The sequence below is a fragment of the Enterococcus sp. AZ062 genome, from assembly GCF_051715065.1.
Classification (GTDB): Bacteria; Bacillota; Bacilli; order Lactobacillales; family Enterococcaceae; genus Enterococcus_B; species Enterococcus_B mundtii.
The window spans coordinates 748,187-797,500 of the sequence record NZ_JBIOTB010000001.1; the positions used below are offsets into that span (position 1 = coordinate 748,187).

The 49,314-nt window shown below is 38.3% G+C and carries 42 protein-coding genes, 2 rRNA genes and 1 other RNA gene (2 of these 45 only partly in view); 35 read left to right on the forward strand and 10 right to left on the reverse strand.

All coding sequences use genetic code 11. The features are described from left to right. The 3 genes from IGJ00_RS03515 to IGJ00_RS03525 all read right to left on the reverse strand — a co-directional run. On the reverse strand, nt 1–1,488 hold the 5' portion of the coding sequence (locus tag IGJ00_RS03515; protein WP_074800674.1) for an ABC transporter ATP-binding protein. Its footprint begins 228 nt before the window's first position; 1,488 of the gene's 1,716 nt are visible here — the first part of the coding sequence; it begins with the start codon at nt 1,486–1,488; its stop codon lies beyond the left edge, outside the window. Between the two features lie 399 nt (nt 1,489–1,887). Continuing rightward, a complete protein-coding gene (locus IGJ00_RS03520; protein WP_010736127.1) occupies nt 1,888–2,529 on the reverse strand; it encodes a lytic polysaccharide monooxygenase auxiliary activity family 9 protein in 642 nt (213 codons plus the stop codon). A gap of 374 nt (nt 2,530–2,903) precedes the next feature. Then, nucleotides 2,904–3,845, reverse strand: coding sequence for a helix-turn-helix domain-containing protein (locus IGJ00_RS03525; RefSeq protein ID WP_074800677.1), 942 nt, complete (start codon nt 3,843–3,845; stop codon nt 2,904–2,906). A gap of 211 nt (nt 3,846–4,056) precedes the next feature. Here IGJ00_RS03525 and IGJ00_RS03530 point away from each other — a divergent pair, with 211 nt between their 5' ends. The 12 genes from IGJ00_RS03530 (at nt 4,057) to IGJ00_RS03585 (ending at nt 20,018) form a co-directional block, all read left to right on the forward strand. After that, nucleotides 4,057–5,793 (forward strand): fibronectin type III domain-containing protein, encoded by a 1,737-nt coding sequence (locus tag IGJ00_RS03530; protein ID WP_071866627.1) that lies wholly within the window; start codon nt 4,057–4,059, stop codon nt 5,791–5,793. Nucleotides 5,794–6,362: 569 nt separating this feature from the next. Next, a complete protein-coding gene (locus tag IGJ00_RS03535) occupies nt 6,363–8,402 on the forward strand; it encodes a pectate lyase-like adhesive domain-containing protein (protein ID WP_438844126.1) in 2,040 nt (679 codons plus the stop codon). 262 nt (nt 8,403–8,664) lie between these two features. Further along, nucleotides 8,665–9,294 (forward strand): WxL domain-containing protein, encoded by a 630-nt coding sequence (locus tag IGJ00_RS03540; protein WP_438844127.1) that lies wholly within the window; start codon nt 8,665–8,667, stop codon nt 9,292–9,294. Between the two features lie 30 nt (nt 9,295–9,324). Continuing rightward, nucleotides 9,325–10,374, forward strand: a complete 1,050-nt coding sequence (locus IGJ00_RS03545) for a DUF916 and DUF3324 domain-containing protein (protein ID WP_438844128.1) — start codon at nt 9,325–9,327, stop codon at nt 10,372–10,374. A 163-nt stretch (nt 10,375–10,537) separates the two neighbouring features. After that, nucleotides 10,538–12,016, forward strand: a complete 1,479-nt coding sequence (locus tag IGJ00_RS03550) for a helix-turn-helix domain-containing protein (RefSeq protein WP_438844129.1) — start codon at nt 10,538–10,540, stop codon at nt 12,014–12,016. Nucleotides 12,017–12,558: 542 nt separating this feature from the next. Further along, the gene (locus IGJ00_RS03555) at nt 12,559–13,572 is read left to right on the forward strand and encodes an NAD(P)H-dependent glycerol-3-phosphate dehydrogenase (RefSeq protein ID WP_438844130.1); all 1,014 of its coding nucleotides are present in this window, start codon (nt 12,559–12,561) and stop codon (nt 13,570–13,572) included. 30 nt (nt 13,573–13,602) lie between these two features. Further along, entirely contained in the window at nt 13,603–14,484 is an 882-nt protein-coding gene (gene galU / locus IGJ00_RS03560) for a UTP--glucose-1-phosphate uridylyltransferase GalU (RefSeq protein WP_074800691.1), read from the forward strand. Between the two features lie 63 nt (nt 14,485–14,547). Then, a complete protein-coding gene (locus tag IGJ00_RS03565) occupies nt 14,548–14,922 on the forward strand; it encodes a hypothetical protein (protein ID WP_071866620.1) in 375 nt (124 codons plus the stop codon). Nucleotides 14,923–15,431: 509 nt separating this feature from the next. Then, a complete protein-coding gene (locus tag IGJ00_RS03570; RefSeq protein ID WP_086334390.1) occupies nt 15,432–16,037 on the forward strand; it encodes an SIS domain-containing protein in 606 nt (201 codons plus the stop codon). 522 nt (nt 16,038–16,559) lie between these two features. Further along, nucleotides 16,560–18,299, forward strand: coding sequence for a putative basic amino acid antiporter YfcC (yfcC, locus tag IGJ00_RS03575; protein WP_071866618.1), 1,740 nt, complete (start codon nt 16,560–16,562; stop codon nt 18,297–18,299). 213 nt (nt 18,300–18,512) lie between these two features. After that, the gene (gene iadA / locus IGJ00_RS03580; RefSeq protein WP_071866617.1) at nt 18,513–19,706 is read left to right on the forward strand and encodes a beta-aspartyl-peptidase; all 1,194 of its coding nucleotides are present in this window, start codon (nt 18,513–18,515) and stop codon (nt 19,704–19,706) included. 90 nt (nt 19,707–19,796) lie between these two features. Further along, nucleotides 19,797–20,018 carry a CsbD family protein gene (locus IGJ00_RS03585; protein WP_065096154.1) on the forward strand — a complete coding sequence of 74 codons (222 nt, stop codon included), beginning with the start codon at nt 19,797–19,799 and terminating at the stop codon, nt 20,016–20,018. A 61-nt stretch (nt 20,019–20,079) separates the two neighbouring features. Here the strand turns inward: IGJ00_RS03585 and IGJ00_RS03590 are convergent, their stop codons facing one another. Beyond that, nucleotides 20,080–20,745, reverse strand: coding sequence for an ABC transporter ATP-binding protein (locus IGJ00_RS03590; RefSeq protein ID WP_071866616.1), 666 nt, complete (start codon nt 20,743–20,745; stop codon nt 20,080–20,082). Between the two features lie 12 nt (nt 20,746–20,757). Beyond that, the gene (locus IGJ00_RS03595) at nt 20,758–22,272 is read right to left on the reverse strand and encodes an ABC transporter permease (protein ID WP_438844131.1); all 1,515 of its coding nucleotides are present in this window, start codon (nt 22,270–22,272) and stop codon (nt 20,758–20,760) included. Between the two features lie 471 nt (nt 22,273–22,743). On the opposite strand from IGJ00_RS03595, the gene IGJ00_RS03600 reads away from it, so the two are divergent. From IGJ00_RS03600 to IGJ00_RS03630, 7 genes are all read left to right on the forward strand, one after another. Next, nucleotides 22,744–24,423 carry a ribonuclease J gene (locus IGJ00_RS03600; RefSeq protein WP_074800707.1) on the forward strand — a complete coding sequence of 560 codons (1,680 nt, stop codon included), beginning with the start codon at nt 22,744–22,746 and terminating at the stop codon, nt 24,421–24,423. Between the two features lie 112 nt (nt 24,424–24,535). Beyond that, the gene (locus IGJ00_RS03605; RefSeq protein ID WP_142433215.1) at nt 24,536–24,886 is read left to right on the forward strand and encodes a PTS sugar transporter subunit IIB; all 351 of its coding nucleotides are present in this window, start codon (nt 24,536–24,538) and stop codon (nt 24,884–24,886) included. Nucleotides 24,887–25,321: 435 nt separating this feature from the next. Further along, nucleotides 25,322–26,002 (forward strand): metal-dependent hydrolase, encoded by a 681-nt coding sequence (locus IGJ00_RS03610; RefSeq protein ID WP_071866613.1) that lies wholly within the window; start codon nt 25,322–25,324, stop codon nt 26,000–26,002. A 9-nt stretch (nt 26,003–26,011) separates the two neighbouring features. Beyond that, nucleotides 26,012–27,343: a DRTGG domain-containing protein gene (locus tag IGJ00_RS03615; RefSeq protein ID WP_071866612.1), complete on the forward strand. Its 1,332-nt coding sequence runs from the start codon at nt 26,012–26,014 to the stop codon at nt 27,341–27,343. A 15-nt stretch (nt 27,344–27,358) separates the two neighbouring features. Continuing rightward, nucleotides 27,359–28,309: a DHH family phosphoesterase gene (locus IGJ00_RS03620; RefSeq protein ID WP_071866611.1), complete on the forward strand. Its 951-nt coding sequence runs from the start codon at nt 27,359–27,361 to the stop codon at nt 28,307–28,309. A 300-nt stretch (nt 28,310–28,609) separates the two neighbouring features. After that, on the forward strand, nt 28,610–28,942 hold the full coding sequence (locus IGJ00_RS03625; RefSeq protein WP_034688843.1) for a zinc ribbon domain-containing protein YjdM: 333 nt from the start codon (nt 28,610–28,612) through the stop codon (nt 28,940–28,942). A gap of 77 nt (nt 28,943–29,019) precedes the next feature. After that, nucleotides 29,020–29,724: a zinc metallopeptidase gene (locus IGJ00_RS03630; RefSeq protein WP_142433213.1), complete on the forward strand. Its 705-nt coding sequence runs from the start codon at nt 29,020–29,022 to the stop codon at nt 29,722–29,724. A 128-nt stretch (nt 29,725–29,852) separates the two neighbouring features. On the opposite strand, the gene IGJ00_RS03635 is transcribed toward IGJ00_RS03630, so the two are convergent. Beyond that, a complete protein-coding gene (locus IGJ00_RS03635; protein WP_108173667.1) occupies nt 29,853–31,328 on the reverse strand; it encodes a helix-turn-helix domain-containing protein in 1,476 nt (491 codons plus the stop codon). Between the two features lie 468 nt (nt 31,329–31,796). On the opposite strand from IGJ00_RS03635, the gene IGJ00_RS03640 reads away from it, so the two are divergent. The 4 genes from IGJ00_RS03640 to IGJ00_RS03655 all read left to right on the forward strand — a co-directional run bounded on the left by IGJ00_RS03640 (nt 31,797) and on the right by IGJ00_RS03655 (nt 34,836). After that, entirely contained in the window at nt 31,797–32,342 is a 546-nt protein-coding gene (locus IGJ00_RS03640) for a hypothetical protein (RefSeq protein ID WP_019723190.1), read from the forward strand. 238 nt (nt 32,343–32,580) lie between these two features. Further along, a complete protein-coding gene (gene tnpA, locus IGJ00_RS03645; RefSeq protein ID WP_019724606.1) occupies nt 32,581–32,985 on the forward strand; it encodes an IS200/IS605 family transposase in 405 nt (134 codons plus the stop codon). A gap of 16 nt (nt 32,986–33,001) precedes the next feature. Then, on the forward strand, nt 33,002–34,150 hold the full coding sequence (gene tnpB, locus IGJ00_RS03650; protein WP_077152109.1) for an IS200/IS605 family element RNA-guided endonuclease TnpB: 1,149 nt from the start codon (nt 33,002–33,004) through the stop codon (nt 34,148–34,150). A gap of 350 nt (nt 34,151–34,500) precedes the next feature. Beyond that, on the forward strand, nt 34,501–34,836 hold the full coding sequence (locus IGJ00_RS03655; RefSeq protein ID WP_019723191.1) for a hypothetical protein: 336 nt from the start codon (nt 34,501–34,503) through the stop codon (nt 34,834–34,836). Between the two features lie 71 nt (nt 34,837–34,907). On the opposite strand, the gene IGJ00_RS03660 is transcribed toward IGJ00_RS03655, so the two are convergent. Next, a complete protein-coding gene (locus IGJ00_RS03660) occupies nt 34,908–35,759 on the reverse strand; it encodes a helix-turn-helix domain-containing protein (RefSeq protein WP_019723192.1) in 852 nt (283 codons plus the stop codon). A 131-nt stretch (nt 35,760–35,890) separates the two neighbouring features. On the opposite strand from IGJ00_RS03660, the gene tadA reads away from it, so the two are divergent. The 6 genes from tadA to IGJ00_RS03690 all read left to right on the forward strand — a co-directional run bounded on the left by tadA (nt 35,891) and on the right by IGJ00_RS03690 (nt 40,190). Then, nucleotides 35,891–36,385, forward strand: coding sequence for a tRNA adenosine(34) deaminase TadA (tadA, locus tag IGJ00_RS03665; RefSeq protein WP_010736104.1), 495 nt, complete (start codon nt 35,891–35,893; stop codon nt 36,383–36,385). A 40-nt stretch (nt 36,386–36,425) separates the two neighbouring features. After that, nucleotides 36,426–36,510, forward strand: an RNA gene (gene ffs, locus IGJ00_RS03670) — signal recognition particle sRNA small type. Between the two features lie 157 nt (nt 36,511–36,667). Next, on the forward strand, nt 36,668–38,074 hold the full coding sequence (locus tag IGJ00_RS03675; RefSeq protein WP_181055228.1) for a bifunctional metallophosphatase/5'-nucleotidase: 1,407 nt from the start codon (nt 36,668–36,670) through the stop codon (nt 38,072–38,074). A gap of 11 nt (nt 38,075–38,085) precedes the next feature. Continuing rightward, on the forward strand, nt 38,086–38,769 hold the full coding sequence (locus IGJ00_RS03680) for a YutD family protein (protein ID WP_019723195.1): 684 nt from the start codon (nt 38,086–38,088) through the stop codon (nt 38,767–38,769). Between the two features lie 4 nt (nt 38,770–38,773). After that, nucleotides 38,774–39,538, forward strand: a complete 765-nt coding sequence (locus IGJ00_RS03685; RefSeq protein WP_019723196.1) for a TIGR01457 family HAD-type hydrolase — start codon at nt 38,774–38,776, stop codon at nt 39,536–39,538. 4 nt (nt 39,539–39,542) lie between these two features. Further along, a complete protein-coding gene (locus IGJ00_RS03690) occupies nt 39,543–40,190 on the forward strand; it encodes a TIGR01906 family membrane protein (RefSeq protein WP_019723197.1) in 648 nt (215 codons plus the stop codon). Nucleotides 40,191–40,296: 106 nt separating this feature from the next. Here the strand turns inward: IGJ00_RS03690 and IGJ00_RS03695 are convergent, their stop codons facing one another. Continuing rightward, nucleotides 40,297–40,806 carry a phosphatidylglycerophosphatase A family protein gene (locus IGJ00_RS03695; RefSeq protein WP_010736099.1) on the reverse strand — a complete coding sequence of 170 codons (510 nt, stop codon included), beginning with the start codon at nt 40,804–40,806 and terminating at the stop codon, nt 40,297–40,299. A gap of 92 nt (nt 40,807–40,898) precedes the next feature. After that, on the reverse strand, nt 40,899–41,897 hold the full coding sequence (locus tag IGJ00_RS03700) for an NAD(P)/FAD-dependent oxidoreductase (RefSeq protein WP_019724007.1): 999 nt from the start codon (nt 41,895–41,897) through the stop codon (nt 40,899–40,901). Between the two features lie 189 nt (nt 41,898–42,086). Between IGJ00_RS03700 and IGJ00_RS03705 the strand changes: the two genes are divergently transcribed. Continuing rightward, entirely contained in the window at nt 42,087–43,199 is a 1,113-nt protein-coding gene (locus tag IGJ00_RS03705) for an SLC13 family permease (RefSeq protein ID WP_104776484.1), read from the forward strand. Nucleotides 43,200–43,249: 50 nt separating this feature from the next. Further along, on the forward strand, nt 43,250–43,834 hold the full coding sequence (locus IGJ00_RS03710) for a peptidylprolyl isomerase (RefSeq protein WP_010736096.1): 585 nt from the start codon (nt 43,250–43,252) through the stop codon (nt 43,832–43,834). A gap of 145 nt (nt 43,835–43,979) precedes the next feature. Here the strand turns inward: IGJ00_RS03710 and IGJ00_RS03715 are convergent, their stop codons facing one another. Then, nucleotides 43,980–45,146, reverse strand: coding sequence for a MalY/PatB family protein (locus tag IGJ00_RS03715; protein WP_104776483.1), 1,167 nt, complete (start codon nt 45,144–45,146; stop codon nt 43,980–43,982). A gap of 90 nt (nt 45,147–45,236) precedes the next feature. Between IGJ00_RS03715 and IGJ00_RS03720 the strand changes: the two genes are divergently transcribed. From IGJ00_RS03720 to IGJ00_RS03735, 4 genes are all read left to right on the forward strand, one after another. Further along, a complete protein-coding gene (locus IGJ00_RS03720) occupies nt 45,237–45,617 on the forward strand; it encodes a CvfD/Ygs/GSP13 family RNA-binding post-transcriptional regulator (protein WP_019724010.1) in 381 nt (126 codons plus the stop codon). A 71-nt stretch (nt 45,618–45,688) separates the two neighbouring features. Beyond that, nucleotides 45,689–46,051 (forward strand): hypothetical protein, encoded by a 363-nt coding sequence (locus IGJ00_RS03725; RefSeq protein WP_019724011.1) that lies wholly within the window; start codon nt 45,689–45,691, stop codon nt 46,049–46,051. A gap of 862 nt (nt 46,052–46,913) precedes the next feature. Next, nucleotides 46,914–48,474: ribosomal RNA gene (locus IGJ00_RS03730) — 16S ribosomal RNA — on the forward strand. Between the two features lie 230 nt (nt 48,475–48,704). Then, a 23S ribosomal RNA gene (locus tag IGJ00_RS03735) occupies nt 48,705–49,314 on the forward strand; it runs 2,305 nt beyond the window's last position. The 16S and 23S rRNA genes sit together here, the layout of an rRNA operon.

Genomic DNA, 49,314 nt, shown 5'->3' on the forward strand with positions numbered 1-49,314 from the left:
GTCATCTAAGATCAATAAGGCAGGTTTGGCGATCAATGCACGAGCAATCGTCAATCGTTGTTTTTGACCTCCGGAAAAGTTTTTCCCGTTCTCCATGACTCTTGTATCTAATCCTTTGGGTAATTGGCGAACAAAATCTTCCGCTTGGGCAATTGCCAAAGCTTCCCAACACTCTGCGTCTGTCGCGTCAGGTTTTCCCCACTGAAGATTTTCCCGAATGGTACCGGTGAATAAGACAGCCGTTTGTGGTACTTGCGAAATCTGACTTCGTAATGTATCTAACGGCCAGTCACGAACGTCTTGTTCATCAAATAACACAGAGCCTTCACTAACATCATAAAAACGTGGGATCAATTGTGTCAATGTCGTCTTCCCACTTCCGGTCGGACCAATGATCCCTAAGACAGTTTGGCGTTTCAAAGTGAAATTGATTCCTTGTAATGACAGACCAGATTCTGGCGTATAACGAAAATCTACGTCTTTAAATTGTAGAATTGTTTCAGAATCCATGACTGGTTCACTAGGAGTCTCAGCATCTGTAATGGTATTTTCGGTATCTAAGACTTCTTTGACCCGCTGAGCAGAAGCTTCTGCACGAGTAAAGATCACGACAAGATTGGAAACAACGATCAAGGCTAATAACATTTGGTTCATGTAATTGATCAATGCTAAAACTTGTCCTTGTTGTAAGGAACCGATATTTACCTTGACCCCGCCGACAGTCAATAGACAAATGATCCCGACATTCATGATCAATGTCGTTGCCGGAGAGAGCAAAGCGGAGATATTGGAAACTCGTAAATAATTTTTTGCTAAGACATCCGTGTTTTCATCAAACGTTTCGATTTCTTTATTAGTACGTGAAAATGCTCGGATCACACGAACCCCGCTTAAATTTTGGCTAACAGTCTCATTTAGACCATCCAACTTTTCTTGGACTTTTTGATAGAGGGGGATCGTCTTACGGATGATAAAGTATAAAATGATTGAAAAAATTGGTAATAAAGCTAAGAAGAATAGCCCGACTTGCCAGTCGATCACAAAAGCCATCACTACTGATCCAATACTTAAAAAAGGTGCTCGGATCAATAAACGGATAACCATTGCGAGTGCAAGTTGTAGCTGATTGATATCATTGGTCATGCGCGTGATCAATGTATCCGTCCCAAAATGATTTAATTCACTATGGGAGAAAGAGTTGATTTTTTTGATGAGTTGGTTTCTAAGTTCTGTTCCAAACCCTTGAGAGGCAATGGATGAATAATATTGACAAATAATGGCACAGATCAATCCAATCACCGACATGACGATCATCCAGATACCCATGTTGATGATCACTTCACGATTGTTCATTTTTAGCCCATTATCGATCAGCGAAGCCATCAGTAAAGGTAAAATCAATTCAAAGACTGCTTCTAAAAATTTAAATACAGGACCTAGGATGATTTGTTTTCGATAGTCTTTCGCATAGCGCAATAACTGAATCATAAAATTTCCTCCTAAAAACAAGTTACCCAATATTGTTCGCACGTCTATCGGCAAAAAACCGATTTATGATAAATAGATATCCTTAAAGCAACAAAAATATCTTGCAGCGAGAAATCTAACGATGATATAACTAGGTACTCTCATATTGTAGCTTATGAAATTTAGAATGAAAAGAGAACAAGCCTTTTCATAATCCGCACATTTTAGTAAAACTTAAGAAAATACACAATAGTGCGTAGTACATTGCCGCTCTTGCACCTCCTAAAATCGCATAAATCGTAAAAAAATAACTACAAAAAAAGCACCATCCACAAAAAATTGATGAACAACTCTCGTGGATGGTGCTTTTTTTTCGAGGCTAAACATTTCTGCCTCGCGACTTGCGGTCATTAATATTTTTTATTTTTGTAAGTCAGCTAAAACTGTTTCGCCTTTGACATCGACATCGATGACATTATAGAACCCATTTTTAGTATCAGCGACATCCCAAACAGCTAAGATCACATGATAGCCCAAACGGTCATTGGGAATGTTGATCGAATGTGTTGGATTAGTAGAAGCTAGTTGTCCATCATTGCCTACTTCACCAATGAATTCCAAGTCGTCTCTTGTCAACGCATCATTTTGATCCCAACCGGCTTTTGTCATGTAGTAATGCCATTTCGTTGTTGCATGATTGGCAGTGAATGTCCAAGTAAAATCATTTGCACCAGCTGTCAGTTGTTGTTTTGTCCACAATGAGGCTGTTTGTTGATCTAATAGGAAATCACCTACCGCACCATTTGCAGAAGCGATTTGTCCATCTTCAGGTCCAGCAGCTGGAAAGCCTTTTGGTGCTTCAAGGGATTGTGGCTCATTGATAACAGCTCCGTATTTTTTGAATGCAGCATTCCAGTTTGTATTTTTGTCAAGGCTCCCTTGGTATCCACGACTTGCTGGTTCAGAAACGTAACCATGAGCAGCAACATCGACAGAAGTAAGAGTGCTTGCCCCAATACCAGCTAAAATGAATCCTAAACCAATTAATGTACTTTTTTTCATGATGATTCCTCCAATAATTTTTCTTTATGTAACTTACAATCGGTATCATAACTGACATATTATTAAGGTGAAAATTATGTATGTTATTGCAACAAAAAAAATTCGTTCAGCACGAAAATGTTTTTTTTTAGGAATAGTTCTATTTAGTCGTGTTTTTGATTATAGGGAAATGGTCGCTGGTAAAAACAACTGCAACTGAAGAAATCGCTTATGCACGGGAATAGAACAAGAAACGAAAGAATTTATTGGAAGTGGTGGAGTAAATGTAGAGAACGAATCAGATAAATGAAGGAGGCAACATTACTCTTCGTTACAGGGAGATAGTTAAAAACCATGCATCTTCTCATTTGGGGATGAGGAGATACACGGTTTTTTTAGGCAGTATTCGCTTGGCGTTGTGAAGAGAGGCGATCGCACGTACTTTTAACAACAACTTTTGTGTGGTGCTCATTGTGCGTTAAATCACATATCTCTGCGCACAATTTTTCTTTTAGATTGATCATATAGTCTTTACTCGTAGAAAGATCTAACCATTCAAAAAATGCAATACCCGTTTCCACTTCTTTTAAAGCTGTTTTTTGTCCATCAGCTAATTTATCTAGAGCAGTAAATACTTTGTAATGTGCAAGGTCGAGTGTTTGCTTATGTGTCGTAGCGATTTTTTTTAATTGAGCTAGAAATAATTTGCGTAATGTGATTGATTCACGGTTAAAAGAAAGACGGACACCGTTCAAAATAAAATTAGAAAGAAGCTCAGAATAATAGGTATTATCTATGTAAGCTTTCATCTTTGTGACACTGTTTTGGAACGAATAGGCAATATATTCATCATCAAAAATAAACAAACAATTTGAAAAAATAGTCAATTCAAAATGGCCCCAAGTATCAATCTTTTCAAGATACTTCTTAATGACACTGATTTCTTCTTTCATTGATGCGGTAAAAGATGTGCTATACAGATAATTTGAAATCAATTTTCTTTGGGCATAGATCAAACGATAATAAATGTTTCCTGTTTTTTCAAATTCATTAAGCAATTCTTGCTCTTGAGCAGATGTAATGGTTTTTGAAGTAATCAAATAATTCGTTAATTTTTGTTTATTTGACAATGAATTACTATTCAATAAAAATTGATATTCTTCAAGTGTGATATTCATCCGATCAAGATAATTTACTAATAGTTCAAAACCAATTTTTGTTCCGCGTGATTCGAAAGCTGCTAATGTTCCTCTTTGGGAGATACCTACAGTTAATTGTTCTTGCGTCAATCCACGATCTTTTCTTAATTTTCGAATTAGAGCAGCATGTTCTGTCATGTTCATTTCCTCCAGAAGCTGTTTTTTGTACATGGCTATAATAGCATAATGTAGTTATGTGGATGTTATGTTTTCATATATGCGCCATTTTGCTAAAAAAGTGCGATTTTTTTTGTTTGAAAATTATTTTGTTGCAATACCAGACAAAAAAAATTTTGAAGAATAAGATATGTTTTAATCTGGTCTGTAATACAAATTTAGGAGGGAAAAAATGAATAAAAAAAGTTTATTATTCTCAGTTGGTCTTTTAGGTTGTTTGATTGGAGGCGGAACAGATGTGTTTGCAGCAGACGCAGCAGATACGATGCCAGATATCTCAAATCGCCAAGTTTCAGTAGGTTATTATCATAATTGGGTGCCTGAACAAGGTGCTGGTTACCAAGGGGGCCGTCCGGCAGATACTGATTTGGCAAAAGTAAATCCTTTTTATAATGTGATTGCTGTGTCATTCATGAAAGGGGAAGGTATCCCAACATTCAAACCTTACAATATGTCTGATACTGAATTTAGACAAAAAGTAGCAACTTTGAATGCTGAAGATCGTGTGGTACTCATTTCACTTGGGGGTGCAGACTCACATATTGAATTACATAAAGGAGAAGAACAAGCCTTTGCAGATGAAATCATCCGTTTGGTTGAAGTTTATGGATTTGATGGCTTAGATATTGATTTAGAACAAACCGCAGTAGATGCAGGCGACAATAAAACAGTGATCCCAGATGCGTTGAAAATCGTCCGTGCACATTTTGAGAAAGAGCAAAAACATTTTATTATCTCCATGGCGCCAGAGTTTCCGTACTTAAGAACACAAGGTAAATATGTGCCATACATTACTGCTTTAGAACAAGAATATGATTTTATTGCACCACAGTTATACAACCAAGCAGGTGACGGTATCAGTGTTGGAACTGAATGGATCGCTCAAAACAATGACAGCAAAAAATTTGAATTCTTATATGGGATTTCAAAAGCTTTCAATGAAGGAAGCGGTGGTTTTATCCAAATTCCAGCGAATCGTTTAGCTTTAGGTATTCCAGCAAACATTGATGCAGCAGCAAATGGTTTCGTAAAAGAGCCATCGAAAGTCTATGACGTATTTGAACAAATGGAAAAAGATCAAACACCATTGAAAGGTTTGATGACTTGGAGCATCAACTGGGATGAAGGAAGAAACTCTGCTGGAGTAGAGTACAATGAATCATTTGCGAAGTCTTATCAGGATTTATTCCAAGAAAAAACACCTGATACAGAAAAACCATCACAACCAACCAATCTAGCAGGAACAGCAACACATTCAACTGTCGCACTATCTTGGACAAATTCAACAGATGATCGTGGTGTAGCAGGTTATTACATTTATCGTGATGGCGAACAAATTGGTAGAGCAACAAACAATGCTTATACAGACACAAAATTGACTGCCAGCACAGAATACACTTATACAGTGAAAGCATTCGATGCAGCTGGTAACGTTTCAGAAGAAAGTAAAGCATTAGTGATTTCTACATTAGAAGAGCCACCAGCTGACTTAGAAGCTCCATCAGTACCATTGAACATTGCGGTTTCATCAATTAGTGACAAGAGTGTCTCTTTATCATGGACACAATCAACAGACAACGTGGGTGTAGTAGGTTACTATGTTTACCGTGACGGTGAGCAAGTAGGAGAAACAGCAACAAATACATTCAGTGACGCAGGATTAACAGCTAACACAGAGTATTCTTATACAGTGAAAGCATTTGACGAAGCGGGCAACATTTCAGAAGAAAGCAAAGCATTAGTTGTGACAACGGCGGATGCACCAGCAGTAGAAGCATGGGATGCAGATACAATTTATGATCTAGGTGATATCGTGACACACAAAGGCAACACATATCGTGCAAAATGGTGGACACGAGGCAATGAGCCTGGAACTGAACAATGGGGACCTTGGGAATTGATTGGCTAAACAATCCATACCCGTCTTTATTAATGAAGCAATCGTTGATGCTGAATCAATCAACGAATAAGTGATTTGCTCAGTATTGTTAAGATTTTCGTGCATGTCTAACGAGAATCTTAGCAATTGGGCAAACGCATGATAAAAATTCAATTATTTTTTATGTTTGTATAACAGAACATGGAAAAAACATATATTATAACAACTATTATAAAAATTCCAAGTCCTCTTTTAAGAGGGCTTTTTTTATTTTATCAAGTAACATGAATGAATTGAAATCATAACGTACAGATAAAATGTTTATTAAATTTTTACACTGAGAAGGGTAAATCTATGGATTTTTTTCCATAGTTTATCAAGCATAATATAGACATAGATTGGTGATTACTTGGTAAAGGAGGTTGATATATGAGAAATAAATATAAGGTAAATGGTTGTTTTCAAGCTGAGCTTTTGATGGAAAAGCCATGATCCACCTGAGCAGGGAACCATGAAAGGAAGAATGATCACCCTAATACTATCGGTGGGATCAAATTATCTAGTTGTACAAAAAAGGGATGTTTTTTAGGATGATAAAGATGAAGCTGGCAAAAAAAATAAAGGTAGTTATGTGTATAGTAAGTATCGTTTTCTTTTTTTATAAAGTAGCCATCAGTCTACCGTATCATGCGTCTGCTGATTCGACAACTGAGAGTAGTGAAAATGCGCCGAGTGAAAGTACTACGACAAAGGAAATGGGTTCTTCAGAAGAAATAAGTGAACCATCCAATAGTACTGTACAAAGTGATTTCCAATCCGTTTTAGCTGTCCCTACAGCAGCTTCAGGCATAGCTAGTGTGGATAACTTCAATGATTTTCGTACCGCTTTATTGGACCCCACTATTACAGACATTTATTTAACTGGAGATATCAAGTTAACGGCATCTTTTAATATCAATTCGCCAAAAAATATTTATGGCAATAACCATACGATTGATATTAATCTTCAACTGGTTGGCGTTGCATTAGCGTATACGACTTGCTCTATTTCTGATGTCACACTAATCAATCAACATCCATATTCGTTTTTCTGGTCCGAATTCTCAGGAGTCACGATCAACTATACAAATGTCACATCTTCTGGACAACAATTCATTTATCTGCCTTATGGGACAGCGAATCTGTATGAGAATATTACAGCCTCATCAGATACGCAAGAAGTGTGTGAAGTAAAAGAATTAAATATACGAAATGGAGCAAATGTAGCATTCAATAATACGAGTAACAGCTATCCAGTAGTAGGTAATAATAGCAGCACTGTCTTGAACATAGAAGATCATACAACTTTTAGCGCACAATCAAATAATCCAACAGCAACTATTGCAATCGGTCAATCTCTGTCAATCGCAGCAACCAGCAACTTTTCGATTGCTAATTCCAAAGGCTGTGCTTTAGGTTCATATTATAGCAGTGCACCATTCACGATCGCTTCAAATAGTGGGATTGGTACTTGGAAGCTAAATGGCACAGACCCACTTCCCGATATCGGCTATACTGGACCAATTACGACAAGTTTTAATTTAACTTCGATTGATAGTGCTCAAAATACCTTGAATGTGACGTCTAATAATTCCATGTTTCCAAAATATTTCCAGTCTAAAAATGTAAGAAAAATAGCTAGTGGTCCATTCACGAGTAAAGCACAAGTAATTACCAAGGATATCGATCTATTATTGGGTGAAGTTTGGATACCACCATATAACTTTGTGAGTGCAACAAATGCGCTAGGACAGCCACAAACAATCAATGATGTCACGATTCAAGGCGAAGCGGATGGAGAGAAAATAGGGACCTATCAAATTACTTTTACTTGTGATGATGCGGAGTCTGTGGCGACAGTCAATGTATTTGATATTCAGCTTCATTCCTTGCCTACGATCTATGCCAAAGATACATGGAATGAATATGATGGATTAGATTGTATCATCGAATCAGATAGTAGCAGCAATTCATCTCTTTCGTTTTTCGAGACAAACGTCAGTGTCACTGCACAAAAAATCGAAGGAGCGAATATGATTGATATTGATCCACAAAAATTGACAGAAGAAGAAGGACAGTATGTTCTCACCTATACGTATAAGCATAAATCGAAAAGTATGAATGTGACGGTTGAGGAGAGCCTTTTCAATGATCAATCAATCTATCCGTCCATACTTGATTTTGGCCATGTCCCAATCCAATATACAACCAATCAATTGATTGCTACAAATGCCACAGGGAAAATCGATATCACTGACAAACGAAGTAACAATGGAGACGGCTATAAAGTAAAAGTCACTCAGGACCATGTCTTGACTGGAATAAGTAGTGGCTTTCAATTAACAGGGTCAATCATCCAATTTGAAACAGGGACAGCAACTAATAGTAGTGGGGGAGCAGTGATAAGTACTGGAAGTAATCAAACAATTGATATTCCTGTTGGGCAAGAAAAAGAAGTATTTCGAGTGGATAAAGGGAATAGTCGGGGACAGATCGTTTTGCCACTCACCGAGTTTAAGTTGGAGTTGCCAAGTGACAGTCCGAAAATAGCTGATTCTTATCAGGCAAAAATCACTTGGACACTTTCAGAAACACCCTAGCCATAAGTCTCTAACGGACGATGGATAATGATAGCATGAGGGTGTTCAATCTTAGGAGTCAGAAAACGAGAGATCAAAAAAAGAATCAGGATTAAGTTGTGCGCTCATTCATAGAACGTTGTGCCAATCGTTGATAGAGACAACTCACAATGGATCATTTCTGAAAGCGAAAAGGAACGACGTGCAGACTGATCACAATTGAAGTGGCAACAAAGTCGGCTAGCTATAAAATATTTTATACAATGAAAAGGAGCATAAGATAATGGTAATCACAAAAAAATATGTCATGGCAGGTATGAGTATCTTAGTAGGAGCAAGTTTAGGTATAACATCGGTGAGTGCCGATACAACAACTGATGGCACAGTGACTTTACAAGCACCAACTGGTGGAAATGGAGAAGATTTGAACCTAGCAACCAACAAGTTACCAACCAATCTGAATTTTGGTACTGCTAATATCAAATATGATCAATCCATCGAACAAATCGCTACAGTAGATGGTAATCAGGCATCTAACCCAACAACTACGGATATCCAAGTCACAGATAATCGTGGTGATCTAACAAAAGGTTGGAAACTAAAAGTAAAACAAATTGCCCAATTTACGTCCTCAGTCAATCAAGCTGAGTTAGCAGGGGCAGAATTATCGATCAATACAGGAAATGTGACAAACATTGGTGGTGATCTACCCACAGGCGGTGTAATCAACACCCAAGACTATCTGATTACTCCAGATGTGGATGTGGAAGTATTCAAAGCGAGTCCAGGAGAGGGATTAGGAATTTCAACATTGCCAATCAATCAATACAAATTAAGTATTCCTGCTGCAGCAAAAAAAGAAGCGGATACCTATCATGCGCAATTGACTTGGACGTTTTCTGATACATTGTAAGAACTGCCCTTGACAGAAAGGAACTGCCCAGTGAAAATCAAAAAATATATAGCCATGTTTTTATTTTTACTTGTTTTGTCTCATCTATGTGACGTACCTGTGTTTAGTGATGAAAACTCAGCTTCTCAGAATATTCCATTTTTGGTGTCCACGCAATTGCCGGACAATCAAATAAATAAACAGGTCTCCTATTTTGATTTACAAATGGAACCAAAACAAGAACAGACGTTGCATCTTAAAATCGAAAATATCTCGGATCAGACGATCATGCTAGACACAACTTTATATCAAGGAAATACGAACAGTATCGGGGTCATTGAGTATGATAAATCGGTCAAGGGTTTAGCAAATAACGCGCAAGTCAATATAGAAGATCTAGTAAAAATATCAGAAAATAAAATCAAAATTTCTCCAAAGCAAACGCATGAATTACAAGTGAAAATCAAAATGCCTGAAAAGAATCTATCTGGGATTACCATTGGAGCGATCCGGGTAGTTCAGAATAATGAAGCAAACAAAGAAGGCAATATTCAAAATAATTTTGCGAGAGAAATCGGTTTAGTTTTGCAATCAAGTGATCCGGAGCAAATTCCATCAACATTAAAACTTTTAGATGCGCAAGCAGAACAAGTGAATACGCGGAATGTTTTTACAGAGAAAATCCAAAATCCTAAACCCAAATTAATCCGGCTAACCAACATCAAAGCAATCATTACGAAAGAAGATGATCAAGAAGTTATGTATCAAGCAAACCAGCCGGAAGGCTCGATTGCTCCAAATACGGTATTGAACTATAGGATACCATTAGACGGTAAAGCATTATTACCGGGAGTGTATGTTGCGACATTTGAAGCGGATGAGGGGGAACATCACTGGAAGTTAACAAGGAAATTCATAGTAAAAAACAACATAAGCAAAAAATTAAACCAAACAGATATATTGATAAAAAGTCAGCCTAGTTTTTTTGCAAAGTACAAATGGATGATGATAACTGGGTGTGTCTTATTAGTGATTATTCTAGGTCTGTGTATTTATATAGGTAAAATCAAAAGGAAGTTAGTTGAACAAGAGAAGAGCTAAGCTAGTTTATAATAAGTAAAAGGGGGAGAACAGAAGTGATGCCACGTTCTTCCTCTTTTTTTACAAAAAAATAAATTTTTTTAAATTTTATGAAACTTTTACTTCAACTTGATTTTTTAATGATATTATCCATTTAATTTAACAGGTGGGTGGGGGAGTAATAGTGTTTAGAAAATATTTAGAGAAAGAAATTTTTCGAAAAGTAACTATTATTAATCTATTATGGGAAAAATCAAGTTTGACTTCGCTGGAGCTGTCTCAACAATTGAATGTTTCTGTTTCAACGATAAAAGGAGACATAAAAGCAATCAATCTACAATTCGATGAGACTGATCCGTTGATTGAATCAAATCCAACAGGGTATTTGATCAGACATAAGTATAAAAGAAATAAACGAACGTATATGAAGAAAGTCTATCAATATTCACCATTTATCAAAGCGTGTATGTATTTCTTTAAAACCGATTTTTCGAATCCCCTAGGTTTTGCCAAGCAAGAATATATCTCTTCCTCCAAAGCATATCAACTAAAAAAAGAGGTGATGTCCTATGTCGCCTCTTATGGCATCGACCTCAATGATAAGAAGGTAGAAGATGAGTATCGCTTACGGTTTTTAATTGCACTTTTTCAAATGAAGAGCGGTATTCAAGTAGTTAAGGTGTCAAAAACAAGTCAGTACAAAATAAATCATTTGTTTCAACAAATCGAAAAAGAACAAAAATGTTTATTTTCAGATTTCTCAAAAGAATACGCACAGATTTTACTTCAACTGATGTTTGATCGAAAAATGAAGTTGAAAGACAATCTAGATATAAAAAAGTTAGAGATGTATAAATGCACACCTATTTATCATCAGATAGAAGATCGTCTTGTCGCCTTTTTGAAACAAATGTTTTTAAGCCCAGATGAACGAAACTTAAACTATTGTACGATCGTATTCAATTTTTTAAACCAAAATTTTTATGAAATAAATGCACATGAAAAGAATTATCAATGCTATATCGCTTTTACTAAAGAGTTCCCAGAGATCAAGTATGAGTATCTGATCGACAAGATGGAACGTAATATTCCTAACTTTTCTAATAATCAACGAACCATCGAAGTACTAACTTTGATGTTTTTGCGGAAATGTCATTTTAATTTTCAACAGCTGATTCCTGAAGAACATGTTGTGGAAGGGACAGATATGGCAGAGATTCCTCAAGCTTTCTTTGAGAAAATCAAGCAGATCTTTATGGACTGGAATGATTTTTCAGGATTGAACCTAGCATTTTCAGATGATCATTTTCGGTATTTAGCAACAAAAATTTATTTTTTGACTTATCGGAGTAAAAATGAAAAAAGAGTCTTTTTACTGACAGGTGTCTGTACGGACTTCTTATGGGCACAGGAAATGTTAGAACAAGAATTTGGAAACACCCTGGACATTCAACAATTCAATCCGGAAACCATTCCCAGCAACTATAATAAACGTGACGTGATTTTATATAATATCAGCCATGAGAAACTATCCCAAATTGATTGCTTCAAAATGAGGGTATCCTTTAATTTTGATTTTTGTGAATTGTTTAACATAAGGAAAGAATTATTTGGTTATGATATCGCTATGTATAAAAAAATCATCGAGAAAGAATTACGATAAATAGAAGAGATGGGCTGAGGCAGCTGATTTTTTAGAAAAATAAATAAAAAAACGAAAATCGCTTGTTGAACGACGATTTTCGTTTTTTTATTCTTGAGGATTTTGTTTATTCTTGAAACTTGCACTTACATTGGTGGAGTAACTGACCACATAAGATGCACCTCCTTTAGTTCGACTGTTGATAAATAGACTATATCATTGGAATAGACCAAAAAAACATCTTGTATGGTATTGCAACATTATAAATTCTATTTAAGTTAAATCAAGGAATAAATGGCTGAATTAAATGATTCTGGGACATTTGTCCTCTCGCACCCCCTAAAACTGAATAAACGGTGGGAACAAAAGTAACGACTTCGGAAACAAGACACTATTCAAAAAAAATTTGAAAACAATTTTGTTGGATAGCGCCTTATTTCTCGCAGCTAAACACTTCTATCCCAAGCTCTTTTTAAACAAAAGCTAAAAAAATGAAAATAAGTCCTGTATTTTGTTAATGTATACTATAATAGAAATTAACTATGAATTTTGGAGGAATTTCCATGAAACAAAAAATTGCAGTATTAGGCCCTGGTTCTTGGGGAACTGCTTTAGCTCAAACCTTAGCAGAAAATGGACATGACGTCCGTATCTGGGGGAATGTTCCAGAACAAATCACAGAAATCAATACGTATCATACGAATAAACACTATTTACCTGAATTACATTTACCAGAATCGATCATCGGGTCTACCGAATTGGCTGAAGCTGTCAAAGAGGTAGATGCAGTATTATTTGTCGTACCGACGAAAGCAATCCGTGCTGTAGCACAAGAATTGCTACAACATTTAACGACAAAACCAGTGATCATCCATGCCAGTAAAGGATTAGAGCAAGACACGCATAAACGGATATCAGAAGTGATTGCCGAAGAAATCCCAGAAGAAAAACGACAATCTATCGTTGTTTTATCAGGCCCTAGTCACGCAGAAGAAGTGGCGGTCCACGATATCACAACGATCACTGCTGCAAGTGTTGATCAAAAAGCAGCTACTTATGTGCAAGAATTATTTATGAATGATTATTTCCGAATCTATACAAATAATGATGTGATCGGTGTGGAAACAGGTGCAGCATTGAAGAATATCATTGCAATCGGTGCCGGCGCGATCCACGGTCTTGGTTTTGGTGACAATGCGAAAGCGGCGATCATGACAAGAGGATTAGCTGAAATCAGTCGTCTCGGTGTAGCGATGGGCGCGAACCCTTTGACCTTTATTGGATTGAGCGGTGTTGGTGATCTGATCGTCACTTGTACCAGTGTCCATTCACGAAATTGGCGTGCGGGGCATATGCTGGGTGAAGGACAAAAATTAGATCAAATCCTGGAAAATATGGGGATGATCGTGGAGGGTGTATCGACAACAAAAGCGGCGGTTGAGCTGGCTGAGCAACTAGGTGTAGAGATGCCCATCACTCAAACAATCTATCAGGTCCTTTATCAAGGGAAGGATATCAAACAAGCAGCAAAAGAAATCATGTTGCGTGATGGCAAGATGGAAAACGAATTTCAGTAAATCAACAGAATGGAGTATATAAATACGCATATGGAGAATAAAATCGTAAGAAAAGCAGTCATTCCTGCAGCAGGTCTAGGTACACGTTTTTTACCTGCTACAAAGGCAATGGCAAAAGAAATGTTGCCGATCGTTGATAAACCAACGATCCAATTTATCGTAGAGGAAGCTTTAGCTTCGGGGATCGAAGATATTTTGATCGTTACCGGAAAAGAAAAACGACCGATTGAAGACCATTTCGATTCGAATATCGAATTAGAATTGAATCTACAAGAAAAAAATAAAATCGACTTGCTAAAATTAGTCGAAGAAACAACGAATGTCAATCTCCACTTTATCCGTCAGTCCCATCCTTTAGGACTAGGTCATGCGGTATTACAAGCGAAAACTTTTGTTGGAGATGAACCATTCATCGTTATGCTTGGGGACGATTTGATGGAAGATGAGATTCCACTGACAAAACAATTGATCTTAGATTACGAGAAAACAAAAGGTTCAACTGTAGCAGTCATGAAAGTTCCTCATGAAGACACGTCAAAATATGGGATCATCGATCCAGAAACAAAAGAATCTGAAGGCTTGTATGAAGTGAAACGATTCGTCGAAAAACCAACACCTGAAGAAGCTCCGAGTGATTTAGCGATTATTGGACGCTACTTATTGACACCAGAAATTTTTGAATTATTAGAAACACAAAAACCTGGAGCTGGAAATGAGGTTCAATTGACGGATGCCATTGATGAATTAAATAAAAAGCAACCCGTATATGCGAGAGAATTCAAAGGCTCTAGATATGATGTCGGTGATAAATTTGGTTATCTAAAAACAAGTATCGAATACGGTTTAGGTCATCCTGAAATCAGCGAGCAGTTGAAACAATACCTCATTGATCTAAGTCATTCTCTGGACTAAAAACTTAACAATTAGAGAAATAAAATCTTGAGAAAAGAATAGTAAATGAGGTGTATTGCTTACATGGGGATTCTAATCAACATTGCACAAACGTTTCTTGATGGATTGAAATGGTTGATGGAGGGAAATAATTGGCTGTTTTTACTGCCAGTATTATTTATTAGTTTGTTTACGATGTTTTATATGGTCAGAATAAAAGAAACCTTTTTGATTTTTATTTGGTACTTAGCAACAGTGGCGATCGGTAGTTTGATTATCGTTCTTTTGTGGGGAGATCAACAGGCATTTCTTTTTGCGGCAGCTTTTCTTTTGCTGTACCTTTTTGCCTATATCCCGTATCTACTCAAAAAATTTCATGTCGTCAAAAAAGGCAAACATGCGGCTTCTCCGAACCGCTCAAAGGATGTCTCAGAAAGACGGACAAGGTCTGACCGCTGATATTTTGATACTTGCACTTGTTTCGCACTTTCCTTACAATAGATGCAGATAGAAATAACTAAAAAAAAGGCTCCTTGATAGTTAGCGGCAACTAACTATCAAGGAATGACCAGTCACACGTATACACCCTGACCGATCATTTTGCCATAGTCGATGCAGCGCACCGACCGCATTTATTGTACCTGATTTAAGGAAGATTTTCTACCTTATGAATAGAAAAAGCGGAGGAAGCAAGGCGATTTATTTACTATGTCAAAAAAGATGTATATTCAAGCAAGCAGTTTGTTTAATCCGTTTGAAAGACTTGCTTTTAGCGATACATCGTTCCTATCTTTTACACTGAAGCCGAAGAACATCAAGATGCTGCTACATCAGATCTTTCGCTGGAGTGTAATGAATAAGTGGTTAAGGTAAAGATGAGACTGAGCAATTGCTTCGTCTCATCTTTTTGTATTTTTCTTTTTGATAGTTGTCTCTATTCTGAAATAGCAGAAGAAGAGGAGAAAAGAATGAGCTTACCCTATTTTGATTATTGTCAACAACTTGAAAGAAAATTAAGGATCGAGGAACCCTTGATGGAACAAGCGGGACGATGGATCGCTACACAGATTCATCGAGGAGGATGCTTACATATTTTTGCTAGCCATACTTTGCAAGGTATTGCCTATGAATTTTGGCAACAATCTCCCAAAATCTTGCCAACTCAGTTGATTGAACACCCTGCAGCGGGAATTTATGAGTCACTGGAAGGAACGGGCCAAGCAATCATTGAACAAATCAATGCGCAACCCGAGGATATTTTTCTTCTCTTATCAAATGAAGGGAGAAATCCTGCAATCATTGAACTGGCGGAATGGGTCAAAGAACAAGGTCACCTATTGATCGTGATCACAGGATTTGATTTATCCCGAAGTATCAAATCAAGACATAGTAGTGGTTTGCGCTTATATGAATATGCAGATCTAGTATTAGATAACTATGCAACGATAGACGATGCCGTCCTTACGGTTCCTAAGTTTGAGCCAGCTATATGTGGCACAGCTTCGTTAGCCACCTTAATTTTATTACAGCAAATCGTTTATTTTTCAGTTTATTATTTGTTGGAGAATGACTAAAGAGAGAAGGATAAGAGCCCGAAAAAGAGACAAGAAAGAATCGTGATGATTCTTTCTTGTCTCTTTATACACGTTGATGAAAGAGTCTTCCCCAAAACTCTTTACACTCCAATTATAGTACATTTGTTATGAATATTGCAATGAAGATACCTAATGAAAATAAAAAGAGAGTAAGAGAGAGGCAGAAATTCAATTAAAAACATCGGTTCAAATAGGAAAGAAGTACGGATGGAAATGTATAAATATTTGTTAATCTCTTAAAAAATCTTTGTTTATACGTAAATAGAAATGAAAATAAATGATCGGAAATAGCTACATTGTAAAAATAAAAAAAGAATTTTAATCCATTTTTATAGGTGCTATGGCTTTGAGAACAGCTTTTTTATTAAAATGTGTCTTGAAGATAACTAAAATCAATAGATTTTTTTAATTGTTTATTCATGTGGTATAGAACATTTTACTGTATAATCTATTTGCTTATTCATTATTGACAAAAACGTAGCAAGAAAGGAAGAACGAGTTTTGAAGAGAAAAAATTCTTCAGTAAAGAAAAAACGAGACTTTACCAAAATGACGACACCGCATACGTATGTCATTATTTTTGGTGTAGTTGTACTTGCCTGGTTATTAACATTTATCGTACCAGCGGGGAGATTCAGTACGCAAGATATAGAATACAAAGATGCAAATGGAGAAACTAGTACCAGAACAGTATTACGCCAAGATTCGTTTCGTTATGCTTATGAATTAGATAAGTCTTTTGTATTTGATCAACTGGAAGAATTACAAAATGATCCAAAGGAAAGAGAAAAGCTAGCTGTTCCTGAAGAAGGATTAGAAGAAGTCTTGGCAGCTGGTGAAAAAAACTTGACCCAAGAGAAACTAGATGAAATCTCACTGACAGATGATGTTTTATACGATGAATATGGTGAAGACATCTATGATACCTCAAAGAAATTGCATAAAACAGCAAAACTATGGGGAACCGATGATTTCGGTGGGTTTGGCTTTTTGAACTTTGTTTTTGAAGGTCTAGTATCAGGCGATAAATATGGTTCAGCAGTCGGGATTGCTGCACTTATTTTAGTCGTGGGTGGGGCATTTGGGATCATCATGCGAACAGGTGCCATTGATGCAGGTATTTATGCTTTTATCAATAAGACACGTGGCCTAGAACGTTTAGCTTTACCGCTCTTATTCTTTGCTTTTTCATTTGGAGGCGCAACGTTCGGTATGGCTGAAGAAGTCATTCCATTCTCAATGGTCATGGTACCTTTTGTGATTGCCTTAGGCTATGATTCGATCGTCGCCGTTACAGTCACCTATGTGGCGTCACAAGTCGGGAATGCCACGTCATGGATGAGTCCGTTCAGTGTCGCCGTTGCTCAAGGGATCGCAGGTATTCCAGTCTTATCAGGCGCCACCTTCCGATTGATCATGTGGGTCGTCGTGACTGCGTTATCGGCTGGTTACTTAATGATCTATGGAGAAAAAGTTCGGAAGAATCCGGAAAGCTCATTAACGTATAAATCTGACGAATACTTCCGTAACCATTTGAAGAAAACATCCGATGAACAAAAACCATTTACATTAGGCCATAAATTGATTTTAGCGGAAATGTTGATCGTTTTAGTTTGGATCGTTTGGGGAGTTACTCAAAAAGGCTATTATATCCCAGAAATCGCCTCTCAATTTTTTGTAATGGGACTAGTCGCAGGGATCATTGCTGTTTTATTCAAATTAGACGGTATGACGGTCAATGATATTGCCTCTTCTTTCCAATCTGGGGCAGCAGATCTAGCTGGAACAGCAATCGTTGTTGGGATGGCAAAAGGAATCTTGCTTGTATTAGGTGGATCAGATGCTTCTGTACCTTCTGCGCTTAATACAATTTTGCATGGTATAGGAACAGCGCTGACTGGTGTACCGGCAGTTATTGGTGCATGGGCGATGTATGTGTTCCAAAGTTTGTTCAATCTAGTCGTCACTTCAAATTCTGGACAAGCGGCATTGACGATGCCAATCATGGCACCGTTAGCTGATTTAGTTGGTGTCTCTCGTCAAGTTGCCGTATTGGCTTATCAATTAGGTTCAGGATTCATGGATGCGTTCACGCCAGTTTCTGCTAGCTTGATCGGCGTCTTAGGTGTGGCACGGATCGAATGGGCAAAATGGGCACGATTCCAAATCAAAATGCAAGGATTCTTCTTTGTTTTAGGAACAATCTTCATTATGATTGCGATCGCGATCGGCCTTCAATAAAACAAATAAGAACTGATTGATAGCAATCAAAGAAACGGTGCTACCCATATGTAACGCTGAGATAATAAGCGAGAAAATCCGAAAGTATCTTCATATTTTGGGACTTTCTCGCTTATTTCTAAAAGAGCGACGTAGGATCGCTAGATTGCTTTTCAAACAACCCTTTGTGTGTATGAAAAGATACAGACTATTTTATAAAGAGGAGGATCACGGATGAAACTCATTCGACAAATCGATGTCTATGCACCAGAATATCTTGGTAAGAAGGATGTATTAGTGGCAGGAAATAAAATCATTGCCTTGGAAGATCAACTATCTGGCGGTTACGAAGAATTGATCGTGGAAGAAATTTCAGGAGAAGGAAAACTCTTGACCCCAGGTTTTATTGATGCCCATTTCCATATTTTAGGTGGCGGCGGCGAAGGCGGCTATCATAATCGCACACCAGAAGTCACACTTAGTCAACTAACGACAGCAGGAGTGACAACAGTCGTAGGTTGTATCGGGACAGATGGCGAAGGTCGAGATATGACTGCTTTGATCAGTAAAGCAAGAGGGCTAGAGGCAGAAGGATTGACTACGTATGTTTATGTTGGTTCTTATCGGTTGCCGGTCAAAACGGTGACTGATTCATTGATCAAAGATTTTCTTACTATTGATAAGATCATTGGGATCGGAGAAATCGCTGTCTCTGATCATCGCTCTTCTCAACCAACATTCGACGAGTTTGCTCGGGCAGTGGCGGATGCTCGTGTTGGGGGCATGTTATCAGGTAAAGCAGGGATCGTGAATGTCCATTTAGGTGGCGGAAGTCGAAAATTGGAATTATTGAATCGTGTGGTTGAAGAAACAGAAATCCCTATTACTCAGTTTTATCCGACGCATGCGAATCGGACAACTGAATTATTAGCTGCATGTATCGAATTTGCAAAAAAAGGTGGAACGATCGATTTCACTGCAAGTGAAGATCCTGATTTTTGGGAAAAGACCGATGGTGAAGTTCGTTTCAGTAAAGCATTGAAGCAGTTATTGGAAGCACAAGTCTCTCTTGATAACTTCACCTTGACCTCCGATGGACAAGGTAGTCTCCCATATTTTGACCAAGAGAACCATTTTATCGGTATGGGCGTCGGTAGTGCGAAATCCTTACTGGTTGGCATCAAAGAAGCCGTTCAAAAAGAAGACATCCCCTTAGAGATTGCCTTACGAGCTGTGACGTCCAATCCTGCAAGAGTCCTGAAACTGGACCAAAAGGGAAGAATCGCTGTCGGGAAAGATGCGGATCTTTGTTTACTTGATAAAGAAACCTTAGAAATCGATACGGTGATTGCTAATGGAACGATCATGGTCCAAGAAAAACAAGTGAAAGTTTGGGGAACATTTGAGCAAATGATTGCAACGAGCTGAATGTTAGGATAAGCATACTGTTTGTTTGTTTTTATAATTGGTGTTACTCTAAAAGTGGTTAGAAAGACAAATTTTAGAGGAGGAAATATTATGGCAGATTTAGAAGGACGCTCTAAAGATTTGAAAGACAAAGTTGCAGGTGAAGGCAAGGAAGCCTATGGAAAAGCAACAGGTGATAAAAGTAAAGAAACAAAAGGTAAAGCCCAATCTGCAGGTGCGGATATCAAGAGTAAAGCTCGTAATATCGGCGATGAAATCAAAGAAGGCTTTGAAGATGTAAAAGAAAAATTTTCAAAAAAAGACCATAAATAGTCTACTTGTAAATTCTAAAAAAAAAGCGTCCTACCAATAAGGTGGACGCTTTTTTTAGCGGTTATCCAATGTCAATGGACGCGAATGTTTTGTTTTTTAATTCAAAAACTTCATCACATTTTTTAGCCACTTCTAATTCGTGTGTCACAATGATGATACAGCGATCTTGCTCATGGGCGATTTCTTGGAAGAGTTGAACGATTTCTTGTGAAGTCGTTTCATCGAGGTTTCCTGTTGGTTCATCCGCGATGATCAACTGATGTTCGCAACAAATCGCTCGGACGATCGCTACGCGTTGTTGTTGTCCCCCAGATAATTTAGTGACTTGTTGTTTTGCAAGAGTTTCATTTATCCCAACGCGTGCCAAGCGATCAAGTGCTACTTGGCGATAATTTTTTTGAGGAGTATTTGAAATTTCCATGGCGGTAATGACGTTATCAAGAGCGGAAAGGTAAGGCAATAAGTTGTACGCTTGAAAAATAATGGATACATCATTTTTACGATAATTTCGTAGTCCTATTTTAGCTAAAGCGCGCTCTTCATAATACACAGTCCCTTCTTTTGGTGTATCGAGTCCTGAGATCAACGAAAGGAAGGTCGTTTTTCCTGAACCACTTGCCCCTAATATGGCGTACATTTTCCCTTTTTCAAAGGATAAATTCACGTTTTTATAAAGTGCTTCTGTTGGATTCTGATACCAGAAGCCCAAGTTTTCTGTACGTAACATCCAATTCCTCCTTTAGTTTAATAAAATTTTTCGTGGATTTAATCGTAGTATGCCAATGGAGGCTAGAAAAACGGAGAGTAAGCTGATCCCGAATGCAACCGCTGCTAGAAGGCCGAGTTGAGCTGGTTGAACGGTGATTTCAAGGTCGCTTACTTGTTCCGAAACGGTAAATGGATTACTAGTTCCACCGGGTTGTCCGCCAGGTCCACGATTGCCACCACCAGGCATCTGCTCTCCTTGTTGCTCGGCAGGTGAGTCGGTTGACGTTTCAGTTTGTTGATCAAGCAACTGTTGACCGACAGCATTTGCAACGACATTTCCACTGAATGAAGCCACACCTAACGCGACGATCATACATATGGCCACTTCTGTAAACAATTGAAGGACGATTTTGCTTCTGGATTCGCCTAATGAAAGCAATACGCCTAATTCATGGCGGCGTTCCCGGATCGTGATCATGATGATCAAAGTTAAAATAATGATTCCAGCCACCGCAACGAGTAAAACGACATTTTGTGAAAAACTGGCCACGTTGTTAAGTGGTTCAAGCATTGCTTGGAACATCGTATCGTTTGATTGAAGACTGAACGTTGATGTATCGATCAGGTTTTCTGCTTTAGTGATAAAATCTGCCATTTTATTGGGATCGGTCAGCGTATAAACCGCAGAGTCGATTGTGTCATCTTCTGAAGAACCATTCAATGTATTAGCAAACGTATAATAAGTATACAAAGTGTTCGCTGGATTCATGAAATTGAAATTCATTCCCATGCTACTACTTGTTTCACTCGACTCATAGATTCCTTTAATCGTCATTTCATAAGTTGTTTCTTCATCTTCAGTGCTAGTAATAACGAAAGTATCCCCTACGGATAAGTCATTTGCGCTAGCTAAAGTAGAGTCGATCACGACATTGTTCGTATCTTTGTCGCTATCAGTGATTCCTTCTCCTTCGATGATTTTTGCTGTGCCATCCGTAAAGCTACTGGTTAGGGCTGTATCGGATACCCCGCTGATTTGAAAGTCTGCTTGGATCATTTGCGGTTTGCCACCCCCCATAGCTCCACCCATGTTTTCACCGTTTGGTGCAGCATCAGTCGTAGTATCAGTTTCAGTTTCTTCTGATGTTTCTGAGGTATCAGAGCTTGAAATGGGAGTGATACCGCTATTGGCTAAAGCTGATGCAGAGCTTTCGAAGGAAAAACTTGCTACATTATCTAGTGCTGCAATCTTTTCTGCATCGCTGACTGAAACAGGTGTGAGGGAGAAACTTCCAGGATCTGGTCGCCCACCGGATTCAGTATCAGTTGCCTCCGTTTGTTTTTGAAAAGCCGCTTCACGATTCGCACTTAAAGTGACGGTCGCGCCGACATCTTTTTGAGCTTGCTCTGCGGCTTGTTGAGCCGCACTACGTATGGTTAGTCCAGCAAGAACGAAGACAAGGATTGCTGTAAAAACTGCTAATAATAGTAAAGAACGCCCCCATTTTACTTTTGTACTTTTTAATGCTCGTTTGAAAAAATTCATTGGTTCGATCTCCTTTCGAAATGAGTACAAAAAATAGAATAAAGGGAGTAGCTTAAGCCTACCTTAAAAAGAGACCACGACCAGAGAGAGTTGAAGCCTAAAAACAAGTCAAATGGAGCAGGAAATGAAAAACATTCTATAGTTATTGAGTAATTTATGGTAAAATAGACGAAGTATCTTCTAAAATGAAAGAAGAAAAAATGGTCTGGGAAAAACATGGAGACAGAAACAATCGTACATGCTAGCGATTTGTTTGATTTGTTGTATAATGATGTGGAGCAGTTGATCGAGCAACTGAAGCAATCCCGATTTTTTTGTGTCAAAAAAAGATCCTAAACGCCTGTAAAATTAAGATGGATTTTAGTACTTATTGAAATCATCCGAAAACCAGGCACTCAGAAAATGGATCGTTTAAATAAAATAGAGAATCGACATCGTTAAATGAAGATGTCATAAGAAGAGGTGAAATTTGTGAGTACCATTAAGATTATCCCTTTAGGCGGTGTACGCGAAAACGGAAAAAATTTGTACATTGCAGAAGTAGGGGAAGCTATTTTTATTTTAGACTGTGGTCTGAAGTATCCTGAAAACGAATTATTAGGGATTGACGTTGTGATTCCTGATTTTACGTATTTAGAAGATAATGTCGATCGTGTAGCAGGTGTCTTTCTGACACATGGTCACGCAGATGCGATTGGGGCGTTGCCTTATTTATTGTCAAAGATTTCTGTACCTGTGTTCGGAACAGAGTTGACGATCGAATTGGCAAAATTGAATGTCAATCGCAATGATGCTGCAAAAGGATTCAAGGATTTTCATGTAGTAGATGAGCATACAGAGATCGATTTCGGTGAAACGATCGTTAGCTTCTTCCGCACTACCCATACGATCCCAGATTCAGTTGGGATCAATTTAAAAACCCAAGAAGGAAATATCGTTTATACGGGTGATTTCAAATTTGACCAAATGGCGATCCCAATGTACCAAACGGATTACGCTCGTTTAGCAGAGATTGGGAAAGAAGGCGTGTTAGCTTTACTGAGTGAGTCAGCAAATGCAGAAAACGCGACCCCTGTTGCTTCTGAGTTCCAAATCGCTGATGAAGTATTTGATACCATCAAATATTGGGAAGGACGGATCATCGTTGCTTGTGTTGCAAGTAATCTTCAACGTGTCCAACAAATCTTAGACGCCGCTGCCAAAGCAGGACGTAAGGTCGTGTTGACTGGTCAAGACTTTGAACGGATCATCCGAACAGCTATGCGCTTAGAAAAACTTCAATTACCAAGTGAGGACCTATTGGTCACATTAAAAGATATGAAAAACTATGAGCCTGAAGAACTGATTATTTTAGAAACAGGCCGTATGGGTGAACCAATCAAGTCTTTACAAAAAATGGCGAATGGTGCGCACCGTCATATCAAGATCAAAGAAGGCGATCTTGTTTATATCACAACGACACCAAGTATTGCGATGGAAACGATGGTTGCTAAGACAGAAGATATCATTTACCGAGCAGGTGGAATAGTCAAACAAATCTCTGACAACCTGCGGGTTTCCGGTCATGCAAATCCTAATGACTTACAATTGATGTTGAATTTCATGAAACCTAAATATTTCATCCCAGTTCAAGGAGAATACCGTGAATTAGCTGCCCACGCAGACTTAGCCCATGCAGTTGGTATCCCCTACAAAAATATCTATATCACAGGACGTGGGGATGTTTTAGAATATAAAAACAAGCGGATGAGTGTGGCAGGTACGATAAGTGCTGAAAATGTCATGATCGACGGACTAGGTGTTGGCGATATTGGAAATATCGTCTTACGCGATCGTAAAATCTTATCTGAAGACGGTATTTTTGTTGCAGTAGTGACAATTAGTCGTCGCGAAAAGAAAATTGTCTCAAAACCGCAAATCACTTCACGAGGATTTGTTTATGTCAAAGCAAGTCGTGATTTGATCAATGAAAGTAGCAACATGATCGAAACCATTGTAGGCAAACATTTAGAAAGCGATGATTTCGAGTGGAGCAAGCTGAAACAAGAAATACGTGATCAATTAGGTCGCTATTTGTTTGAACAAACCAAACGCCGCCCAGTGATTTTACCAGTCATCATGGAAGCGACACAACGTCGCGGCAAAAGATAAAAAATGAAAAGCTGTATCAAAAGATGTTCAGATAATGAATATGTTTGGTATAGCTTTTATTTTATAGGAGTGAGAGCATTGGATATATTATAGAAAGGTGGAAGTGTCTGTAATGGAAAAGAAATTTGTTTTGGAAAATAATCAAATGAAAGAGAAACAGATCATCGTTTTTGGCGTAACTTCAATGAGTACAGATAGTACCCTTTATACCAATTTGTTAGTAACAAAGATGAACAACTTCGCAAAAAAACAACATTTACTTGTGCATGTTGACATGCATAGCATTTCTAAGTTGGATCAGTATGCAAAGACTGCCAATGTTATTCTATTATCTCCAGAGCTGTCTTCTATGAGAGAAACTATCATAAAAGAGTATCCTACAAAGGTTATTGAAGTGATAGACATGAAAGATTATGGTCTGCTAAATGCTGAGAATATCGTAAAAAAATTTCTCCATCACTAAACTGGAAAAGAAGAAATTTTCAAAATAGTTAGCAAACTTCGTTTTTTTTATTTTTTATCACTCCTCTATCTAAAAAAGTGTTGTGGATTTGTTCAATCTTATAAGCCGTATAAGGCATTTCAACTTAAATAAAAATACCAATAGTAGAAACTAGAGCCTTAATTTCTACTATTGGTATTTTTTATTTTGAGCATCATTACGGATTCGTAGTCATTCTGGTTTTATTCACAGTGATCAAACAATAAACAGAAACTGTCAATCATAGACGAAACATTCTTTTATCTGGGTATTCAGTCGTAAGTACACGCTCACTTGATACTTGGTACAACCTGTATTATCTGTTACAATTGAATAGGATATACTGTACTACTAATTGTGTGAATGATCGAAATGAAAACGAAAGAGTCAGTGACCAAAATGTTGAGGAGTGAGAAGATGAAGATTACTTATCATGGACATTCTTGTATTTCTCTGGAAATGAAAAATGGCCAACAAGTGCTGATAGATCCATTTATTACTGGGAATCCTATGACTGATTTAAAAGTGGATGAAGTCCAGACGGACTGGATATTGATCACCCATGGACATGCTGATCATATTGGAGACATGTTGCCGATTGCGAAGAACAATAAGGCGACCATCATCAGTATTGTCGAAATCGCTGATTATGCACAACAGCAAGGAGCGAACTCTTTTGGGATGAATATCGGTGGCAAAAGGGAGTTTCCTTTTGGCACAGTCAAATTTGTCCATGCACAGCATAGTTCAAGTATTGAAATCGATGGTGTTTCGCGTTATATGGGAGAGCCTAGTGGTATTCTGATCCAAGCAGACGGGAAGACGATTTATCATGCGGGTGATACTGCAGATTTTAGCGATTTAGCGCTCTTAGGTGAACAGTTTATGATCGATGTAGCCTTTTTACCGATTGGCGACAATTATACAATGGGGCCTGAGGATGCGGCTCGTGCGGCAAAGCGAATCAAAGCGAAGAAAGTCGTGCCGATCCATTACAATACCTTTCCTGTCATTGAACAAGATCCGCAAGTATTCATCGATTTATTAGCAGATACCGAAGGAAAAATAATGAGCGTTTCGGAAACGCTGGAAGTGTAGGGGAAAGAGATGGCGACAAAACATGATTTGATTTTAGAATATATCGAAAGCCTACCAGTGGGGAATCGAATATCTGTCCGTAGTATTGCCAAAGAATTGAATGTCAGTGAAGGAACGGCCTATCGAGCAATTAAAGACGCTGAAAATGTAGGATTAGTGTCAACGATCCAACGAGTAGGAACGATTCGGATCGAACGTAAGTTGAAGAAAAATATCGAACGATTGACATTTGGCGAAGTCGTGCGGATCATTGAAGGCGATGTTTTAGGCGGAGCAGTCGGTCTAGATAAAGTCTTGAATAAATTTGTCATAGGTGCGATGACCGAACACGCAATGGAACGCTATATCACTCCAGGTTCATTGATGATCGTTGGTAACCGTACAGAAGTGCAAAAATTAGCACTTGAGGATGGCGCAGCAGTGTTGATCACGGGTGGTTTTGATACGACGCCTGAGATTGCCAAATTAGCGGATGAATTAGCTATGCCGATTTTACGTACGACCTATGATACCTTTACCGTAGCGACGATGATCAACCGAGCGCTTAGTGACCAACTGATCAAAAAAGATATCATGCTCGTCGGTGATATTTATTTGACTGCCCAGAAAACACATTATTTGTTACAGTCGGATACGGTGGCTGATTATCAACGGATTTCAGAAGAAACCCAACATTCTCGTTTCCCAGTGGTGAATCATCACATGCGTTTGATGGGGATCATTACGGCAAAAGATGTCGTAGGTAAAGCACCGACACAAGTCATTGATCGGGTCATGACCAAAGATCCCATCAGTGTCAAGAAAACGATGAGCGTCGCTTCTGTCGGACATCAAATGATTTGGGATGGTTTAGAAGTCATGCCAGTCGTTTCCGATGATTTGACGTTAGAAGGATTGATCACACGGCAAGATGTCATGAAGGCGATGCAATTGGTGCAACGTCAACCGCAAATCGCTGATACGATCTCTGATCAGATTTCAGGGGCGATCCAAACGATCGATACAGATCGTGAAGGCAATCGATTGACGACGCCTAAGTTCAAATTTGAGGTTTCGCCACAAATGGTAACAGGTGTTGGAACGATTTCTTTTGGGGTGTTAAGTGAAATCATTTCAGATGTTGCTCAAAAAACAATGATCATGAATCAACGCAGGAATATCTTGTTGGAGCAAATGAATCTACATTACCTTCGTCTGATCCAGATCGAAAGTGAGTTAGACATTCGTCCAAGAGTTTTAGAAATCGGTAGAAGATCCGCTAAACTTGATGTAGAAGTATTTATAGAAAACACGATCGTGGCTAAAGCCATTGTCGTCTGCCAAGTGATGGAACGTTCGTAGAGAGTAGGAAAGAAAATGACCATACAAGAAGAGATTTTGAATGAAATCAAAAAATATCAAAAAATCGTGATCCACCGACATCAAAGACCTGATCCAGATGCTTTAGGTTCACAAGTGGGATTAGCTGAGTTATTACGTAATAGTTTTCCAGAAAAAGAAATTCGTCAAGTTGGAAAAGACGTTGAGGGCTTACGTTATTTAACAGAAATGCAAGAAATCGACGATGCCTTTTATCAAGGGGCATTAGTCATCGTGACAGACACAGCGAATGCGCCACGTATTGATGATAAGCGCTATTCCTTAGGGGATCAAGTGATCAAAATCGATCATCATCCGAATGATGAACCATATGGTGATTTACTTTGGGTAGATACGAAAGCTAGCAGCTGTAGTGAAATGATCGCTGAGTTTGCTTTGCTGTTCCCTGATGAGCTGAAAATGAACAGCGACTCTGCTCGTTTATTGTATGCAGGAATCGTTGGTGATACTGGAAGGTTCTTATATCCTTCAACAACAGGACGCACATTAGAACTAGCAGCAGAGTTAAGAAAGTATTCTTTCGACGCAAGCAAATTGAATCGTGAAATCGAACAAATCACCATGAAAGTAGCGAAACTATCCGGTTGTGTCTATCAAACGATCGAAGTTGACGAAAAAGGTGCCGGAAAAGTGATATTGTCACAAGCATTGTTAGGCAAGTATGGCATCGTCGATTCAGAGACAGCAGCTGTCGTCTCTTTACCAGGTGTCATTGACGAAGTGTTAGCTTGGGCGATTTTTGTCGAGCAACCAGAGGGCTATTATCGTGTACGTTTACGTTCAAAAGGACCAGTCATCAACGAGATCGCCAAACGACATCATGGTGGCGGCCATCCTTTGGCAAGTGGCGCAAATGCAAAAGACCTGCAAGAAGTGGCAGAGATCTACATGGAAATACAAGAAGCTTGCACCAATTATACACGTTAAAAGTGTACTCCAAGTAGTAAATCGAAAATTTTAAGCAAACGTAACTTTCTCTTTTATCTATTCCCTTTGCACGAATAAATGGTCTAAGCAGAAGTGACCTCTTCGGAGATCAGGTTACTTCTGCCTTAACCTTTTACTCATCGAAGTTGCTTGTCTTTTTTATCAGGGATATGTGCAATCAAGGTCAGTGAGATTGAATCAGCGTAGGTAGTCTAGGAGCTCTGATAATAAGTTGCTCTTTTCAAACTGTTATTTTTCCGTTATAATATTGCTCAATAACGAACAAAAAGGAGAAACAACATGACAGTACCAAATTGCCCAGTATGTGGTTCAGAATATGCTTATGAAGATCGGGGATTATTGATTTGTCCTGAATGTGGAAACGAATGGACACCATCAGAAGAAACAGAAGCAGAAGGCCTAGTAGTACTTGATGCAAACGGCAATCGTTTAACAGATGGCGACAGTGTGACCGTTATCAAGGATTTAAAAGTAAAAGGAGCTTCCTCACCTATCAAACAAGGAACGAAGGTGAAGAATATCCGTTTAGTTGAAGGAGACCACAATATCGATTGTAAAATCGAAGGGTTTGGTCCGATGAAGCTGAAATCAGAATTTGTCAAAAAGAATTAAAATATTCAATCTCTTTTCACAATTATTCTACTCGAACAATGGTAAAATAAAAGCAATGAGGAAAGGGTGAAACGATTATGTATGGATATGGTTTTTATGGCTTTGATCCAACGTTTCTTTTAGTTATTGCTGGATTAGCTATTTCCGGAATCGCTTCTGCTTACGTCAATAGTACTTTTCGTAAATACGACAAAATCAGAAGCAAAAATAATGTGACTGGTACACAAGCCGCCCAGTTCATTTTACAAAGTCAGAAAATCAATAACGTTGGCGTCCAACAAATCGCTGGTGATTTGACGGACAATTATAATTCAGGGAACAAGATGTTGAGTTTATCGCAAGCTACAGCACAATCTACCTCAGTCGCTGCAATTGGGGTAGCTGCCCATGAATGCGGACACGCAGTGCAAGATGCTGTTGGTTATGCGCCGTTGAAAATCAGAGCTTCATTAGTGCCTGTCGCAAATTTTGGCTCGATGATTTCTTTTCCGTTGATCATGGTAGGTGTATTATTTAGTTGGAATACGACGTTGATCAATATTGGTATCTTCGCTTTTTCATTGGCACTATTGTTTCAACTTGTTACGCTACCAGTAGAATTCAACGCGTCAAGACGAGCGATCCAAATTTTAAGTGAAGGTGGCTTACTGACAGAAGAAGAGGTACCAATGGCGAAACATGTGCTATTTGCGGCGGCTTTGACCTATGTTGCTGCAGCGCTATCTACTTTCTTACAATTACTACGTTTGATTTTGCTTTTTGGCGGCAACCGTCGAGACTAGAACAAACCAATAGAAGTGAGGGACAGTCGATTGGACTGATCCACTCACTTTTTATTTTGGAAAAATGGGTATCAATTTAAAAGTTTAGACGATAGAGACACGCTTGCTTCTCTTGTTTTTCATTTTGATCAGATCATCTTATTGACATAGAGTTGTTGGATCTTTGTGACTAAATCTACCCACAAATCTTTTTCTTTACTAGGATCAAGGTAAAAAATTTTACTCGTTTGATGAAATTTATCAAACCAATCGGTGACGATCAAATCTGCTTGTTCTGGATTTTCTGTCAAGCGAATCATTTTGTCGTCAAATACTTGTCGTAATCGATTTTGGATATGATAATTCCCTGTCAGCGTTTTATTCATTTGTACATAGATCAATAATTTTTCATTTGTTTCCGACTGCAAGAGGTTATAGATCAAGCTACTCAAATAATAAATAATCAATGTTTTTTTTGGATGGTCATGAAAAACTTCAGAGATAATTTGTTGTATTTGTTGGATTTGTTCATTCGATTCATCAATCTCAAGTGCTGGTTTAGGAAAATGCAACGAGTAGAAAAAAGGAGTTGTATTTCCCAATATCAAAATAGAAATTAAAGAAAGCATAAGATAGTAATTGTAGAAAAACCTTTTTTCAGATGATGCAATCACTGGAAAGGTTTGAGCTAGCTCTTTTGTTAGTGAAGTGATTTTCATACATAGATGATTACGTTTATTCGTCAAAGTATAACCAATCAAACTCTTCTGCTGGCTTGAAATGAGATTAGGAAAAAAGCAATAAATCAAAAAATTAAAATGCAATAGTTCATCAATGGCGATTTCATGTGGTAAAAGATGAAACAAATGATGTTTAAAACTACCGGAAACATCTTGTACCTGTTGTAGCAATTCTAAAATAGCATAGACCTCACTAGATTCAGAGGTGATCAATGATGATTGTTGTGTACGAAGCGTAAAGATAGCAATCAGCAAATACAGGTTTTCTTGATATTTCAATGAATGCTTTGAAACGAGCAATTTTTTGGATAATCGCCGCTCTCTTTTTAGTTGGCTCAATTTGAATTTGTCAAAAGGCCATTCCAACCCTTGAAAAGCATCAGATAGGATAAAAAACAAATAGAGTCGGATAAATAATTCGTTTCCTTTGAACAAATAACAGCCCTGAGATGAAACAATCTCGATTTCAAAATCTTGAAGTGTTTCATTCAATTGGTGTGTTAATTTTTCTAAGTAAGAGTGGGATATGTATAATTGCTCCAATAAATATTTTTTCGGAACATACGCTTTGGGATAATTGACCATAAGCAATAAGTAGTTGAAACGATTGGATTCTCTTAAATAAAAAAGTTTGAGCTTGTGATAAATCATCATTTTTATTTCTTGGTATTCATCGGATATAGTTATTTCTCCTTTGTGTGTAGAGAAAATAAAAGTAGAAATGCTCAATTGCTGTTCAATCGTAGTATTCAACTTTCGAATCAATTCTTTGATTGTCCGTTTAGGTATAGTCAGTTCATCCGCAAGTTCTTTTAACGTACATTGACTTTTTTGAGCGATCGTATAGAGGACTAATAACTCTTTCTTTTTTGCATCGATTAACATGATGGACTCCTTTCTGACAATTAGTGTACTAGTGGTGACATAAAATGTGAGTGGAAAGTGTTTTCAATGTATGATATTCTCACATAGTAATAGAATTTGATTATATAACTTGTTATTTTAAGAAATGATAATCAGTTATCTATTCTATTGTTTATTTCTTTGCTTATTTTGTCAAGTTGGAATCATTTAAATAATCTTGGATAAGGGAATACAATGTTATTTAATTGAGGATATCGTTATTTTTTAAATCTTATTTTTGGCGAAGCATTAGATAAATCAAGCTTCTATTACAAAGAGACATATTTTAACCCCCGAAATATGTTATTATCGTTTTTTTTTATCAAAACTTGTTTCTTCATGGTTTACATAAGTTTTTCCTACTAGCGAATGCGCTGGATCGTCATGGGAAATTAAAAAAAGAATCATTGCCGGATATGAATAAGATAATCGGAAAGGATGGATGGTTTCGTGGGAAGAGTGACGAATTTTAGTAAAGAATATTTACTATTTAAGAGTATGGTATATGCTGAAGAAAATGGGTTATCGACAATCACAGCGAGAAGTTTAGCTTCTTTTTGTGGCTGTTCTACTTACCCGATCTATGCACATTTTAAATCAATCCGTATACTAAAAGAAAAAATTATCGAAGAGATCACGATATGTTTTGATCGATATTTAGCTGAATACGTTATTGACGATTTTTTCAGTGTCGTTCATTTATTGAAGGAGTTTTTCTCGATTCATGAGAGTATTAGAGGAGTAGTTATCAAATCCGAATTAGACATGGCCTCGTTGTTCAAACGAACGTTCTCAGAATTTGTCAGAGAACATACGGGAATCAAAGAAGCGTATTTATTAGAACTTCTTTGGCTGAACGCATTAGGAAGTTTAAATTCAGATAAATCATCAAAGGAATTTTTTGAGACAATGACATTGATTTGGAATAAGTTAGCAGAATTAGAAGATGATTTGCCTGAAATGCTAACAAATATCCAATACGTTCCGGTTAATTGACCTTACATTTCTTTGGATGGATGATTTACTTTAGTTGTTCGTATGAAGCATCTCCAAAAAGGAGGTGCTTTTTTTAACAGAATTAGGCAGAAGTCGCCCATCCTCTATAGGTGGGTGATGAATGCCGTTCGGTATGAGGGTTACCGTTGGTAACTCGAAGACCGACAACTAAGGCGTATTGCTTTTTTATTTTGTCTCATGTTAATATCAGTCTATACAAGAAATGAGTTGATACAACATGGAATTAGACACAAATAACCATTCAGTATTTCTTCTTTATTATCACCTTGTTTTAGTAACGAAATATCGTAGACAAGTAATTGATAATGAAATATCTAACTACGCTAAAGCGACTTTTGAAAGAATCTCAGAATCGTATCATATCACTTTAGTTGAGTGGAATCATGATAAAGACCACGTTCATATTATGTTCAAAGCTCAACCAAAAACAGAATTGACAAAATTTATCAATGCCTATAAAAGTGCTAGTTCACGTTTGATAAAGCGCAATTATCCAAGAATCAAACAATTTCTTTGGAAAGAAATGTTCTGGTCAAAAAGTTTTTGTCTTTTGACAACTGGTGGAGCACCAATTGATGTGATTAAGAAATATATTCAAAATCAAGGAAACAATCATAAATAGAAAGCAGGCGAGCTTTATGGAGCGACTAAAAGCATATAAATTTAGAATCTATCCAACAGAAGAACAAGAAACCTTCTTTGCTAAGTCTTTTGGCTGTGTCCGTAAGGTCTACAATCTAATGCTTGATGACCGAATGAAAGCTTATAAAGAAACTAGGAAAAATTCCTCTAAAAAAATGAGTTTTCCAACGCCTGCAAAATATAAGCAAGATTTTCCGTTCTTGAAAGAAGTGGATAGTCTTGCTTTAGCAAATGCACAACTCAACCTAGATAAGGCGTATAAGAACTTCTTTCGCGATAAGTCCGCCGGATTTCCTCGTTTCAAAAGCAAGAAAAATCCAGTTCAAAGCTATACGACTAACAATCAAAATGGAACAATCGCTTTGATTGATAATCAATTTGTCAAACTTCCTAAGTTGAAGTCGTTAGTTAAAATTACGCTCCATAGACAACCTAAAGGTCTGATCAAATCCGCTACAATATCACGTCATTCTAGCGGTAAATATTATATTTCTTTATTGTGTAAAGAAGAAATAGCTGAGCTTCCTAAAACTAATTCCGCTATTGGAATTGACCTTGGTATAACTGATTTTGCAATCCTTTCTAATGGTCAAAAGATTGATAACAATAAATTCACGTCAAAAATGTCAAAAAAACTAAAACGTGAACAACGTAAGTTGTCAAGACGTGCATTATTAGCTAAACAAAAAGGTATCAATCTGTTTGAAGCTAGAAATTATCAAAAACAAAAACGTAAAATAGCACGACTACATGAAAAAGTAATGAATCAACGCAATGACTTTCTAAACAAGTTGAGCACAGAGATTATCAAAAATCACGATATGATCTGTATAGAAGACTTAAATACAAAAGGTATGTTGCGTAATCATAAACTAGCAAAAAGTATTTCGGATGTTTCATGGTCTAGTTTTGTGACTAGGTTACAATACAAAGCTGACTGGTACGGTCGAAAAATTATCGAAGTGGATAAGTGGTTCCCATCTAGTCAAATCTGTTCGAATTGTGGACACAAAGACGGCAAGAAATCTCTAGAAATTCGAGAATGGACTTGTCCTGTTTGTCATGTTCATCATGACCGAGATATCAATGCTAGTATCAATATTCTGACCGAAGGTCTAAGACTACATTCTATGGGATTAGCTTAGATCCAATCATCAAAAACCGTAGGAACTACGGGGATAGCTTGGTAAATAAGAGAAACCGCTGTGAGTAAAGAAATACGCTTGCAAGTATGCTCTATTCCCAAGAAGCTCCCACTTCAAGCGTTAAAAACCGGTAGGTTTAGCTAAGTGGTGAGTAGTTCACCGCATCAAACTAAGGTTGCTTGAAACCGAAAATGCCAAATGAGGCGTCTTACAAAAGCAAATAATAAAACAAGACAGTAGTTGCTTTTTGTAAATTTTTTTGCTATTCATCGGGCAGGGCTCATAGCAATTAGTTCGCTTATCTATTTGACTGTGATATGATTGTAGTAGATAAAAAGGAGCTGATAATTATGAAAACATCAACAAAAGTAACGATTGGATTAAGTGTCGCAGCAGCAGCAAGTGTGGCAACAGCTGTAGTTGTTTCTGGCAAAGTGATCGAAAAAATCCATCATCTAAGTAACCGCACAAAAGTAAAAAAATTCGTGTATGACAAATTTGATGGGAATGAAAAGTTATTAGATGTCGTTGACCATTTATCAGATAGCGATTTAGATTCATTGATGGGCATGCTAGCAAAGATTAAATCTGGCAAAAAGAAAATTTCTGTCTACGGTGACTCTATCAAAGACTCAACAGAAGATGCAAAAGGTCGTCTGATGTCACTTGTTGAGAAAATGATCTAAAAAAGATTCTCTTTGAATTGATCGAAAAAAAGGAACAAGCAAGGCGATGTTTATTGCTGCTTGTTCCTTTTTTATATGTGTAACAAAAGGAGATAACAAAAGAGTAAGTCATCTGCTTTTTTTAAATTGAAGCCTGTTTGTTCGTCAAACTTTTCAATCCGATATTGGAGAGTGTTTCGATGCATGAAAAGTTGTTTAGCCGCTGAACTGATATTCCCGAAATTTTTCCACAGTTCGATAATGATGTCTTCCATTTTAAAACTACGGATTATTTCTTGATATTCATTTGTTAGCTGACTGGATGTAACTAATTCTTTTGTATAATAATATAAGGCAATTTCTTGTATGGAAGTCGTTTGGTCGGCTACTTGTATGTGTGTTCGTTTATTCAGGAAAATTTTTCGTTCTTCATTGAACATAGCGGTTAGATTTTGTCCAGCTGAATGGAATGAACCGACAAAGGCTTGTGTCGTCATATCAAAATCGACATCAAGAGATAAAAAGATGCCTTTAAGATCTGCCGTATTCAAATAATTGGCATGCTTTCTTTCGATGATCAACGCATCTGTCTCTGTGTAAAGAAAAAAATCAAGAGCTTCGGGAAATAATCCGGAAATTGTTTCTCGCCATTCTTTTTGTAAGAAATCTGATCTCTTTTCAAAATGTAACTGAATGATTCGGCAGCTTTCTTCACATACATATACCTTTTCCTCAAATAAATATTGATACCAAGGATGGCTGTCTAAGGTGTTTGTTTTCTGGAATAACGCTTTCAAAAGTTTTTCTTCTTGAACGGACAAGGAACTTTTATCGATCCACAAGAAGTAATCTTCTACAACCAGTGAAAGAATTCGATCATCAGAAGAAGGAGAATTCTTTTTTTGTGCATTTGGGTATAATCCAAGTAACTTTTCTGTGTTCATTTAATTCACCTCATCCCCTAGTTTACCATAGGACATGGCGATAAGGAAAAACTCTTTGTACTTCATTAAAAAGCCAGTTATACTATGTTTGATAGAGAAGATAAGTAAATCTAAAAAAGGTAGGAGTACAAGTGGAAGAAACAGAACAACAGCGAATAAAAGAAGAATGGATGCGTGTGGCTATTGAAGAAGCCAAAAAAGCAGAAGCGTTAGCAGAAGTACCAATCGGCGCCATCGTGGTTCACCAAGGACAGATTATTGGGCGTGGACACAATTTGAGGGAAACAACACAAAATGCAACAACACATGCTGAGATGATTGCGATCCAAGAAGCATGCAAGGCCATCGGAAGTTGGCGTTTAGAAGAAACACAATTATATGTCACGTTAGAACCGTGTCCAATGTGTAGCGGTGCCATGATTCTTTCTCGCGTAAAAGAAGTTTACTTTGGTGCCTATGATCCAAAAGGAGGAACCGCAGGGACATTGATGAATTTACTTGAGGATGAACGTTTTAACCATCAGGCCGAGGTGGAGGGCGGGATATTAGAAGAAGAATGTGGTGAACTTTTATCTGTGTTTTTTAGAAATTTGCGAGCAAAGAAAAAGAAATTAAAAAAGGACTAGCCAAGGATAATAAAATGCGGTATACTATTCCTTGCCGAAAGGCTAGGACAATGGTGGGCTTGTGAAGCGTGTCAGATCCGGAAGGAAGCAGCACTAAGCAGGTGCCGCCATGTGTCTGATTGATTGGATTTATTAAGCCTAAAGGGCTTTTTTTATTAGAGGCAAGTTTAAGGTACTTAGATTTTGTAAAAAAGTCTAAGTACCTTTTTTTGTGCAAAAACTTTCCATGTGAACAAAGGGGAACCCTATGGTATGATGAAAAAAAGTGAGGTGGAACTAACAGTGGAAGAAATCGTTCTTTTACACACGAATGACTTACATTCTCATCTTGAAAACTGGCCACGGATCAGAAGATTCCTTGAGCAAAAAAAGCGTGAAAATGAGAAAAAAAATAATACGACAACTCTCACGGTCGATCTTGGAGATTTCGTTGATCGTTGGCATCCTTTGTCAGAAGCAACGAATGGCCATGCCAATGTTGAACTAATGAATCAAATCGGCTATGATGCAGCAACTATAGGGAATAATGAAGGTGTAGGTAATTCCAAAAATGAGTTGAATCATTTATATGATCACGCGAATTTTGATGTGCTACTGAGCAACTTATTCGATAAAAATACTTTGCAACCACCAGTATGGACAAAGCCATATAAAATCATCGAAACAAAGCAACGAACAAAAGTTGGGTTAATTGCTTTTACTGCACCATTCCCTTTGACGTATAATCCAAATGGCTGGGATATCCGTCAGCCTTATGATCTGTTGCCAGAGTTAGTTGAGCAATTACGTCCACAGGTAGACGTCCTTGTTTTAATGAGTCATTTAGGCATTCAAGATGATTTACAGATTGCAAAAGAAATCCCTGCAATCGATGTGATTTTAGGATCACATACCCATCATCTTTTTATTGATGGGAAAGTCGTGAATGAGGTACAATTAGCCGCTGCCGGAAAATTTGGGCAATATGTAGGGGAAGTACATCTTTCATTGGAAAATAAAAAAATCGTCGGACACTACGCCAAAGCGATTCCGACAGATACAATGACTGCATTCGTAGAGGATGAGAAAGAAATCGCCGGTTATCTTGAACAAGGACATCGTCTTTTAGCCCAAAAGAAAGTGGCAGATCTACCATTTGACTTATCACTTGATTTATTTGATGAACATTCCTTTATCCAAATCGCTTTAGAAGCGGTAAAAGAAAGAGGGAACACAGAAGCATCGTTTCTGAATAGTGGTCTTTTTTTGAATAGCGTACCTAAGGGGCTGGTTGACCAAGATCAACTCCATAGTGCACTGCCACATCCGATGCATTTGATCAACGTCACGCTGAAAGGGTCAGATATGATTCGCTTAGTGTTGGAAATCGAAAAAAGTCGACTCTTCTTACGGAATTTCCCTATCAAAGGAATGGGGTTTCGTGGTCAGATATTCGGTGAGATTTTCTATAGTGGGATCACGTATGATGCGGTCAATCGAGAAGTTCTGTGGCAAAAGCAACCAATTGAAGAGGAAAAGAATTATACCGTTACTACGGTCGACCATCTGATGTTTGTTCCTTTTTTCCCAACCATCGAAATTATCGGACAGGTCGATTTTTTATTTCCCGAATTTATTCGTACAGTAGTGGGAGACTACTTAAATGCTCACTACCCAACCAATGAAAAAGAAGGTATAATAGAGAAATAGGTGGTGAAAGCATGTCGACGAAACAAAATAAACAACACAACAGTGACAAAAAAGAGAGTCAAGAAACGGTCGATCGCTCACAAGAACAAACAGTGACCGAAGAAGTGACGGCAGTTTTAGAAGAAATAATCGAGGAAACGAAGCCAGAGAAAGTCAAAGGAGAAATCGTCACATTGACAGATGAAACGAATCTTTTGATTGGTGATAGACCTTATCGTATCGTAACGGATTACCGGGAAGGTTTCAATGCTGAGAAGCTTGGTGAGAGATATAGCGAAGTGCTTTCCAGATACGATTACATCGTAGGTGACTGGGGTTACGAACAGCTACGTTTGAAAGGCTTTTTTGATGCCACGAATCGACGTGCTCACCCAGATCAGCGAATTGATGCATTAGAAGACTATTTATACGAATATTGTAATTTTGGCTGTGCATATTTTGTCATTGAACGTATAGGTGGAAAAAAAGAAAAAAATACCCAACGACGTAAAAAGAAAAAAAATCCGAATCGCAACAATCAAGCGCATATCGATGAAAAAAAAGCGCCCGTTGAATCGGTACGCAAACAACCTGTGATCAAAAATCGTAAACCAGCAACTACTAAGGCAACACCAAAGGGAACTGAAAAAACATCAGAACGCCCAACAAAATCAACTTCTAAAAAGAATTTTACTATTAGACAAAGGGAAGAATGATCCTATGAATTATAAAGGCTATTTGATCGATTTAGACGGAACGATCTATCGTGGAACGGAGCCGATACCGGCAGGAAAACGATTCGTCGAACAGTTACAGGAAAATGGGATGCCCTTTTTATTTGTAACCAACAATACGACAAAAACACCGGGAACAGTGGCACAACGTTTAGCCACTGAGTTTGATATCCATGTCTCACCAGAAACGATCTATACAGCATCTCTAGCGACCATTGATTTCATGAAATCAGACGCTAAAGGAAATAAAGTGTATGTGATCGGTGAAGCTGGCTTGACAGATTTGATCTTGGAGGCAGGGTTTGTATGGGAAGAAGAACATCCTGATTATGTCGTAGTAGGTTTAGACAATCACTTGACTTACGAAAAAGTGGTGACCGCAACCTTAGCGATCCAAAAAGGAGCAACGTTCATCGGTACAAATCCTGACAAAAATATCCCTACAGAAAGAGGATTATTACCTGGAGCTGGCTCGGTTGTTTCTTTTGTAGAGACAGCGACACAAACCACACCGGTCTATATTGGTAAGCCAGAAGCAATCATTATGGATAAAGCAGTGGAACTTTTAGGATTGAACAAAGAAGAAGTCATCATGGTAGGGGACAATTATGAAACTGACATCCAAGCAGGGATTCGTAATGGAATCGACACACTGCTTGTGTTATCAGGCTTTACCAAAGAAGAAGACCTCCCAGATCTGCCAACACCAGCAACCTTCGTTTTGCAATCGTTAGATGAATGGAGTTTCTAAAACAATGAAAAATAAACGATGGCAATGGGTGGAGTATGCGGGGATGGTCAGTTTGTTCCTGACGTTGCTCACTTTAGCAATTGCAATAACGATCAATTTCCGCCCACTATATGTGTTTGATATCGGGCATCTAGGTATCTTGGATTACACTACCGTAGATCAGCCAACATTACTCCAAAATTATGATCAACTGATGAGGTATCTGAATAATCCTTTTGAGCAAGTGTTGGCACTTCCCGACTTTCCAATGTCAGCGAGTGGCTTACATCATTTTTATGAAGTCAAGTTATTATTCATGCTCAATTATGCGGTGTTGTTACTTACATTGATCCCAAGTGGCTTGTTCCTTCGCCAGTTGAAAAAAAATCAGCGTTTGTGGCGGCTGATCCGCCCATTCCAAATCGGCATGATCCTACCATTTGTTTTTGGCTTTTTCATGTTGATTGGTTTTGATCGTTTTTTTATTCTTTTTCACGAAACATTTTTCAATAATGATGACTGGTTGTTTGATCCTCAGACTGATCCAATCATCAATGTGTTACCTGAGCAATACTTCATGCATTGTTTCATTCTGTTTTTTGTGCTTATCGAATTATTTTTCGCTTTGATGGTTCTTGTTGGCAAAAGAGAATTGAAAAAGGGGAACAATTAAACAATCACTTTCGTGTAGCGCGTTGATTGCTTTTTCGGATATAGCAAAAAATCATCCATAAAAATCCTTTTGCGATTTTTATGGATGATTTTTTATTTTTATTTGATTATTGTGTCAAACGGCTCCGTTTTTCCGGTTCTTGGTGGGCCAAGCGGCTTGCGGCAGAGGCAGCAATTGCTCCCACGATATCATCTAAAAATGTATGGACATTTTTGCCATCGTGACTATTTAACTTTTTCAAGATCCCAGGTTTTACTTTATCGATATAGCCATAATTGGTAAAACCAATCGTTCCATAAACATTGACGATCGACAAGGCTAAAATTTCATCTATCCCGTATAATCCTTCATCATCTTCAATGATATGCTGAAGAGGGCTCATCAATTGTTTTTGTTCTGCCAAGATATCTAATTGGATGCCAGTAATGATCGCGTTATGGACTTCACGCTTTGTCAAGACTGCGTTAATACTTTCCGCACAATCCTCCAAGCTTAAATCTGAGATATAGTCTTTTTGTAAAAACATGACTAATTCAGCGATATCCTCGATCGTTACGCCACGTTCTTTTAGGAGATCTCGCGCTTTTTCTTCTAAGGTTTCTGTTTTTATGACCATTTTTGATTCCTCCGTCTCTTCTTTCTATCTATAATGGTAACGTAGTACGTACAAAAAGCAAGAATCATTTCTTTTATAAAAAAACAGCTAAGTTATTTTGGTCCAAATGTTTTATCGTAAAGGCTTGTACTATGACCAGGCTGCGTACGTTCTTTTGGATTGATGAAATGTAACGCGTTATTGACAGCAGTCGGTGCCTCTCCAAATCCCGTGGCAATCAATTTCACTTTTCCTTCATAGCTACAAATGTCGCCAGCAGCATACACACCAGGAATTGAAGTTGACATATCAGAGTGGACGGTGATCGCATTTCTGGAACTTTCAAGTCCCCAAGAAGATAAATGCTCTAAATTAGAAGTGAACCCATAATTGACGATCAATGAGTCAACCATGAGATCAATCGTTTCATCCGTCTTAGCTTTTTTTAGACGAATGTCTGATAACTCTCCATTTGAACCAGATAAACGCTCAATCAAATAAGGTGTTAATACATTTACAGAGGATTGATTCAACTGATTGACGCTATGTTCATGAGCCCTAAATGCCTCTCGACGATGAATCAAATAAACTTCACTCGCAATAGGTTCAAGCATCAGTGCCCAGTCGATTGCTGAATCCCCACCACCAGCAATGGCAACTTTCTTTCCTGCATATTTCATCAAGTCGTTCACGAAATAATCTAACCCATGGTTTTCGTATCGGTCAGCATGTTCTAAATTCAGCTTTCTTGGTTGGAAAGAACCACTTCCTAGCGTCAGGATCACAGCTTTTGAATAATGGATACCTTTCGTAGTAGTGATCTCGATGATCTCATCTTCTCTGGAAAGTGAGAGAACTTCTTCATTTAAATGAAATGTATGATTAAAAGTGGTCAATTGTTTCTTTAAATTATTCACAAGATCAACCGCTTTGATTGCTGGATAACCAGGAATGTCATAAATATATTTTTCAGGGTATAAGGTAGTTAACTGTCCACCAAGTTGAGGCAAACTATCAATAATATTGGTTTTCGCTTGGCGCATACCAGCATAAAAAGCTGCAAACATGCCAACCGGCCCTGCACCAATAATTGTAATATCGTAAATTTCCATTTGAAATTCCTCCCTTGGTGACACTATAACAGAATTTAATTGAGAATTCTTCTCAAATAGTTTAATTATGGAACGAGCAGTCACTAAAATATAAGGAGTGATCTAACAGATAGTTTATTTACTTTCAATATTAGCTAAAAAGAGTTATTTTACTAGTACGAAGTGTTTGAATCTAAGAGGTAGAATTTTATGATTAAAAGAATAACAAGCAATGCAAAAGAAGACGGAGTATTGACGCTGTCTTTTCTTTTAGCAATAGGTACCATGTTCATCATCCCACCAAACTTCAATTATTTTTCTTATATCGATTTTCACACATTGATTCTTCTTTTTTGTTTGATGTTGATTGTAGAAGGGATACGGCAACAACAGTTTTTCGATTATCTAGGCAATTATTTGATCACCCAGACAAAAAATACGAGAGGGATTATTTTGATTTTAGTGTTTCTCACGTTTATCAGTAGTATGCTGATTACGAATGATGTGGCACTGATCATTTTTGTACCATTTGGTCTATTGATAGTAGAAAGGATCGGCATGCGAACATTGATTCCTCTCGTCATAACTTTGATGACGATTGCGGGTAATCTAGGAAGTATGTTCACTCCGATCGGTAATCCACAAAATCTTTATTTATTCGCACAATCACACTTACAACTGTTCGAATTTTTACAGTTGATGCTTCCCTATACACTGGCTGCTGCCATATTATTGGTGGTGTTGATCTATGGGAGAATCAAGAATAATACCATCGATTTGGCGAATACAGAACAGATAATGTTAAAGCGAAAACAACTCATTTTTTATTTTTGTCTATTTTTAATATGTCTTCTAGCTGTAAGTGGCATCATCCCTCATTATGTCGTATTAGTCTTAGTGAGTGTCAGTATCCTAGGCAATGATCGCCGACTCTTTAAACAAATCGATTACTCCTTATTATTTACGTTTGTTTTTCTTTTTATATTCATCGGGAATATCAAACAAGTAGATGTTGTCCGAGCCTTTTTTGAAAAAAGTGTGGCGCATCATGAAGTCAGTGCAAGCATTTTTGCCAGTCAATTGATTAGTAATGTTCCTGCGGCGCTCCTGTTATCAAGTTATACAGAAAATATCAAGGGTTTGATCATTGGAACGAACTTGGGAGGATTAGGGACATTGATTGCTTCAATGGCAAGTTTGATCTCTTACAAATTAGTCATCAAGCAATATCCGGAATGGAGAAAAAAGTATTTATTCGTATTTGCATTCTACAACATCGTTTTTTTGATTTTCTTGTGGCTCATCTTTACCGTATATCAATAGAATATGTTATGATTACACAGGAAGACAGAATTTTTTAGGAGGAAGAAAAAATGGCATTTCCACAACTTGATCTTATGAATGAAAAGGGGCCTAAAGCTCTTATAAAAACGAACCGCGGAGATATTACAGTAAAACTATTTCCTGAGTTAGCACCTAAAACAGTCCAAAACTTTGTTGAATTAGCAAAAAAAGGGTACTATGATGGCGTGATTTTTCATCGTGTGATCCCTGATTTCATGATTCAAGGAGGCGACCCAACCGGTACAGGTATGGGAGGCGAAAGCATTTACGGCGAAAGTTTTGAAGATGAGTTCAGCCGCGAATTGTTCAATCTACGTGGCGCACTATCAATGGCTAACTCTGGTCCAAATACAAATGGCAGCCAATTCTTTATCGTCAACAACACAAATGTGCCAGAAAACATGCTTAGTCAATTAGAAGGAGCAGGATTCCCTAAAGAAATCATTGAAGCGTATAAAAATGGTGGAACACCATGGCTTGATTTCCGTCATACAGTGTTTGGCCATGTACTTGAAGGAATGGATACAGTCGATGATATCGCAAATGCGCAACGTGGACCACAAGATCGTCCAGTACATGATGTAGTGATCGAAACGATTGAGATTTCTGAATAAAGTAAAATTTTAAACATACCAAGCTCAAAAAAAAACACCGAACAGCAAAAGCAGAAAATACTTTTGCTGTTCGGTGCTTTTTTGGTTGGGGTGGTAACAAAGTAGGGAAGACTAACATTTTTTGTCCAATGACTTCTTTCGTTTTCTAACTTAAAGCACGTTGGATACGTAAAAGCCCTTCTTTTAATACTGATCTTGGACAAGCGACATTCAAACGCATATGGCAATGACCACTTGGTCCAAAACTGATCCCAGGATTCAAGACGACTCTGCCTTTTTCAATCAACTTCTTTTCAAGTAGTCGGTCATCGTCCGTATAGGCAGAAAAATCAAGCCATATAAGGTACGTTCCTTCTGGCTTCATCACTTTGACATCAGGGAGATGCTTAGTAAAGAAGGTAATGACTTCTTGGACATTTTCTTCCAGATAAACTAATAACTCATTTAACCATTCCTCACCAGTTTCGTAAGCAGCTTGAGTGCCTAAGAGTCCGAAAGTATTGATTCCTTGATGTTGATTTTTTTCTAATTGTTTCGTAAAGCGACTTTTTAAATCATGATCTTTGATGAAGACCATTGAATTTTTTATTGCAGCTAGATTAAATGTCTTAGTTGCTGAAGTGAATGTGATCAATAATCGAGAAAGGGCAGGATCAATTGTTTGCATCGAGGTGAATCCATGTCCGGAAAAGACGATATCTTGATGGATCTCATCACTAAATAAGAAGACGTCGTATGTTAAGCAGAGTTCACTTAACTGTTTGAGCTCTTCTTTAGTCCAAACGCGACCACCTGGATTATGCGGGTTACATAGAATCATTGCTTTTATCTTGTTTGAGACGATTTTTTCTTCCATATCTTGAAAGTCCATTTCAAAATGATCGGCTGCTTTATTTAAAGGACTGCGAATCAATTGACGCTCATTATTTTCAACAATTGCACCAAATGGCGGATAAACTGGATCATGAATCAACACTGCATCACCTGGAGCTGTAAATGCTTGAATCGCCAATGAGAGACTAGCTAAGACTCCACTAGTGAAAAGAATGTGGTCTTTAGTTAGAGTCACATGATGGCGCCTTTCTTCCCAATCAATCACTGATCGGTAGAGACCGTCCGGTACGATCGAATAACCAAAAATGCCTTTTTGCAGATAGTTTTGAAAAGCGGTTGTTACTCCTTGAGGGGCAAGAAAATCCATATCCGCTACCCATAAAGGTAAAAGATCATTCCTATGATAAGTTTGTGAGATGGCATCCCATTTTACGCTATCTGTGTTTAGTCTTGAAACTATTTCATCAAATTGTTCCATCTATAAGACCTCCATATCTAGATGCAAGAACAGAACTTCTTTTTTTTTAATATTTACAGTATAATGATAAATGCGAAGAGAGGGAAGTATATGACTTATAGAATAGGCGAAATAATCAAAGGGAAAATTACTGGAATACAACCATATGGAGCGTTCGTTTCATTAGATGAAGAGACACAAGGGTTGATCCACGTATCAGAAGTGCAATCTGGTTATACGAAAAGTATTCATACATTATTGAAGGTGGGGCAACCGGTGACTGTACAAATCATTGATATTGATGAGTATTCGAATAAAATCAGTCTGTCGTTACGTACCTTAGAAAAGAAAGTACCATCGATCCCATACCGAAGAAAACGATACTTCACTAATAAAAATAAAAAAATCGGGTTTGCAACGATTGAAAAACAGTTACCTATATGGATCAAGGAAGCGTTGATCCAATTAGATAAAAAAGAATCAAGGAAATAAAAGTGTATTTTTTCTGAAAATATGCTAAAATTCTCTTGTAAGCCATAAACAAGTTGATCGAGGTGGAAATTTTGGCAAACAAAAGAGTCGCTGGTACAATTATGTTGCATTTGGAGGATGGATCTAAAAAATTTTTAGTTCATTCAAGAGAGAATAAATTAGAGTTCGCATGCGCAGACCACTCAAATGATAAGACTGGTTTAGCAAACATACTTAGTTTCTTAAAAGAAATCGTTCATATTGATGTGAGTAAAATCAACTTGATGGAGTTGACGAATACCCATATCAATCAAGAAAATGTTCCACTTTTTGTTTTTGAAACGGAACAAAAAAATCAACAAGAACAGTTAGGCGAAGGTTATCATTGGGAAGATCCAGGACAAATGCGTACGGTACTAGGGATTTATGAAGTAGATGGTGTACCGATTTTTTAAATTGATTCAAGTACCTCTACCAAAGAGAAATGAATACCGTTCGCAGGTGTATCGTTGACTACTTGAGAATCAACGAATAAAATAGGAGATCATTTTTTGGAACCAAGCAGGACTTTCAGAGAAGTTTGAATATCTTTCAAACTTCTTTTTTTTGTCTATCTTAAAAGAAAAGTAGAAGAGAATGTTCAGGATTCAATTGATTTTTTACCTGTTTTATAAAAAAAGCACTTAAATACATGTATAATCCGAATGATCATAAAATGATTGGAAACCTTGTCTTTTTTTTACTTAAAAATAAGTATTGACGCTAGGTGTGTAGCATGGTAAATTAGAAAACGTTGATTCGAAAAAAAGTTCTTTTGAAAATATTCAGAAAAACATCGAAAAAACTATTGACCGCTGGATGAAACCATGTTAATATAACGAAGTTGAATTATTTCAGCGCTTTGTGAGACGCTTGTATGTAAGAATTTAAAGCGAAATAAAGTGTTGACAAATAACATGCGACGAGTTATGATAAGTGAGTTGCTAAAACGACCTCGTGAAAAACGAGTTCAAAAAACTTTTAAAAAATAGTTGACAATCATTCGAGAGTTTGCTAAGATGTAAAAGTTGCTACGGCAATCACAAACGATAAGTTGAGACGGTTGTGTTTCAATTATCACGTAGACCTTTGAAAACTGAACAAAGTAAGACAAACCAAATGTGTAGGGCGTCTTGATTCAATTCAAGACAACAAACATTTTTAACAAGCAAGCAATATGCTAGCAAACAATTGAGCTTAACAAATGAACTATTATGATGTTCGAAAGTAAATTTCGAACTACAGTTCCACATCAGCTTTCGCTGTGAGGAACTAGCATATTATGAGAGTTTGATCCTGGCTCAGGACGAACGCTGGCGGCGTGCCTAATACATGCAAGTCGAACGCTTCTTTTCCCACCGGAGCTTGCTCCACCGGGAAAAGAGGAGTGGCGAACGGGTGAGTAACACGTGGGTAACCTGCCCATCAGAAGGGGATAACACTTGGAAACAGGTGCTAATACCGTATAACAATCGAAACCGCATGGTTTCGTTTTGAAAGGCGCTTTACGGTGCCGCTGATGGATGGACCCGCGGTGCATTAGCTAGTTGGTGAGGTAACGGCTCACCAAGGCCACGATGCATAGCCGACCTGAGAGGGTGATCGGCCACATTGGGACTGAGACACGGCCCAAACTCCTACGGGAGGCAGCAGTAGGGAATCTTCGGCAATGGACGAAAGTCTGACCGAGCAACGCCGCGTGAGTGAAGAAGGTTTTCGGATCGTAAAACTCTGTTGTTAGAGAAGAACAAGGGTGAGAGTAACTGTTCACCCCTTGACGGTATCTAACCAGAAAGCCACGGCTAACTACGTGCCAGCAGCCGCGGTAATACGTAGGTGGCAAGCGTTGTCCGGATTTATTGGGCGTAAAGCGAGCGCAGGCGGTTTCTTAAGTCTGATGTGAAAGCCCCCGGCTCAACCGGGGAGGGTCATTGGAAACTGGGAGACTTGAGTGCAGAAGAGGAGAGTGGAATTCCATGTGTAGCGGTGAAATGCGTAGATATATGGAGGAACACCAGTGGCGAAGGCGGCTCTCTGGTCTGTAACTGACGCTGAGGCTCGAAAGCGTGGGGAGCAAACAGGATTAGATACCCTGGTAGTCCACGCCGTAAACGATGAGTGCTAAGTGTTGGAGGGTTTCCGCCCTTCAGTGCTGCAGCTAACGCATTAAGCACTCCGCCTGGGGAGTACGACCGCAAGGTTGAAACTCAAAGGAATTGACGGGGGCCCGCACAAGCGGTGGAGCATGTGGTTTAATTCGAAGCAACGCGAAGAACCTTACCAGGTCTTGACATCCTTTGACCACTCTAGAGATAGAGCTTCCCCTTCGGGGGCAAAGTGACAGGTGGTGCATGGTTGTCGTCAGCTCGTGTCGTGAGATGTTGGGTTAAGTCCCGCAACGAGCGCAACCCTTATTGTTAGTTGCCATCATTTAGTTGGGCACTCTAGCAAGACTGCCGGTGACAAACCGGAGGAAGGTGGGGATGACGTCAAATCATCATGCCCCTTATGACCTGGGCTACACACGTGCTACAATGGGAAGTACAACGAGTCGCGAAGTCGCGAGGCTAAGCTAATCTCTTAAAGCTTCTCTCAGTTCGGATTGTAGGCTGCAACTCGCCTACATGAAGCCGGAATCGCTAGTAATCGCGGATCAGCACGCCGCGGTGAATACGTTCCCGGGCCTTGTACACACCGCCCGTCACACCACGAGAGTTTGTAACACCCGAAGTCGGTGAGGTAACCTTTTTGGAGCCAGCCGCCTAAGGTGGGATAGATGATTGGGGTGAAGTCGTAACAAGGTAGCCGTATCGGAAGGTGCGGCTGGATCACCTCCTTTCTAAGGAATATTACGGAGACTACACACGTTTGTCGATACTTTGTTCAGTTTTGAGAGGTCTACTCTCAAAATTTTGTTCATTGAAAACTGGATATTGAAGTAAAAATGTAAGTAATACAAACCGAGAACACCGCGTTGAATGAGTTTTTTAATAAGTTCAATTGCTTATTTTTCTTGATTGGACTTCTATCGCTAGAAGAAAGATCAAAACCCAACCGCAAGGTTGATAAGGTTAAGTGAATAAGGGCGCACGGTGGATGCCTTGGCACTAGGAGCCGATGAAGGACGGGACTAACACCGATATGCTTTGGGGAGCTGTACGTAAGCTATGATCCAGAGATTTCCGAATGGGGGAACCCAGCATCTTTTATAGGATGTTACGTATACGTGAATACATAGCGTATACGAGGTAGACGCAGAGAACTGAAACATCTAAGTACCTGCAGGAAGAGAAAGAAAATTCGATTCCCTGAGTAGCGGCGAGCGAAACGGGAAAAGCCCAAACCAATGAGCTTGCTCATTGGGGTTGTAGGACTCCGATATGGTAGTTCTTTCAGATAGTCGAATGACTTGGAAAAGTCAGTCAAAGAGGGTGAAAGCCCCGTAGATGAAATTTGGAAGGCACCTAGGAGGATCCTGAGTACGGCGGAACACGAGGAATTCCGTCGGAATCCGGGAGGACCATCTCCCAAGGCTAAATACTCCCTAGTGACCGATAGTGAACCAGTACCGTGAGGGAAAGGTGAAAAGCACCCCGGAAGGGGAGTGAAATAGAACCTGAAACCGTGTGCCTACAACAAGTCAAAGCCCGTTAATGGGTGATGGCGTGCCTTTTGTAGA

Bases quoted from the DNA above. Each gene is read 5' to 3' on its own strand.
- IGJ00_RS03680 (WP_019723195.1), top strand. From the start codon at position 38,086: ATGTCGACGAAACAAAATAAACAACACAACAGTGACAAAAAAGAGAGT.
- IGJ00_RS03625 (WP_034688843.1), top strand. From the start codon at position 28,610: ATGACAGTACCAAATTGCCCAGTATGTGGTTCAGAATATGCTTATGAA.
- galU (WP_074800691.1), top strand. From the start codon at position 13,603: ATGGAGAATAAAATCGTAAGAAAAGCAGTCATTCCTGCAGCAGGTCTA.
- tnpA (WP_019724606.1), top strand. From the start codon at position 32,581: ATGGAATTAGACACAAATAACCATTCAGTATTTCTTCTTTATTATCAC.
- IGJ00_RS03695 (WP_010736099.1), bottom strand. From the start codon at position 40,806: ATGGTCATAAAAACAGAAACCTTAGAAGAAAAAGCGCGAGATCTCCTA.
- IGJ00_RS03540 (WP_438844127.1), top strand. From the start codon at position 8,665: ATGGTAATCACAAAAAAATATGTCATGGCAGGTATGAGTATCTTAGTA.
- IGJ00_RS03585 (WP_065096154.1), top strand. From the start codon at position 19,797: ATGGCAGATTTAGAAGGACGCTCTAAAGATTTGAAAGACAAAGTTGCA.
- IGJ00_RS03655 (WP_019723191.1), top strand. From the start codon at position 34,501: ATGAAAACATCAACAAAAGTAACGATTGGATTAAGTGTCGCAGCAGCA.
- IGJ00_RS03635 (WP_108173667.1), bottom strand. From the start codon at position 31,328: ATGTTAATCGATGCAAAAAAGAAAGAGTTATTAGTCCTCTATACGATC.
- IGJ00_RS03605 (WP_142433215.1), top strand. From the start codon at position 24,536: ATGGAAAAGAAATTTGTTTTGGAAAATAATCAAATGAAAGAGAAACAG.
- IGJ00_RS03685 (WP_019723196.1), top strand. From the start codon at position 38,774: ATGAATTATAAAGGCTATTTGATCGATTTAGACGGAACGATCTATCGT.
- IGJ00_RS03705 (WP_104776484.1), top strand. From the start codon at position 42,087: ATGATTAAAAGAATAACAAGCAATGCAAAAGAAGACGGAGTATTGACG.
- IGJ00_RS03535 (WP_438844126.1), top strand. From the start codon at position 6,363: ATGAAGCTGGCAAAAAAAATAAAGGTAGTTATGTGTATAGTAAGTATC.
- IGJ00_RS03660 (WP_019723192.1), bottom strand. From the start codon at position 35,759: ATGAACACAGAAAAGTTACTTGGATTATACCCAAATGCACAAAAAAAG.
- IGJ00_RS03555 (WP_438844130.1), top strand. From the start codon at position 12,559: ATGAAACAAAAAATTGCAGTATTAGGCCCTGGTTCTTGGGGAACTGCT.
- IGJ00_RS03530 (WP_071866627.1), top strand. From the start codon at position 4,057: ATGAATAAAAAAAGTTTATTATTCTCAGTTGGTCTTTTAGGTTGTTTG.
- IGJ00_RS03630 (WP_142433213.1), top strand. From the start codon at position 29,020: ATGTATGGATATGGTTTTTATGGCTTTGATCCAACGTTTCTTTTAGTT.
- IGJ00_RS03520 (WP_010736127.1), bottom strand. From the start codon at position 2,529: ATGAAAAAAAGTACATTAATTGGTTTAGGATTCATTTTAGCTGGTATT.
- IGJ00_RS03620 (WP_071866611.1), top strand. From the start codon at position 27,359: ATGACCATACAAGAAGAGATTTTGAATGAAATCAAAAAATATCAAAAA.
- IGJ00_RS03715 (WP_104776483.1), bottom strand. From the start codon at position 45,146: ATGGAACAATTTGATGAAATAGTTTCAAGACTAAACACAGATAGCGTA.
- IGJ00_RS03690 (WP_019723197.1), top strand. From the start codon at position 39,543: ATGAAAAATAAACGATGGCAATGGGTGGAGTATGCGGGGATGGTCAGT.
- iadA (WP_071866617.1), top strand. From the start codon at position 18,513: ATGAAACTCATTCGACAAATCGATGTCTATGCACCAGAATATCTTGGT.
- IGJ00_RS03565 (WP_071866620.1), top strand. From the start codon at position 14,548: ATGGGGATTCTAATCAACATTGCACAAACGTTTCTTGATGGATTGAAA.
- IGJ00_RS03610 (WP_071866613.1), top strand. From the start codon at position 25,322: ATGAAGATTACTTATCATGGACATTCTTGTATTTCTCTGGAAATGAAA.
- IGJ00_RS03590 (WP_071866616.1), bottom strand. From the start codon at position 20,745: ATGTTACGTACAGAAAACTTGGGCTTCTGGTATCAGAATCCAACAGAA.
- tnpB (WP_077152109.1), top strand. From the start codon at position 33,002: ATGGAGCGACTAAAAGCATATAAATTTAGAATCTATCCAACAGAAGAA.
- IGJ00_RS03720 (WP_019724010.1), top strand. From the start codon at position 45,237: ATGACTTATAGAATAGGCGAAATAATCAAAGGGAAAATTACTGGAATA.
- IGJ00_RS03700 (WP_019724007.1), bottom strand. From the start codon at position 41,897: ATGGAAATTTACGATATTACAATTATTGGTGCAGGGCCGGTTGGCATG.
- IGJ00_RS03710 (WP_010736096.1), top strand. From the start codon at position 43,250: ATGGCATTTCCACAACTTGATCTTATGAATGAAAAGGGGCCTAAAGCT.
- IGJ00_RS03525 (WP_074800677.1), bottom strand. From the start codon at position 3,845: ATGACAGAACATGCTGCTCTAATTCGAAAATTAAGAAAAGATCGTGGA.
- IGJ00_RS03615 (WP_071866612.1), top strand. From the start codon at position 26,012: ATGGCGACAAAACATGATTTGATTTTAGAATATATCGAAAGCCTACCA.
- IGJ00_RS03595 (WP_438844131.1), bottom strand. From the start codon at position 22,272: ATGAATTTTTTCAAACGAGCATTAAAAAGTACAAAAGTAAAATGGGGG.
- IGJ00_RS03570 (WP_086334390.1), top strand. From the start codon at position 15,432: ATGAGCTTACCCTATTTTGATTATTGTCAACAACTTGAAAGAAAATTA.